Source organism: Vibrio sp. 10N.222.52.B7, from assembly GCF_041474275.1.
Taxonomy (GTDB): domain Bacteria; phylum Pseudomonadota; class Gammaproteobacteria; order Enterobacterales; family Vibrionaceae; genus Vibrio; species Vibrio crassostreae_C.
On record NZ_JBFRTU010000042.1, the window covers coordinates 1 to 51,076 of the forward strand.

Sequence of the window (51,076 nt, forward strand, 5' to 3'; positions counted from 1 at the left end):
TATTTAAGTCAATGACTCTATTTCCCAACATCAATCCTAAGAAAGAATTTGGAGCGATACATCGGGTTCGAACCGATGACCTCAACCTTGGCAAGGTTGCGCTCTACCAACTGAGCTAGTATCGCAATCTGAAAACGTCTTTCTCCGTTCAGGGCTGCGAATTATAAGAGCATTTTTTTGTGATGCAAGTCCTTAATGCAAAATTACGAAACTTTTTACTCAACTGCTGTAAAAGCACACAGATTTGCAAAAAAAACGGCTCTTATGTCCCTGAAAAGTTAGATAAACGTGATCATTTTATTCGACTAGATGTTAATAATCGTTTTTCGGTAGTACTGCAGCTCGGCGATCGACTCTCGAATATCGTCTAACGCAAGGTGACTTCCCGACTTAGAAAAACCATCTAACACTTCAGGTTTCCAACGACGAGTCAGCTCTTTCAGAGTGCTTACGTCAACATAGCGGTAGTGGAAGTACTCTTCTAACTCTGGCATGTGCTTGTATAGGAAACGGCGGTCTTGACCAATGCTGTTGCCACAAATTGGTGACTTACCTTTTGGTACCCATTTTTCAAGAAACTCAATGGTTTGTTGGATGGCATCTTGCTCTGAAACCGTGCTTTCTTGAATTCGCTTCACGAGGCCGCTGCCAGTGTGAGTCGTTGTACACCACTCGTCCATCTTGTCCAATTCACTCTGAGGTTGGTGAATAGCCAAAACAGGTCCTTCAGCCAGGATGTTAAGCTCACTATCAGTAACGATAGTAGCAATTTCAATGATTTTATGAGTTTCAGGATCAAGTCCTGTCATCTCTAGATCAACCCAAATAAGGTTCTGATCGCTAAAGGACATAAGGCGTCGCCTATTTGTTTATGTGTAAAAGAGGTACTATACCCAAATAACTATACTCAAACTAGCTTTAGGACCATCGAAATCACGTGGTACCAGCAACATCCTGTTTGAGTCCCCAATCATCAAGTTAGATGTGTTAAGTGAAAAATTGTGGCTAAAAAAAAGAAGTTAACCAAAGGTCAAGTACGTCGTGTACGTAGCAACCAGAACAAGCGACTCAAGAAAGAAGATTCTATCCAATGGGATGAGAACATGCTTGGCGGAACCAAAAGCGGACTCGTGATTACGCGCTTTGGCCAACATGCTGATATCGAAGATCTTGAAACTAACGAAGTTCATCGTTGTAACTTACGCCGTAGTATCGAGACTTTAGTTTCTGGTGACCGAGTGACTTGGCGCGCAGGCTTAGAATCAATGGCCGGTATTTCTGGCGTTGTGGAAGCGGTTGAGCCGAGAACTTCAATGCTGACTCGCCCTGATTACTACGATGGCCTAAAGCCAGTAGCTGCGAACGTCGACCAAATGGTTATCGTATCGGCTGTGCTACCAGAGCTATCACTTAATATTATCGACCGTTACCTAATTGCTTCAGAAACGGTAAACATCGCGCCGCTTGTTGTACTGAACAAGGTCGATCTACTGACTGATGAGCAGATTGCTGAATACCGTGAAACACTTAAAGAGTACGAGAAGATCGGCTATAAAGTGATGTTCGTGAGTAAAGAGTCTGGCTACGGCATCAAAGAGCTGGAAGCTGAACTCAAAGACCGTATCAACATCTTTGTTGGTCAATCGGGTGTGGGTAAATCAAGCCTAGTGAATGCATTAATGCCTACGCTAGACATTGAAGAAGGCGAAGTCTCTGAGAACTCAGGTCTTGGTCAGCACACAACCACGGCAGCTCGTTTATACCACTTCCCTTCTGGTGGTGATCTGATTGATTCACCAGGAGTGCGTGAATTCGGCCTATGGCACCTAGAGGCCGACGAAATCACTGAAGCCTTTATCGAGTTCAAGCCTTACCTTGGCGGTTGTAAGTTCCGTGACTGTAAACACATTGATGACCCAGGCTGCATCCTGCGCGAAGCGGTAGAAAACGGAAAGATCAGTCGATTACGTTTCGACAACTACCACCGCATCATTGAAAGCATGGTGAGTAACAAAGATAACCGTCAGTATTCACGCAACAAAAAAGCCGATCTCTAATCGCGTTTTTGTGAACAAATGTGTGCATTTACTGACAATTGGCGCGAATTTAAGTAACATCTCGCGCCCTAAACCGTCATCGACAGATTTAATTGAAAAACAATTAGCATTGGAAAATTAATACAATGGATAAGATTAAAGTTGGATTGCAGTACTGGATTCCACAACATGGATTAACTCGCCTAGTCGGCAAACTTGCGTCTGCTAAAGCGGGCGGCTTAACGACAGCGATCATCAACTGGTTCATCAAGCAATACAAAGTGAACATGGATGAAGCTCTGCATAGCGATCCAAAACACTTTAAAACATTCAATGAATTCTTCGTGCGTGAATTGAAAGAAGGCATGCGTCCCATCGCCGAAGGTGAATCTGTTATTGTTCACCCTGCAGATGCACGTGTGAGCCAATTTGGCCCAATTACTGACGGTCAACTGATTCAAGCGAAAGGCCATAACTACTCAGCTCGCGAGCTATTGGGTGGTGATGCTGCGCTAGCGGATGAATTTAAAGACGGTGAATTCGCAACGCTTTACCTGTCTCCAAGTGATTACCACCGCGTGCACATGCCATGCGACGGCACACTGCGCCAGATGATCTACGTTCCAGGTGACCTTTTCTCAGTTAACCCGTTAACGGCAGAAAACGTTCCAAACCTATTCGCACGTAATGAGCGTGTCGTTTGTATCTTCGATACGGAATTTGGCCCAATGGCACAAGTGCTGGTTGGCGCAACGATCGTAGGTAGCATCGAGCAAGTATGGGCAGGTACCATCACCCCACCTCGTGGTAACTCGGTTTACAAATGGGATTACCCTGCACAAGGTGACAAAGCAATCATCTTGAAGAAAGGCGAAGAGATGGGCCGCTTTAAGCTTGGTTCAACCGTTATCAACCTGTTCGCTAAAGATGCAATCAAGTTTGACGACACTATGCAAAATGGCGAGAAAACGGTTCTTGGTACACCTTTCGCGCACATTGCTGGCAAAGAAGCGCAAGCAAATGACGATGTTGTTACCGATTCTGCTGAGAACACTGACCAAGCTTAACAATTTGAGTTAACTCATTTAAGCTTTCAAGGCGCGTTACTTTTTCTATTTCAGAGAAGAACGCGCCTTTTTCTTAACTCTACCGATTCATTTGCTACTCAAGCTCTAACAACTCAATCTTTCAAACCCTGCCCAGCCACCTGCTGCTTCTCACTCTTGTCTCTAATTGCCCAGATAAAAGATTGACCAAAAACAAAACAACTGTCGAAACCTTAAACAACTTTTTGATTTTCCAACCCGTCTCCAAGTACCAGAAATCCAGATAACTTACTCTATTTGAAGATATTTTATTTATAGGGTCTTTGTACATGCCTAAACTCAATGTTGGCGTTCTGGTCAAGCTGTTGATTTGTTTTGCGATTCCCTTAGGCGTGTTATTCATGCCGATAGATTCAATACCAATCGATGATCTCACGCTGATTCAACACCGCCTGTTGGCGATATTCTTATTAGCAGCCCTGCTGTGGGTGCTTGAACCTGTTCCGGTATTCGCCACTTCCATTTTGATCATTGCGCTTGAACTGGTGATGATATCTGACAAAGGTTTACACCTATTTAGAAATCCACCAGCGGGGCACGATCTCGGTGAGTTAATCAAATATACCGACATCTTCGGTGCATTTTCGTCACCGATCATCATCCTTTTCATGGGTGGTTTTGCTCTTGCGATATCCGCATCCAAGTATGAACTCGATAACAACCTAGCTCGAGTGCTACTTAAACCATTTGGTACAGAGCCGCGCTTCATTATGCTCGGCTTAATGCTGATCACCGCCGTGTTCTCAATGTTCATGTCAAATACCGCAACGACGGTAATGATGCTTGCACTGCTCGGCCCTATCGTGGCATCTGCACCAAAAGGCGATATGGGTATCAAAGCGCTCGTGTTGTGTATTCCAATTGCTGCCAATACTGGCGGTATCGCAACCCCAATCGGTACACCGCCCAATGCCATCGCGCTGCAATACCTAACGGGTGAAAATACCATCGACTTCCTCAGCTGGATGATGATGGGCTTACCCTTTGTGATCATCCAACTCACCATCGCTTGGTTTCTTCTACAAAAACTCTTCCCTTCTAAAGAAAGAAACATGGTGCTCAAGCTCGATGGACAATTTAGAAAGAGCTGGCGAGCGATTGTGGTTTACATCACCTTCGCTGCGACAATCTTATTGTGGATGACCACCAAACTGCATGGCATGAACACCTATGTCGTGTCTATCATTCCATTGGCTGTGTTTACGCTCACTGGCATCATGGGTAAAGAAGAACTCAAGCTGATTAACTGGGATGTGTTGTGGCTGGTCGCAGGTGGTATTGCGATTGGTATTGGCTTAGATAAAACAGGCTTAGCCGCTGCACTCGCACACGCAATTGACTATGAATCGCTGTCACCTGCAGCTGTGGTACTGACATTGTCTATCGTGTGTTGGTTAATGGCGAACTTCATGTCAAACACTGCGACTGCCAACTTGCTGATGCCGATAGCCGCTGCGATCGGTGCATCCATGGAAAGCCTAGTTGCGATTGGTGGCCTGCAAGGCTTGCTGGTTGTGGTCGCCTTCTCTGCGTCACTTGGCATGATTCTGCCCGTATCAACGCCACCAAACTCACTGGCCTACTCGACCGGGCTTATCGAAAGCAAAGACATGGCGAAGATGGGCATCATCTTAGGTATTGTGGGCTTGCTGATGGTTTACCTCGCCCTGTTTATCATCACCTAGCACGTTAATCCCTACTAATGCCCTTCCAGATAGTAATCACGTCTTTGCTATCTGGAAGGTTTAGTGCATATTGAATCCCCCACTTCTACATTTTGACACGGACGTACACTTCAATGGGATTCGAATGGTTGGCTCTTGCTGCCGCTTTTCTTTGGGCTATCGCGAGCCTGATGTCAGTAAAGCCTGCTCAACACTTAGGTTCTTTCGCCTATAGCCGTTGGCGCATGGGTTGCACTGCTATCATCTTATCGAGCATGGCTTGGTTTACTGGTGGCTGGTCAACGGTCGAAGCAGACCTAGTCACGCCGATGATGCTGTCTGGGCTAATTGGCATCTTCATTGGTGATACCGCCCTATTTGCTTGTTTGAACAGAATGGGACCGCGCCAAGCAGGTTTGCTGTTCTCTTGTCACGCCGTGTTCTCGGCAATTCTTGGTTACTTCCTATTTAGCGAAAGCATGACTTCGGTGGAGCTGATTGGCTCGGCTTTGGTGTTCAGTGGTGTATTAACCGCGATATTCTTTGGTCGTCGAGGACAAGCCAACAACCAACTCGAAACCATCAAGGGCACCGTGTGGATTGGTGTAGCTCTCGGAATCACAGCGGCTATCTGCCAAGCATTAGGTGGGATCATCGCAAAACCCGTGATGCAAACCAGCATAGACCCTGTTGCCGCTTCAGCAATTCGTATGATCACCGCTTTTGTTGCTCACTCCGCATTTCGTCTAACTGGCGCTAAGCTCTCACGCGCAATTAACCCGATGAATGGTCAAATATTCGCGATTACCGCAGTGAACGGCTTTCTTGCTATGGCGGTGGGAATGACGCTGATCTTGTATGCACTGCAAGAAGGAAATGTCGGCATGGTTGCTCTGTTGTCTTCAACCACACCTATCATGTTGTTACCAATACTTTGGCTGTACACCAAACAGAGACCAAATGCCTACGCTTGGATCGGTGCCATTGTTGCCGTAGTGGGTACTGGTATTCTAGTCAGCTAGCTAGTGAAGTTAATTGGCAGCTGATTGGAAACTGAGAGTGAATAGCTAATGACTATTCACTCTCAGTAAAAACAAAAGCAAAAAGTTAAGAACGTGGGAAAGGAAAAGCCGTCACGTCATCGATGTGGTCATAACCTAACGCCAGCATGATCAGACGATCAATACCTAAAGCAACACCCGCACAGTCTGGTAAGCCCGCTTTTAATGCCTCAATCAAGTGATGGTCAATCGGTTGAGGCGATAAGCCCATCTCAATACGTTTGGCATTGTCATCTTCAAAGCGCTTGAGCTGCTCTTGTGGCTTATCTAATTCATGGAAGCCGTTTGCCAATTCAATCCCTTTAAAGTACACCTCAAAGCGATCCGCCACTCGCGGGTCCTCAGGGTTAATCTTAGCCAATGCCGCTTGTGAAGCCGGAAAGTCATAAACAAACGCAGGGACTTGTTGGCCTATTTTGGCTTCAACCCCAATACTAAACAGCAACTGCAGCAAGGTATCACGATCTTCTTCAGGGTCAGCTATATCGCTGAGCCCAAGTTTTGCTGCGGCTTGCTTTAGCGTAGCCATCGAATCTTCCAGGGGACACACACCTAACACGTCAATAAAGGCTTGTTGGTAAGTCATTCGCTCTGCTGAGCCCGATTTAAGTACCTGCTGTAACAGCAAATCCATTTCATCCATCAGGTCATGGTGATCAAAGCCAACGCGATACCACTCCAACATGGTGAACTCAGGGTTGTGGTAACGGCCATTTTCTTCGTTACGGAAAGACTTACAAATTTGGTAAATACAGCCACTGCCCGCCGCTAATAGACGTTTCATATGAAACTCAGGGCTAGTCATAAAGAACAGAGGCTGACCGTGCGCATAACCCGGCCCTACGAATTCAGTTTTGAAAGTATGCAAATGCACGTCCGTCACCGTGGCGTGGCTCATCGCAGGCGTATCCACTTCCATCACGTTTCGCTCAGCAAAGAACTGACGGATTTGATTAAGGATATCAGCACGTTGCTTTAACTGCTTAATGGTTGCGGCTGGTTGCCATGTTGAGTGCATTATTAAGTTCCATATTACTGAATTCTAGGCGACGGAAATTACCACCTTTCGCCTCTTTTGTAAGCTTCTATCTTTCTATAGATGGAAGCAAAATGTTGCTTTAATGAAGCCAGAAAATTACGTTCTACAATACAATTATCAATACAGCTTTCACATCCACATTGATAACAAAAATCATACTCAACAAGCCGTTAACACAAGTCTTGTGGGTTAATCGTTATCAACAATTCATTGCCGTGATTGCAGTCACATAACCTATAATTTCTATGCCTCCATATGCACTACCGACCTAAAAACCCAAATGCATCAACTTTTCGAATACCTTCCTCTCTTACACTGAACCTACCACTTAAGGCTTAGGGGCGCTAAATGGTTCCTACGATTTAGAACCTCCTAAATAGGCTTTTTATAATTACAAGCGGAATACTCCGCATCACACTGGAGAATAACTGTGAAGACAATTACCACAGATATCGCAGTCATCGGCGCAGGCGGCGCTGGTCTTCGTACAGCTATTGCTGCGGCTGAAGCTAATCCTGAACTGGAAGTAGCACTGATTTCTAAAGTTTACCCAATGCGTTCGCACACGGTAGCGGCAGAAGGCGGTTCAGCAGCGGTAATTAAAGACGAAGATAGCCTAGATAACCACTTCAACGATACTGTTGGCGGTGGCGACTGGCTATGTGAACAGGATGTTGTTGAATACTTTGTTGAAAACTCGACTCGCGAAATGATCCAAATGGAACAATGGGGCTGCCCATGGAGTCGTAAAGAAAACGGTGAAGTAAACGTACGCCGATTCGGCGGTATGAAAGTAGAGAGAACGTGGTTCGCAGCGGATAAAACCGGCTTCCACATGCTTCATACTCTGTTCCAGACTTCGATGAAGTACGACACAATCAAACGATTTGATGAGTACTTTGTGGTGGACCTTCTCGTAGAAAACCAGAGCGGCGTTGAAGATGGCGAAGTACAAGGCCTAATCGCGATTCACATGTCTGAAGGTGAGCTTGTTACCATCAAAGCAAAATCTGTTGTTCTAGCAACCGGCGGCGCAGGTCGTGTTTACCACTGTAATACCAACGGCGGCATCGTAACGGGCGACGGTATGGCAATGGCTTATCGCCACGGTGTACCACTGCGTGATATGGAGTTCGTTCAATACCACCCAACAGGCCTACCGGGCACTGGCATCTTGATGACCGAAGGTTGTCGTGGTGAAGGCGGTATCATCGTCAACAAGAACGGCTACCGTTACCTACAAGATTACGGCATGGGCCCTGAAACTCCAGTGGGCGAGCCAAAAAACAAATACATGGAACTGGGTCCACGTGACAAAGTTTCTCAAGCATTCTGGCACGAGCAGCAGAAAGGCAACACCATCAAGCACCCACTTGGTGATGTCGTGCACCTTGACCTTCGCCACCTTGGTGAAGAGTACCTGCAAGAGCGTCTACCGTTCATCTGTGAGCTTGCAAAAGCGTACGTAAACGTAGACCCAGCAAAAGAGCCGATCCCAATTCGTCCAACCGTTCACTACACCATGGGTGGTATTGAAACTAACGGTACCTGTGAAACTCGCATTAAAGGCCTATTCGCCGTTGGTGAATGTGCTTCAGTTGGCCTACACGGTGCAAACCGCCTAGGTTCTAACTCACTGGCTGAGTTCGTAGTATTTGGCCGCGTTGCTGGTGAAGAAGCGGTGAAACGCGCTGCTGAATTCAAAGGCTGGAACGAAGAGTCTATCGCTAAGCAAGTGAAAGCGGTTGAAGATCGCATCGCAGGCATCTTGGCTCAAGAAGGCGACGAGAACTGGGCTGATATCCGTACTGAAATGGGTCACACCATGGAAGCGGGTTGTGGTATCTACCGTCAAGAAGACTTGATGCAAAAGACCATCGACAAACTCACTGAACTGAAAGCTCGCTACAAGAAGATCAGCATTAAAGACAAAGGCAAAGTATTCAACACTGACCTACTTTACGCTATCGAAGTGGGTTACGGTCTTGAAGTTGCAGAAGCGATGGTTCACTCAGCGATCCTTCGTAAAGAGTCTCGCGGTGCACACCAACGTCTAGACGACAACTGCACAGAACGTGATGACGTGAACTTCCTGAAACACTCTCTATCTTTCTACAACGAAGATGCAGCACCAACCATCGACTACAGCGGCGTTAAGATCACCAAATCTCAACCTAAAGCTCGTCTGTACGGTGAAGCTGCAGAGAAAGCCGCTGCCGCTGAAAAAGCAGCAGAAGAGAATGCTAAGAAGAGCGAAGAGGAGCAAGCATAATGTCAGCGAATCGAATCCAAAAAATTGAAATCCTGCGTTATGACCCTGAGCACGATGCAGAACCTCACTTTCAAACCTTTGAAGTGCCGTTTGATGAAACCATGTCAGTACTTGATGCGATCGGTTACATCAAAGACAACCTAGATAAAGACCTGTCTTACCGTTGGTCTTGTCGTATGGCGATTTGTGGTTCTTGCGGCATCATGGTTGATGGCGTGCCAAAACTGGCGTGTAAGAGCTTCTTACGTGACTACCCGAATGGCTTCAAGATTGAGCCTTTAGCTAACTTCCCAATCGAAAAAGATTTGATTGTCGACATGACGCCGTTCATCGAGCGCCTTGAAGCGATCAAGCCTTACATCATTGGTAACGACCGTAAGCCAGAAGACGGCACGAACATCCAAACTCCAGAGCAAATGGCGAAATACAAGCAGTTCGCTGGCTGCATCAACTGTGGTTTGTGTTACGCAGCATGTCCTCAGTTTGGTCTAAACCCTGAGTTCATCGGCCCTGCGGCACTTGCTCTTGCTCACCGCTACAACCTAGATAGCCGTGACAATGGTAAAGCCGAACGTATGAAGCTTATCAATGGCGACAATGGCGCTTGGGGCTGTACGTTTGTAGGTTACTGTTCTGACGTATGTCCGAAGAAAGTAGACCCAGCGGCTGCAGTAAACCAAGGTAAAGTTGAGTCTTCAATGGACTTCGTTATCTCGATGTTCAAGCCAGACGGATCGCAAGTAAAAACAGCAGAGGAGGCATAATATGAGCAATCGTAAGCCTTATGTTCGTGAGATGAAGAGAACGTGGTGGAGCAACCATCCGTTCTACCGCTTCTACATGCTACGTGAAGCGACTGTACTGCCTTTGATTCTATTCACTCTGTTCCTAACCTTCGGTTTGGGTGCACTAGTGAAAGGCCCTGAAGCGTGGGCTGGTTGGTTGAGCTTTATGGCGAACCCTATCGTCGTTGGTATCAACATCGTGGCACTGCTAGGCAGCTTGCTGCACGCTCAAACCTTCTTCAGCATGATGCCTCAAGTAATGCCAATCCGTCTTAAAGGCAAATTGGTTGATAAAAAAATCATCGTACTGACCCAGTGGGCAGCGGTGGCTTTTATTTCTTTAATCGTTCTTGTTGTGGTGTAAGGAGCTTTCGTTATGAACACAAATTACAAAGTAAAACCTGTTAACCACAACCCACAACGCTCTGATGAGCCAATCTGGTGGGGCCTATTTGGCGCTGGCGGTACTTGGTTTGCGATGATCACACCAATCACGATCTTAGTGCTGGGTATCTTAGTGCCAATGGGCATCATCGATGCGGACGCAATGAGCTACGAGCGTGTGTCTGAATTCGCCACCAGCATTATCGGTGCGCTATTCATCATCGGTACGCTAGCACTGCCAATGTGGCACGCAATGCACCGTCTTCACCACGGCATGCACGACCTTAAGTTCCATGTCGGTGTTGCGGGTAAAGTTGGCTGCTACTTCGTTGCAGGCCTAATCAGCGCACTGTCTATTATCTTCATTTTTATGATTTAACAGTTAAATAGAAAACGCCTAGGTTTGACCCTAGGCGTTTATTCTATGCTAGATGATAAGTCTATATGCGTTACGGCGATTCAAACCCCACAAATCGCATCACACCCGAGAATATCTCAGCTTCTCCCTCTGCCGGCGCAGGGTTGCTCCAGGTTGGATCGCTCCAGAAGGATTTAGTCGTAATATACTCTCCATCTTGATCAACCTTATTCCAGGTGTCTTTGGCTCCTATAAATTCCTCTTCGGTTATGGTTAAGGTCACCTCACCATTCAAAATCACCCAATCGAACCCGAACAATCCCTCATCATCGTCAAAGTAGCCAGTACCGTTACTATGGAACACAACCTCTTCTTCAACTACAGCCATGACGGTGCCATTTATCTCCCAAAGATCGATGAGCTCCCAACGAGAACTTTCACTGCCATTACCTGTGAAATCAGACTCTATAAACTGAGCACCACCAACGGTACAGTTGGCGACTGCGCTGTCATAGTCCGAACGAGTGCCAAAGTCAGAGGGTTGGTCCGTAAAATCATCCCACGGTGAATCACCATCCTCACAGACCGTTACTGTTCCCTCGTAGGTAACATTTGTAAGCACCTCCTCTGAACCATCCCTAGAGATAGTTAATTCATCATCAGTTTGTGATAAAAGTACCCATTGCTCGGTTGAGGTATCTTCATAAGTTATCATCATGGTATTAGCTGAAGTTTTCATCCAACTGTTCCCATAGGTCTCAGTGCCATCATTGCCGATATAGCTCATACTGCCGTTATCATGGAAAAAGAGGGTGTTACCATCGTACTCCATCAATACCAAGTTAGTCGGGTCAAACTGCAGAGCGTTTCTATCTTGTTGCACCACGGTATCTGCCCATATCCAACTTTCAGTCACACCGCCTAACGTTTCTTCCTCGAAGAACTTAATTGACCAAGTTTGCTCCATTGACTCTAATAACGCCCAGTAAGTCGTGAAGCTCTCCGATTCATCAGAATAGCTAACCTTAATAAAGCCATCTTCTATGGCCCAGTCATCGATATAGTCACCACCCTCACTCTTCAATACATGTACAGTACCATCAGCATTGAACAAGTAATCACGAGTATCTCCATTGCCTTTAACGCGTTGGAAGTTTAGACCCTCGACCATCTCACTGGTAATGTGAGTTCGACCGCCACAATCCGTGATCGCCGTTTCGTAGTCACTCATACTCGGGATAGGTTGCCCCTCAACAGGTTCTGCATCACCGATGTAGCACTCTTCAAGCACAATCGGACGATCTTGTTGAATAATAGTATCCATCCAGATATAGCTACTTGATTGACCGTCCACAACTTCGTTCTCATAGAACTTGATTGACCACGTATCATCCAACGAATCTAACAGTGCCCAGTAAGTCGTGAAGCTCTCCGATTCATCAGAATAGCTGATCTTAACCAAGCCATCTTCTATGACCCAATCGTCAGTATAGTTACCGCCCTCTCCCTTCAATACATGCACTGTGCCATCAGCATTGAACAAGTAGTCACGAGTATTTCCATTGCCTTTAACGCGTTGGAAGTTTAGACCCTCGACCATTTCGCTGGTAATGTGAGTTCGACCGCCACAATCCGTAATCGCAAGCTCATAGTCAGCCATGATTGGGCTTGACTGATCATCGCTATCACCCAAGTAGCAGGTAAATAGGTAATCGCTCAACACTACACCATCTTCTATAGACTGTGCGGCAATACCATTGAAAGCGTACATAGTATCGTCCGACGGTTCAGCACTTGGCGCCTCAATCTCACCTACCGTAAGTTCACCATTGTACATGCTAAAGATCATGGTAGGCGTATCCCCCTCTCCCATGTAGGGCATAGCCTCAACTGGTACGGTAAATTCGACGATATCTTCACCGTGTAATGTGTAACGTAAGTAATCCGCAGTAGCGACGCGACTTGCCGTTCCTGCGTCCCAATCAAAGAAGTAATAATGCGCCGTGCCATCACTCACTAACTCGATATCAAAGTCTAGATAGAGGCCAACAGAGGTAGTAAGATCTGTGGAAACCGACTCACCGACCGACTGCGACACAATAATGTCGTCCAGACTTGTAATAGAGCTACCATCCGTATCATAACCGACGTCAGAGAACCTCACGTACGGACTACCACCCTCCCATAGGAAGTACTGGTTTACGGCTGGAGAGAAGGTAAACATTACCGCTTGTGAGCCTTCAGCGAACCTCGCCTCTTCCATGAAGTCGAACCACTCAAAGTAGACTTCATACAATGCCATACCCGATAGGTTTACCACTTCTGATTCTACTGAATAATAGAAACTGGAATTGTCTTCTGGATAGGCAATAAGTTGCTCTCCAGAGAAGTCTATCGTATAACCTACCGGAGTTTGCCAGCCGTTTTCAGTGAGCTGTACGTCCCCCTCAGCTTCAAGTGGTAGCTGGATAAAGGATTGATCACCACGGTACTGTATGAGTTCCGTAAGGGTTAACGTATCACCGCCATAACTCAAGGTTTCTTTAAACAGAATATCTACGAACGATAGTTCGCTCCCATCGCTGAAGAATCCGTAAAGAGTCCCCTCTTGCTCCGCAAACTCTTGGGCGGTAATAGTCCACTTATTTGGGTCGGTTGGATAAAGGTCTTCACCGTCATAAACGCCGTCTTCATCTGAATCAGCATTATTCGGATCTAAACCTTCGGTTGCATTCTCATGGTTATCGCCTAAACCATCACTATCAGAATCCGCCCACTCTAATGAGTCATAAGGGAAGGCATCGCTATTGTCGCCAACATAGTCACCATCACTATCATCCCATTCATTTGGATCATTAGGGAAAGCATCCTCGTAGTCTTTAAAGCCATCGTCGTCGCTATCTTGATTTAAAAACTCTGCAAGATAATCTTGCGCAGCTGTCTCGTCTAAGAAGAACACTCCTAGACTGTTATGCCAACTAAACGCTTCCTCCGTTAGGTCCATGCTCCAAGTGTCTATGCCCCTGCGATAGTAAGCATTGTGCCAAGGCCAAGGATTCTCAACATCCGGGACCATAAGCACCATATCAACGTCATTCACTCCGGTGAACGAACCAGGAACCACACCACTATCACCAAGGTTCAATGTAACCAGTGTTGGAATACCCGTATAAGTCAATAGGTAGTCTTGCGTTACAACGTGCCATTGAATTGGCCCATTGTCATCGTATTGGAAGCTGCTTGTAGGTAACAGCGTAGCGTATCGGCTCAGGCCTGGAATGATTTGATCATCAATAAGCTCCAACTCTGTGCCATCAGCACGGGCATCCTCTACCTGTTGTGGTAGATCAACAACCGCTTGTGTTCCCCACTCATCAAATGAGGTAGCAACCCAAAGGCCATTAGATTGTTTCTGGTAAACGCGATAGGCCTGTCCGACATTATCAGTGTCAGTCGTAAATGAATAATCCGCTAATGGGTAGTGCTGCCACTCTATGTGTTTATTTTTTTCCACATCACTGACAGAACGAGACACGGCATTCCATTCTTGGAACAAGGTATTGATTGGATCACTATCGACAATGAGTAGTGTGTTCGTTTCCTCGTTTAGAACCGAACGCTCTCCACTTTCAAGAACATCACCATTGATTAGCACCTCTTTGCGGTAATAGTTCCAGTACGAGGTGAGATCGTCCCATTTGCCATCATTAAAGTTAAAGTCTGCGTACTCATGGAATTCACCATCTTGTGGGTTTGCCCATATTGGTGTCGAATATTCGTAGACATAGCTACCATCAGGGATATTATTAAATCGAAGTTCAACATTGATGTAACCGTCTGCACCCCAGTCCTGCTTAGACTCCACGAAACTCTGCACGTAATCCTGCGTTACAGTGGTTAAAGTCTGAGCCCATTGAGCTTGATGGGTTTGAACATCGTCGATATCAAAGCCATTTACCGTGTATTCGGTTAACGTTTCGACCGCTTGAACGCCCTCTGCGACGTCCTCAAATTCCACTGATACACTATGTATTGTATCTATTTGAGATAAGTCATTTGGGTGAACTCTAGATGTTAAGGCTACGCCTTGTTCATAGACACGACCATTACCGCCGAAACCGCCCTCAAGAGATGCATCACCCTCATCGATATAGCGCCAATACGTCTCGCTTGTTTCGGTTCTAGTACCAATTTCAAGAGACATGCCTTCGTAACGTGCAGTACCATCGAGGTTATAGTCGTACGCAAAGGTCTGGATACGAGTAAAGTCATCATTTAACAGGTGATCGACACTTTGTGTCGTGCCATATACCACATCATCAGCAGTGATATATTGAGTAGTTATGGTGGTAACAATCTCTCCGCTATTCAGTGTCTCAACCATTTCTTCGACCTCAATATCCAGTGTAATGATATCGCGATCTGTTATGTTGAAAATTGCTACATCAGTTGCACTAACATTGGCCACAACATCAGCAATTGACTTATTTCCATCCTCTGGATGAACATCGGCATTATTACCAACGCCATCACCGTCCACATCGACCCATTCGGTCGCATCGGTTGGGAATTCATCAACATCATTGTTGTAACTGTCGTTATCCGTATCGTTTGGATACGGGTCATCCTCGTTATCGCCTAAGCCATCATCATCCGTATCTGCCCATTCGGTCGCATCGGTTGGGAATTCATCGGCATTATTACCAACGCCATCACCGTCCGTATCTAAGGACTCGTTGGGATCCGATGGGAATTTATCGGCATTATTACCAACACCATCACCGTCCGTATCTGCCCATTCGGTTGGGTCATTATCAAATACATCTTGATTGTCACCATAGCCATCAGAGTCATTATCAGCCCACTCAGTTGGATCTTGTGGGAAGACATCATCAATACTGTCTACCCCATCCGAATCATGGTCACCAGCACGAGAACGATCCGTTGGAAACGCATCATTGGCATCAGGGTAGATGTCATCTTCTCCGTCCACCGTATCATCATTTAGGTCGGCATTATTACCGATCTCATCACCATCGGAGTCCAGACTTTCATCGGGATCATTCGGAAAGTCATCTAAGTCATTGGGGACGCCGTCATCATCTGTGTCATTAGAAAAATCGACACCCTCTGTCGCACCACCAACATTATCAAATGTCTTATCGCTATCACCTGCAACTTCTTCAATTTTCTTTTTGATTTCATTATTCACAGATGCAATCACAGAGATAAACTTAGTCCCTTTATCTTCACTTTCAGCAACTTCTTGCAACTCTTGAGGAGATGAAGGCAAAACATTTGAATCAACCAAGTTTTCAGCGGCATAAGCGGCAGCCTCAACACCTGACTCAACAAAATCACCTAAGATTTCATCTTCATCTAAGCCTAGCTGATCAGCGACTTGCTGAATGGCAGCTTGCTTTGCTGCTTCAACCGCAGCAGCATCGTCAGAATCTGTAGTGTTTTGCTCGATCAATACGTGAACTAGCGTACTCAAAGGGGTGACATCTTTTTCACCTGGAGGGGCTGACATAATATAGTCGTCAGACACCGTAACATCAGGTTCATCTTCATCAATCGTCTGCCCGGAGATCGCTTGCACAACGACAGGGTACTGTTCAGGGTTGTCGACATCGGTGACGTCTAAATCTGCAACTCCGCCATCACCAGAAATAGCATTAGGCTCACCGTCGTCTAAGACGTAGTTACCGTTAAGGTCTAACCAAATTCGAGCATGACGTAAATAACCATCAATTGCAGTCACACTGTATTTAGTCGTTTCAGCTGGGGAGCTGGGAGTCGAGGGAGTCTCACTCGGAGTCGTGGTTGACACGGTTGTATCATCGTCATCACATCCTGAAAGCCCGACGATACTAACCAAACCAAGAGCCAACGTAATTGCATTAAGTCTCATATCAATACCCACATAGTTGCTTAATAACATCGCGTATAAAGCTAGTAGACTCTACTCATTCTAACAATATTGTAATCAGCTTCCCTTCCCACCACACACATTCACAAAATCAATATTAAACAGTCACATATTGAATTGAGAGATTTTTGTTGCGATATATAAACGCCAACAACACCTTGTAAATCTATAAGTTAGATAAAATTTTTGATTTTCATCCAGAATACAACCAAAATATGACACTAGTCACATAATGTAGCCTTGTAACCAAGGTGAATCGCATCTGGCTTACTCACTCTTGATTTTCCAGCTCTTCGTATCTCGCATCTCGTATTACTCGTATCTGCTCTTCCCCAATCTTGAGGTACAAAAAAAGGCCGCCTAAGCGACCTTTTTCAGATACTTGAAGTCAATTACTTCACACGACCAACGTATTCGCCAGTACGAGTATCAACTTTAACAACTTCACCGATTGCGATGAATAGAGGTACGCGAACTACCGCGCCAGTTGCTAGAGTTGCAGGCTTACCGCCAGTACCTTGTGTGTCGCCTTTAAGGCCAGGATCGGTTTCTGTTACTGCGATCTCAACAAAGTTTGGTGGAGTTACTGTGATAGGGTTATCATTCCACAACGTTAGAGTACATACGTCGTTTTCAACTAACCATTTAGAAGTCTCGCCTACTGCTTTTGCATCAGCAGCGATTTGCTCGAATGTTTCGTTGTTCATGAAGTGGTAGAATTCGCCATCGCTGTATAGGTAGCCTAGTTCAACGTCTACAACGTCCGCTAGTTCTACTGTATCGCCTGACTTAAATGTTTTCTCTAACACTTTGCCTGACAGCAGTTTACGAAGTTTAACACGGTTAAACGCTTGGCCTTTACCTGGCTTAACGTATTCATTTTCGATAATTGAGCAAGGCTCGTTATCCATCATGAATTTTAAACCGCCTTTGAATTCATTGGTGCTTACTGACGCCATGATTTTCTCTTCCACATCTTTGAGTTAATTTCAATGCCGCATATCATAACCCGAAAAGTCGAATCTGTTGAGCAAAACTGGCTCAAACAACTATCGAATGCGATCTCTGACCCGACAAAACTGCTTGAGGCATTGGAAATAGACCCAACACCATGGCAAGCAGGCTTCGCTGCTCGTGAGTTATTTGCACTTCGGGTACCTCTTAGCTTTGTCGAACGAATGGAAAAAGGCAACCCACACGATCCATTGCTACGACAAATTTTACCGCTAAGCGAAGAGTTTGAGGTACACCAAGGCTATTCCGCTGATCCACTGGAAGAGCAAGACAACGCCATTCCTGGGCTACTGCACAAATACAAGAACCGTGCACTGATGATTGTGAAAGGCGGTTGTGCGATTAACTGCCGCTACTGCTTCCGTCGTCACTTCCCTTACCAAGATAACAAGGGCTCGAAGTCTGTTTGGCAAACCAGCCTAGACTATGTGGCTGCTCACCCAGAGATCAACGAAGTTATCTTGTCGGGTGGCGATCCACTGATGGCAAAAGACAGCGAACTAGAGTGGCTAATTCATGCTATCGCACAAATTCCACATGTGAAAACAGTTCGAATTCATAGCCGATTACCGGTTGTGATTCCCGCTCGAGTAACGGATGAACTATGCCAATTGTTAGCTCAAACTCGCCTTAATGTGGTGATGGTGAGCCATATTAACCATGCCAACGAAATTAACTTAGAGCTCAAACAAGCTTTCCACAAGCTTAAGTTAAGTGGTGCTACTCTGCTCAACCAAGGCGTGATGCTTAAAGGCGTAAACAACAGCGCTAACTCATTGAAAGAATTAAGCGAAAAGCTATTCGACGTCGGTGTTTTACCTTACTATATGCATGTACTTGATAAGGTTCAGGGCGCCGCTCATTTCTATATTTCAGATGAAGAAGCGAAACATCACTTTAAAGGATTAATCTCTGAGGTTTCTGGCTACCTAGTACCTAAGTTAACCCGTGAGATTGGCGGGCGCAGCAGCAAGACACCGCTCGACCTACACATTGAATAGAGAAGTTGTATCAATGAAACACAATACCTCAGTTGCTCCACCAGCAACCACATCTCAACCAGCGCTTAGGTTCAGCTCAAGAGGTTTCACCATCATCGAGCTGGTCGTGGTGATCGTGATTCTAGGTATTGTGTCGGTCACTGCAGCTTCTAAATTCCTCAACCTGCAAACTGATGCGCGTATCTCGACATTAAATGGCCTGAAAGGCGGAATGGAGGGTGCAAGTGCTATGCTTTATGGTAAGACATCAGCACTAGGCTTGGATAAGGCTGTCAGCGCATCGATTAACGTTGAGGGTGACGATATATTGGTCGCTTACGGTTACCCTGCAGCGATGAACGATCAAACTTGGTCAATGCTTATCGAATCCACGTTCTTGGATGCGGTTTGGGATACGGGTCGAGCTGACTGGTTCTTTACCAACACAGATGCAAATGATGGCATTATTCTTTATGCGCCTTCTAGCCGAAAAAAACAGGCTGATAACTGCTACCTTGAGTACCAAGAAGCGACAGAGACCACGACACCAGCCTTCACCTTAACAACAAGCGGCTGCTAGGTTTTAAGTAATCTTTATCAATCGTTAAGACAAAAAGTTTTTGTTCGATCGTCCGGTCTATTATTAGCATACTCGGCTCTATTCTAAATTTTTAGGAGGGGTGATATGTCACAATTTATAGAACAAACTCTCAACCTTGCCCCCTTTAGCTGGGCAGGCCTCGCTGCATGCATGCTGTGTGGTTCTTTAATCGGAATCGAAAGGCAAACACGCGGTAAACCCGTCGGAATCCGAACGTCGATTCTGATCATCAGTGGTACCTATTTCTTCCTCACCATGGCGATCAGCCTATCCCCCAACACACTCGATCAAGCTCGTGTGCTTGGTCAGATAATTACGGGTGTTGGATTTCTTGGGGCTGGTGTAATGATGACACTGGATGGCAAGATTCATGGCGTGACTTCAGCCGCAATTATCTGGGTACTCGCAGCATTAGGTATGATGATCGCACTAGGGCATCTTTCCCAATCGGTCATTATCACGCTAATGGCGCTAGTGATTCTGCTTGGTGTCGATAAAGTGGAAAACAGCTTCCAGAGCCTGCGTCGTGGTGTGCATCAGAAGTGGATGAGAAAAGGCCGCGTGAAGAAGTAACCTCAACCTGAAACAGACATTAAAAAGGCCTAGTCACACGACTAGGCCTTTGTGTATCCAACTAATTAATACACCTGAATACACACCTGATTCTTACCCGCAGCCTTTGCCTTATAGAGCTGCTCATCAGACGAACGAATACTCTGGTTTTCCCACAAGTGCCCTACGCTGTCGAACTTATACAAAGAGTAGAGCGTCGCGCCACCAGACACTGAGATATTCACCTTGTCACCTGTTGGGCATCGATAACTTTGCAGGCTAATGTCGTTTTGAATTCGCTCAAAGATCGACGAAAGCAACTCCGAAGACTCACCCGTGATCGCGACAACAAACTCTTCACCGCCAAACCGTGCCACGATATCTTGCTGCCTAACGCTGTTCAGCATCAACCGAGCAACATGGCAAATCACCTCGTCCCCCACTTTATGGCCATGCTGATCATTAACGACTTTTAAATCATCGATATCAAACACGCCAACACCAATAATCGGCTCTTCATCTTGCGCCAGTAATCGAGCCTCAAAACCACGTCGATTCAGCAAGCCCGTTAATGGGTCGCGCATTGCTAGCTCATTTAAACGCTGGTGCTCTTGTCTTGTATAGAAGCGCCATAGCCATAAAACCGAGAGCAGATACAAAACCAACAGTATCGAAAGCTGAATCTTCTCCATCTCCAATACATGCAGAAAGTGCTCGCTCTTATCTTCTTCAATACTCAGATATAGCTGGGTGTTAATGTCATCAACATACAGAGGCTTGGAATACGTAAAATCCATAAACCCGTATTTGTTTGCGCCTCGAGTACTGGTGACTTTATAGCCATGGGTAGGGTTCGATACTAGGTTCGAGACATAACCATCGACACCCAACACCCCTTTAAACTCACCATTAACGTAGATTCCTTTGGTTAAGGTCACCACTTTCTGACCTGTTAAGTAATCATCATATTGGCCGGTATACACCACTTGGTCTTGCCCTTGAGCTAAGCCAAAGCGAATCGTGTTCACCCAATAAGGCCTGCTATTCACAACCGAATCAAAGGTGTCGCCCTTAATGTAACTGGCAAAATCAGAAGGCGAAGAGATAATGAATTTCTCTTTTGAAATGAAATAAATCGCAGAGATGGTATCAATGGTATTGGCAAAATAAGCCATGGTCGGAGCGATGAACAGGCGCTTGCCCGCTTCGGTATAAAGGTCCGATTCCGGGTTGCACATCTCGCGAGGGCCAGAGAACATAAAATCAAAACGAGGGGCATGTTGCTCCTCACTGGTGAAGTAACACGTCTCACCCTCGATCTTTTTGTCATGCGAGAATACGTAGGTATCCCCATGCAGTGGATAAAGCGCAGTGATGTTGTACTCAAGCGCATTTATGATCTGTGTGAGCTCCGCTAAAGAGCGTGTTACGCCTTGGTTTTCCATTCCATACTGTTTTATCTGATTCTTCCGCTGAATCAACGAGCAACAAGCTCAAAACTACTAAAAAACTAGCGGTCAGGCCTAAGAAAGCCTTTTTAAAATCGACGGTATGGTGGTTAATCAAAGCATATAAATCATCATTAGGGATTTATCGCACATTGTACCTATAAATTCAAACATCGCAACAACAAATATAAAACAACATGCTTATTGGGTAATTTGAGAAGTTTATCGTGGAAGTAGAATTGAATGTAATAACGCCCAAACAAGGGTTTAGGCGTTGATAGGCTTAGTCTTTAATCGCGTATGCGTAACTAAAAGCTAATGCACTAACTGAACGTTGCTCGCCAATGGGAGAACCAAAGGCTAAACGACAGCGTTATTTAGCAAAGTTTACAATCGGGAAGCACGGGAAGAAACCATTGTCAGCACAGTTGATCAGACCAACTTGTACGCCTTCGATTTTGTTGGTTTTGTTGAAGATACCAACCTGAACCGTAGACACTTCTGAAAGGTTCGCAGCGCCAACATCAACCATAGTGTTACCTTCTGAGTAGTTGACGAAACTCACGTTCGCGCCTTTCACATCATTAGTAATGTTCACAGCACCCAGGTTAACACCCGTTGTTTTACCCGTGTTCCAGTTGAAGAAACCTAGAGATGCGCCGGTCATTTCTTGGTTCACTTTTGATGCACCGAAGATACCCAGGTTCACACCTGTTGTTGTTTGCGTCTCAGACATACCAACAACCGCAAGATCGACACCTTTAAGGTCGTTTACTTGTCCGTGAAGCAGAGCTAAACGTACACCGCCAACCGCATCTGAATCAGGTGCGTTGAAGCCGTTGATCGTTGAAAACATAACTGGCGATGAAGCAAATGCCGCTGGTGCCATTACCGCTGCCGACACAGCTAATACTGAAAGTAGTTTTTTCATTGGGGAGTCTCCACTGACTTATTGTTCACTTGATTAATCCATTTTTAATCAAGCATTTATTGTCCTTTATTCAACAGCTACCCATGTTAAATCAATGTAATAACTGTACTGTTGAATATAAGCCGCTAAATCATAAAGAGCAATGGTTAAGAGCAGATGCGGGATTCGAGTGAACGAGATGCGAAAAGCAAAAAAAACAGAGACCGAAACCTCCGCTCTAACGCTTATTATTCCAAACAAAAATCTAGGCGAGAAAATCAACATGTTTCACAAGCTTATAGCCCACACACTTATTGCCGCATCTAAAGCGATGTCATCCTAAAAAATTTATTGATAAAAGCTCAACAGACCTCAGGTATTCAAAAACTAATGTTCGTAAAATTCTGAAAATAAACTAAATTCTAATATAGGAATAGAACGATATGAAACAGCGGGAATAGCATGGTTAAGGAACCTACGAATAAACAGACCATTAAAGCGATTATTTCGCGTGGTTTTTTGGCTATCGTGTTATTTTTAGGCCTCTATATCTATGTTAGCCATGCTCTGAAGAACAAAGAGCAGGACATGATTAATCTCCAGCTCAGTCTTTCTGAAGCTTATAGCGTTATGCTCTCTGTCAGACGACAAGAGCAGCAGTTTGTTTCCACAAGGCAACCAGAGATTCAAGAACAACTCAATATAAAGCGAAGTCAGCTGATCGAAAAGCTGGCTGAGATCGATGGGAAAATCGTACGAAGCGACCTCAATATTTCTTTTAATTATGCCAAAGTTGTCGAGTATCTCGACGAGTACCACACCGCCTTTACATTATTAGCCCTTGAGTTAGTCAGCATACATGGCAAGAGGGACCAAATTGGGCTCATTGAGAAACTAAAAAATGCAGCGTTGACACTTGAGCGCTTCGTACATGAATCCAATAATGTGCAGCTTGAAGAATTGACTTTAGAAACACAAGATCTCATGTATCAGTTCTTTACCGATTTTGATCAGACAACATTAGATAAGATTGTCGATTCATTGTTCAAAATCCAAGATGAAATAGAACAGAATTCCCGAACGATCAGTGCATTAGCTTCGTTTAATAATTTTAAACGCCACTTTTGGCGATTGCAGCGAGGGTTAAAGAGTGTCGGGTACAGCTCTGATAGCGGCCTCAAAGGAGAACTCACCAGCAGTATTTATCATGTTGAAGATGAGCTCAACTTACTTTTCACCGAAACACCCAAGCAGATCGCAGAGAGCCTGACGCAGATAAAGTCGTACAGCTACTTATCGACAGCCGCATTAGGAGGGGTGACGTTACTGGTGCTGCTTTATGTTGTGTGGCGTGCCAGTCAACTTGAAACTCAATTGATTGTTTCACAAGAGAAAGCACGACAAGCAAACCGTGCAAAAAGTGCCTTTCTTGCCAATATGTCTCATGAGATACGGACACCGCTTAATGGCGTGATTGGTATGTCAGAAATACTGGCAGAAACCAAACTATCCGCAGAACAGAAAGACTGCCTTGGGGCTATCTATACCTCTTCTCAAACCTTACTTATGTTGATCAACGATGTTCTCGATCTGTCCAAAATTGAATCGGGTAAACTGGAAATTAATCCACATACGACAGACTTAAGAGAGCTGCTGTTTGATAGCGTGACTCTGATTTCTTCTAAAGCTTATCAAAAGCAGATTAAGTTGGAAGTTGAAATTGATGGCGAGCTCCCAGAGTACATTCATGTTGATGGGAATAAAATTCGCCAAGTGTTGATGAATTTAGCCTCAAATGCGATCAAATTTACAGAACAAGGCTCTATCGTATTCACCGCTAAACGGCTTCCATCATTGGAAACAGAGTGTGTGGTCGAGTTTTCTGTTCGAGATACGGGTATTGGTATCGCAGCAGACCAACAAGAGCACATTTTCAAAGCGTTTTGCCAAGAAGATACCAACATCACCTCCAATATTGCGGGGACCGGATTAGGGCTTAGTATTTCGTCACGTATGGTGGAAATGATGGGAGGCTCGATAAACGTTGAGTCAGAGAAAGACGTGGGCAGTTGCTTTCATTTCCAATTAACCGTAGTGCCATCAGATCATTCTGAACATAAAAATCGTAAACAAACCGTTGTCTATTATTCAGATGCGCCATCGAAACTTTTACTCGATGACTTGTTCCGCCTTGGTTACTCACCACAACTAAAATCAATCGAAACAAACTTGGCGGCAACTGACCTCCCAGAGATCGCTTTGATGGAAGATATTAACCAAGCCAAAACACTGCATCGCTTAGCACCAGAGGTGAAAATCATCATAGTGAAAGATAATCTTAGTGATCCTATGAGTGAGTGTCATTTTATCTCAGGCTATGTGACTCTTCCTATGCTCGGTTCCCGCTTAAGTAGCATGTTGAACTCCGTGCTTGAAAGGTCACAGCCACAACCCCCTCAACATCAACCTGAGCCGATAGAAGCGACTGTACGTCAAAAAGTCCTCGTAGTTGAAGATAACCGCGTAAATCAGAAGGTGGTATGTATCAATTTAGATAAGTTAGGGATTGAATATTGGGTTGCCAATGATGGACAAGAAGCGATTGATTTATATAAAGAGCATCATCAAGACATCGGCCTTATCTTGATGGACTGCATGATGCCGAATGTAGATGGCTTTGAGGCAACAGAGCGAATCAGGCGCTATGAAGAAAACCTGCAACTTCAGGCAACACATATCCTCGCTTTAACGGCATCCGTGCTCGATGATGATATTAAACATTGCTTCGAGTGTGGAATGAACGATTATCTTCCAAAACCATTTAAGCGTGACATGATGCTGCAAAAAATTGATGAACAACAGTTTACGCACAAGGCAGGCTGACCAAGGAGCTTTGGAAAAAAGGGTGATGGTGAAGCTGAAATACAGATACGGGATGCGAATAAATAAGGCTTAAGAGCAAAAAAACGGAGACCGAAGTCTCCGTTTTCTAAAGCTTATGTGTGACTTTCTCTGCTATAGAGAAAGGGGGATGATTACATCATGCCGCCCATGCCACCCATACCGCCCATGCCACCCATATCAGGCATTGCAGGAGCTGAATCTTGTGGCTTATCAGTGATCATCGCTTCTGTTGTGATCATAAGACCAGCAACTGACGCTGCGAACTGAAGTGCAGAGCGAGTTACCTTAGTTGGATCTAGGATACCCATTGCAATCATGTCGCCGTATTCGCCAGTCGCCGCGTTGTAACCGTAGTTACCTTCGCCAGTACGAACATTGTTAGCAACAACAGATTCTTCATCACCTGCGTTCTTCGTGATTTGACGGATAGGCGCTTCCATTGCACGTAGTGCAACACGGATACCGACGTTTTGCTCTTCGTTGTCACCTTCAAGGCCAGCAACTTTAGATGCAGCGCGGATAAGTGCAACACCACCACCAGCAACCACACCCTCTTCAACTGCAGCGCGAGTTGCATGAAGTGCATCTTCTACGCGGTCTTTCTTCTCTTTCATCTCAACTTCAGTTGCAGCGCCCACTTTGATTACTGCAACACCGCCAGCTAGCTTAGCTACGCGCTCTTGAAGTTTCTCTTTGTCGTAGTCAGACGTTGCATCTTCGATTTGTTGACGGATTTGAGAAACACGACCTTGGATCATTGTTTCTTCGCCCGCGCCATCGATGATGGTTGAGTTTTCTTTAGTGATAGTTACACGCTTAGCTTGACCTAGGTCTTCTAGCGTTACTTTCTCTAGGTCTAGGCCGATCTCTTCAGAGATAACCGTACCGCCAGTTAGGATAGCGATGTCTTGCAGCATAGACTTACGACGGTCACCGAAACCAGGCGCTTTAACAGCAGCCACTTTAACGATGCCACGCATGTTGTTCACAACTAGAGTTGCAAGCGCTTCGCCTTCTACATCTTCAGCGATGATAAGAAGTGGACGAGATGCCTTAGCAACCGCTTCTAGAGTCGGAAGAAGTTCACGGATGTTCGAAACTTTCTTGTCGATAAGAAGAATGAATGGGCTTTCTAGATCAACAGAACCCGCTTCTTGGTTGTTGATGAAGTAAGGAGATAGGTAACCACGGTCGAACTGCATACCTTCAACTACGTCTAGCTCGTCTTGTAGAGCCTGACCTTCTTCAACCGTGATTACGCCATCACGACCTACTTTTTCCATCGCTTCAGCAATGATGTTACCTACTGTCGAATCAGAGTTCGCAGAGATAGTACCTACTTGCGCGATAGCTTTTGTATCTGCGCATGGAACAGAAAGGCCTTTTAGCTCTTCAACTGCAGCGATAACTGCTTTGTCGATACCGCGCTTAAGATCCATTGGATTCATGCCAGCAGCAACGGCTTTTAAGCCTTCAGTGATGATTGCTTGAGCAAGAACTGTTGCTGTAGTCGTACCGTCGCCCGCCGCGTCATTCGCCTGCGAAGCCACTTCTTTAACCATTTGCGCGCCCATGTTTTGGAACTTGTCTTCAAGTTCGATTTCACGTGCAACTGAAACACCATCTTTAGTGATCGTTGGTGCGCCAAATGATTTGTCTAGAACAACGTTACGGCCTTTAGGACCTAGCGTTACTTTTACTGCGTCAGCCAGAACGTTTACACCTTCTAGCATTTTAATACGTGCGTCATTACCAAATTTAACGTCTTTAGCAGCCATCTTAATTTCCTTTCAAATTCTTTGTTTCGGGGCGTCTCAGCGTTATCGCGTCATTCTGAACAGTGAGGGACGAACGTGATTCAGAATCTACTCAAATCGCACTCTGTTTAGATTCCAGATAATTCGTTCCTCATTTCTGGAATGACGATATGAATCATCCAATACTGGCTCTGATAACTTTTACTGAGAGTTAAATGAAAAATAGATTACTCGACGATCGCCATGATGTCGTTTTCAGACATAATCAGAACTTCTTTGCCGTCGATTTTTTCAGTTTTCGTGCCGTAACCTTCAGCAAAGATAACGGTATCGCCAACTTTTACGTCCAACGGTTGCACTGAACCGTTTTCTAGAATGCGGCCTTTGCCGACAGCTAGAATGATACCGCGAGTCGATTTTTCTGCGGCAGAACCAGTTAGAACGATGCCACCAGCAGATTTAGATTCAACTTCTTGGCGCTCAACGATAACTCGGTCATGTAGAGGACGGATATTCATCGGTCTTATCTCCTGATAATTTCCATTTAAATTTTGATAGTTGCCACGATTAGCGTGGGTCAAACAATATGTTGGGGGCGATGTGAAAGATCCCAAGGGGGGAACGAAAAAATTGTGAGCTAAAGTGCAGATTCTCACCCCTCATCTTTCCCTGCTTTTCGTTTACTCGTATCCCGCATCTGTTTATCCTACGCTTTTGGTTTCTATCGGCGTTTTGCATGCAAGATAAGCACGGGCTATTAACTGCCCCAATTGAGAGTACATTGCGTACCATGACCATACCGACCATATTCGGTATGGTGGCGATCTTGATGTTTAACTTGGTCGATACCTTCTTTATCTCACTGCTCGGCACACAAGCACTTGCAGCAGTGAGCTTTACCTTTCCAGTTACCTTTGCCATCAACTGCATCACCATGGGGATTGGTATTGGCTTATCGACATGTATCGGTCGATTGCTTGGCCAAGGCAGCGCACAAAATGCAGCACGCTTTACCTGTCATGGCTTATTGCTGGCTCTGCTTCTGGTCGGCTGCGCGTCTACATTAGGTATTATCGCCTTAGAACCTATGTTTACCCTGCTAGGAGCAAAGCAAGAGTTGTTGCCGCTGATATCGGAATACATGTCGGTGTGGTATCTCGCGATCCCATTTTTGGTCATCCCCATGGCAGGCAACAGCGCCATTCGTGCCAGCGGCGATACTAAAACACCCGCCAAGATTATGCTACTGGCTGGCCTTATCAATGGCGTTTTAGATCCGCTACTCATCTTCGGGTATGGGCCTTTTCCTGAACTGGGGATTCAAGGCGCTGCGATTGCCAGTGGTTTCAGTTGGTTTGGTGCTTTGTGTGGCTCACTCTACGTATTGATGGTGCGAGAAAAACTGCTTGCGCCGCCTAAGCTGACAAACATCGTCAGTGACTGGCGACAGATCTTAAAAATAGGCACCCCAGCGGCTTTGTCTAACGCTCTGAACCCACTTGCCGGCGCTATCATCATGATGATGCTGGCCAAACAAGGGACTGAAGCCGTGGCGGCGTATGGCGCAGCGCAACGTATCGAGTCCATTCTTATCATTGTGTTGATGTCTCTTACTTCGGCGCTTACGCCTTTCATGGCGCAGAACTTTGGCGCAAACAACCCACAACGCAGTTTTAAGGCACTGTTTCTGAGTATGCGTTTTGCTGTGATGTTCCAAGGTTTGATTTTCTTAATGATGGTGCCGTTGAGCATTCCTTTGGCTGCCCTGTTCTCTCAAGAAGAATCCGTCCGAGGCATATTGTGGCATTACCTGTTAGTCGTGCCCTTTAGCTATGGATTCCAAGGCATTGTGATGATGCTGATCAGTGGGATGAATGCCATGCATCAACCACTCAAAGCCTTTCAATGGAGCTTCATGCGTTTGTTTGTCTTTACCTTGCCATTCGCTTGGATAGGCAGCCAAATTGATGGTGTCGAAGGGCTGTTTATAGGCTTAGCCTTGGGGAACATTGTCGGCGGTATTTCAGGGTACTTGTTTGCGCTTCGTGTAAGGGGTAAAGCAGATACGAGATGCGAGTAACCGGGATGCGAAAAGATTTAAGAGCTTAAGAGCAGTTACGAGATTCGAAGAGCTTGAGAGCAGAAAAAGACTAAAAAAAGGAAGATGACATGGAAGACACCACTTACAAAATGTTCTATGACGCACCAATTGGCAAGATGATCATTGTTAGCAATGGTGTGTCGCTTATTGAAATTGACCATGTAAATCACGAAGAGCTAATGATTAGCAATCCAGATGACCTTTGCCAACTGGCAGCGAAACAGTTAGATGAGTACTTCGCAGGTCATCGAATAGAATTCGATTTGCCATTAAGAGCGATAAAAGGCACTGACTTTCAAAAAGTAGCTTGGCAAGCTTTAACAACCATTCCTTATGGCGAAACCATCAGTTACGGTGAACAAGCGAAAATAATGGATAACCCAAAAGCAGTAAGAGCTGTGGGTGGTGCAAATGGCAAGAACCCATTTAGTATTGTTGTGCCTTGCCATAGAGTCATCGGCGCGAATGGAACATTAACCGGCTACACCGGCGGTATGAATCGCAAAGAGTGGTTGTTAGATTTTGAGCGTTCGATCTTAAATAAAAAGAAGTAAACCTTATCTCACTAGATCAATAATATAAAATTTCGCCATCAAGAAGCGCCATTATCACCAGACAACATATCGTCTATATTTAAAATTTCATACAAAGAGGTGATGGTAATGTCCACTGATACGATTGAATCTTATGAAGATCGAAAGCGTAGAGATGGAGCTATAGCGCTAATGAAACTATTATCGTTTTCTATTGATGATAAAAAACATGACCGAGTCAATTCAGGTACTCAGATTCGAGATAAACTGGCAAAACGTAAACAATCGGTTCAAGAATCAACATCACCGTTACGCTGATAATAATACGTTCGGTTACTTTAGTTTAATCCCATAAGTGTCAATATGGGCAAGTAACTCGCTTGATGTAATTCTATGCTTAACGAGCAAGTCAACCTTGAATGGAAGCGACGACTGTTCTAAACGATCTTGCAAGCCTGCGACGACACTTAACGAAATCCCATGCCCCTCGATAACAATATCGATGTCGGAGTTATCTTTATAAGTTCCAAGGGCTCTAGAACCGAATACCCAGGCATGAATGACTAAAGCATGATTCAAAACAATATCCTCAATCAGCTTATACTGATGAGGCTTAAGGCCGACCGAGTCTGGTTTAACCAAATAACTATCGATCACATTTAACCTCTTGTTCGCATTGACCCTCTTGATCACATTTAAGCTTTAAATAGAGTGTGACTTGCCCTATCACTGGTGAAAATGACTCTAAGATCAGTGACTGAGCTTCAAGGACATTTTCCTCATCATAGGTGTGGGACAATAAATTTCGTTTTATGAGTGCTTCAAGCATAATCTCACACTGCTCCGAAGACAGGTGCTTAGCTTCTAAGGCCGTACGAAAAACGCTCCTCGGCGAAGCCACATCAAACCCTTCAAACTCAAGTAAGTCTTTAAGGGTCTTCCATGTCAGTTCGAAAGAAAATTCAAAAGTTTGTACTAACCCAGCGAGCTCTAACTCATTGTAGCTATCTTGTGAGCACGCTCTCTCAAGCCTTTGCTGCGCTTTCATTAAGTTTTGCAGTCGTTGCTTCCAACGGTCTGGGTTTGAGTTCATATAAACAGCCTAAATATAAGGTAAAAGACAAGTATAGTATGAGCCTTAAGCTACCTAATCATTCAAGAAATGTCACTCTTTCGATATTCATCAAGACTGTTCTTTTCGTCTTTTGTTTAAGGTCGTGCCCTTATGTTCTCCCCTGCATGTTTTTCTTACCCAATACCTGTCCTTAAGCTCTTCGCTACTCGTTTACCCGTATCTCACATCACGCATCCGTTCTTAAGCTCTTCTCATCTCGCTTACTCGTATCTCACATCTATAAAAAAGCCCGCACTTTGAAGTGCGGGCTTTCAAAATCGTTAAAGCTCAACGTGAGCCGCTGAGCCAAACAACTATTTAACTACTTACTATTTAACGATCACATCACCTGACATTTCTGCCGGGATTGCGATACCAGACAGAGAAAGCATCGTTGGTGCTAAGTCAGACAGCTTGCCGCCCTCTTTGAACTCAACGTCTTTGCTACCTACATAGATAAGTGGCACTGGTAGGTTAGTGTGCGCCGTGTGGATGCCGCCCGTTTCTGGGTTTACCATCATTTCTGCGTTACCGTGGTCTGCGGTGATAAGCAGTTGGCCATCGGCTTCTTTGATTGCTTCAACCACTTTACCAAGACATTCGTCTAGCGACTCTACGGCTTTAACTGCTGCATCGTAAACGCCAGTGTGGCCAACCATGTCACAGTTAGGGAAGTTACAAACGATAGCGTCGTATTTGCCGCCTTTGATTGCTGCAACTAGCTTTTCAGTCAGCTCTGGTGCGCTCATTTCTGGCTGTAGGTCGTAAGTTGCTACTTTTGGAGAAGCAACAAGTTGACGCTCTTCGCCTTCGAACTCGTCTTCGATACCGCCATTGAAGAAGAAAGTCACGTGCGCGTATTTCTCTGTTTCAGAGATACGTAGCTGCGTCTTACCTTCCTTCGATAGCCATTCACCGTAAGTGTTCTCTAGAGAAGCCGGTGGGAATGCACATAGAAGCGGGATGTCTGCTGCGTATTGAGTCAGCATCACGAAATCGATCGCTGGGAATACGTTACGAACAAAACCATCGAAATCAGGAACGAATGCACGTGTGATTTCACGAGCACGGTCGGCACGGTAGTTCATAAAGATAACCGCATCGCCATCAACGATAGCGGCAGACTCTTCGCCTTCCGCTTTGATTTCAGTCGCTTTAACGAACTCATCGTTTTCGTCACGAGCGTAAGCCGCTTCTAGGCCAGCCACTGCTGTGTCGAATGTGAACTCAGCTTTTGCTTGAGTCAGCAGGTCGTAAGATTCTTGAACGCGATCCCAGTTGTTATCACGGTCCATTGCGTAGTAACGACCAATAAGCGAAGCCACACGGCCTTTGCCTAGCTTAGCGAACAACGCTTGGAAACGTGCCAGTGTGTTTTCTGCGCTACGTGGCGGCGTATCACGGCCGTCTAGGAATGCGTGTAGGTAGATTTTCTCTGCGCCACGTTCTGCTGCCATTTCAACAGCTGCGTAGATGTGATCTTCATGAGAGTGAACGCCACCTGGAGACATAAGACCCATGATGTGAACCGCTTTCTCGGCTTTCACCGCTTTGTCGATAGCGTTCACTAGCGTTTCAGTTTGGCCGAACTCGCCGTCTGAAATTGACTTAGTAATACGAGTAAGATCTTGGTATACCACGCGACCCGCACCAATGTTGGTGTGACCCACTTCAGAGTTACCCATTTGGCCATCAGGTAGGCCTACATCTAAGCCAGAAGCCGAGATTAGCGTGTTAGGTTGGTTAGCAATAAGACCGTCTAAAACTGGTGTCTTAGCGTTCGCGATAGCGTTGTCTTGGTTGTCTTCACGGTAACCGTAACCGTCAAGGATCACTAGAGCCATTGGCTTCTTAGCTGACATAGGACTGACCTCGTTCAATTCAAAATAAATCGGTATAAAAACAAATTAGCGTAATTTTACTACAGTTTACAGTCAAAACTGTAGCGGAAGATCAAGAAAGGGCGCAGGTAGGATGATCGAATGTGAAAAAAAGCGTCATTTTAGAAGGGAGTAAAGTAGGGATATGAATACTTATATCCCCACCATCCATATTGAAAAAGCGGAACAACGGTAGCCTCACGGCTCTTCAGTTTAGAAGATTAATCTCAGTGTCATGCTCTTCATCATCGTCCTGTGATTTTAGATCATGCACTGCTGGTTGCTCTATCACTGTGGTTTTGTTGGTAACATATTGAAAGCTAAAATCATCCCACAATATTTGATCCAAACTTTCTTCAATTTCTTGATTAGATGAAATATCTATTATCATGATTACTGCCTCATATCGCTATTAAAGCTCATAGTAATTATGGACAATAAACAGAACACCTTCGAAAGAATTGTGTAAAAAACACGCTAACGGAAGGTCATAATTCAAATAACCGAACCCAATATCGGTTCTAGGCTCTAGGCTCTAGGCTCTAGAAGGAGCTCTTCTTGGTTCTGAGCAGCATTCCAAACCAAATCCCCTATCCCATCTGTCGGCTTAAACCCGGTTGGTGCATCGAGAAGAAGCTGGCGAATCGCATCATGTTGTAGGTTATGACAAGCAAAATCCAAAGATTCAAGTAGCGTGTCATATTCATTAATCGGTAAGAACACTTCTTGTGCCGTCATGATTCGCTCATGAGCGGTTGGGGATACATTATCGCCAATCAATAACTCTTCATAGAGCTTCTCACCAGGGCGCAGGCCGGAGAACTGGATTTCAATATCACCATGAGGGTTCTCTTCATTCTTAACAGAAAGGCCTGAAAGGTTGATCAAGTTTGCTGCAAGGTCTGTGATTTTGACCGATTCGCCCATATCAAGAACAAACACATCACCGCCTTTACCCATAGCGCCCGCCTGAATAACCAGCTGCGCCGCTTCAGGGATGGTCATAAAGAAACGGGTAATATCGCGGTGGGTAACAGTAAGTGGGCCACCGGCTTTAATCTGCCTTTTAAACAGAGGAATAACCGAGCCAGACGAGCCAAGTACATTGCCAAAGCGAACCATACAGAAACGTGTACCGTGCTCTTTTTGGTTCTCTTGCTCAGCCAAAGCTTGCAGGCCTAATTCCGCCATACGCTTGGTGGTGCCCATCACGTTAGTTGGGCGTACCGCTTTATCTGTCGAGATAAGCACAAACGATTCAACACCCGCTTCAATCGCCGCTTTAGCCGTATAGTAAGTCCCGTAAACATTGTTACGTACGCCTTCTATCACGTTGTACTCGACTAGAGGAACGTGTTTATAAGCCGCAGCATGATAAACCGTCTGCACACCAAAAGATTGCATTGAGGTTAACAAGCGATGCGAACGCTGCACCGAGCCTAGTAAAGGCACGATTTCAACATCGTAACCTTTGGTTTCTTTAACTAAAGAAAGCTCACGATCAATTTGGTACAAGCCAAATTCAGACACTTCAAACAACACTAATGTTTTAGGTTGTTGTTTAAGGATCTGACGACAAAGTTCAGAACCAATAGAGCCGCCAGCACCGGTCACCATCACCACTTTGCCTTTGATGTTGGCTTCCATCAGAGCTTGCTGAGGTGCAACTGCATCACGACCGAGCAAATCTTCGATAGGTACATCGGTAAGCTCATCAATTTTTGCTTTACCTGACACAATATCCGCCATTTCAGGAACAGTTTGAATCTCAACTGGCAGTTGTGCTAACAAGTCCAACACTTGCTTACGACGAGCACGAGAAGCACTGGGTATCGCGAGCAGGATTTTAGAAACGTCGTGCTTCTCAATCAACCTTTCCGCTTTGCCCAATGCAATAACGGGCAGGCCTAAAATCATCGTATTGGTGAGCGTTTTATCTTCATCAATAAACGCGCGTACTCGATAGTTTTCGGACGCTCTTAGCGCAACAGCCAATTGACGACCACCAGAACCCGCACCGTAGATCAGCACTTCTTGACGAATATCTTTTGACGTCGTCGCGACAAGATTGCGAACCACCAAACGAGAGCCGCCACATAACAAAGCTAAATAAGCACCGTAAATAATAGGCACCGTACGAGGAACTGGTTCTTGCAGGTAATACGCAAACAGAGCCAAAGATATTGCCGACAATATTGCGCCTGCCGTTACCACAAACAATGCTTGAAAGGTGAGATACCTAAGAACTGCGCGATAAAGCCCTAATTTAGTAAAAATAAGTACCGTCGTTATTACTGTTAAGCCTGTCAGTAATAAATTATCGCCATCAGTCAGAAATTGGAAATCGCCTAGCCTTGTCCACAACGCAATGTGCAGAGAAAATATAATGAGAAAAGCATCAATAGAAACACTAATAACCCGCTTTTTAAAACGAGAAAGGTGCCATATGAAGTTAAGACGTTGCATAAAATTATTCTTATTTATGAGTATTTAATAAACCACAAAGACAGCATGAGTGGGGTGTATTGAACATTATTTGAATTCGCAAAGAGAACTTGCAAAAGATAACCCGAATATTAATTCTTGCTTTAATTTTTTATTGATATAAATCCCCCAACAATTCAACAACTTTCAGCTATTGGGGTATTTGTGGCTCTTTAAGACAGTATCTTACACAAACAATGATCTTATACGTGACATTCTCAAGCCACTAAGCCCATGATTACAAGAGTAAATCGAAAATAGAAGTCTTCGTTGTAAGAGTGGGATTATCTTACTTGTCGTAAAACTCGCGATACCAATGAATAAACTCGGCCACACCTTCTTTAATCGTTACTTTCGGCATGTAACCCGTTGCTGCAAACAAGTCTTGGGTGTCTGCATACGTTTGGTAAACGTCACCAGGCTGCATTTCACGGAATTTTTTCTTCGCTTCAATGCCTAGCTCGTCTTCAATCGCCTTAACAAAATCCATTAAACTGATCGGAGAACCGTGGCCAATATTATAAACAGCATAAGGCGCAGAACTGGTTGCTGGAGAGCCAGCTTCTACCGTCCAGTCGTTATCACGCGTTGGTACTACATCCGCGATACGTACTACACCCTCAACAATATCGTTTACGTGGGTAAAATCACGCCACATATCACCATTGTTGTTAATATCAATGGTATCGCCATCAAGGATCTTCTTAGTGAAAATAAATGGTGCCATATCTGGGCGGCCCCACGAACCATACACGGTAAAGAAGCGTAAGCCTGTGGTAGGAATGTCGTATAAGTGCGAATAGCTGTGCGCCATTAGCTCATTCGACTTCTTGGTCGCTGCGTACAATGAAACGGGGTGGTCGACTGAATCTGAGGTTGCAAACGGTGTTTTAGCATTCAACCCGTATACTGAACTTGAAGAGGCATAAACCAAGTGTTTCACTTTATTGTGACGACATCCTTCAAGAATGTTTAAGTGCCCGACTAAGTTTGAATCGGCATAGGCATGTGGGTTTTCAATAGAGTAGCGAACTCCAGCTTGCGCGGCTAAGTGAATCACTTGATCAAATTGCTCGGCTTCAAATAAGTTAGCAACACCATCACGATCGGCGATATCCAAATGAACCAATTTGAAGTCGTCATGTTGGATGCGCTCCAAGCGTGCTTCTTTCAATGCGACATCGTAATAGTCATTCAAGTTATCGACACCAACAACTTGATGGCCTTTCGCCGTTAGCTGCTCTACCACAGCACCGCCGATAAAACCCGCAGCACCCGTTACCAAATACTTCATTTTTTATTCCTTAGTCTGAGCAGAATAGATCGCGCGTGTACACTTTGTCTTTTACATCCGCCAACTCTTGGGCCATGCGGTTTGAGACAATCACGTCACAGCCTGACTTAAACTGCTCGAAATCCGTCAATACTAATGAGTGGAAGAACTCTTTTTCTTTAAGCTCTGGTTCAAACACCACCACTTCAATACCTTTTGCCTTAAGGCGTTTCATAATGCCTTGAATACTCGAAGCGCGGAAATTATCAGAGCCTGACTTCATAACTAATCGGTAAATACCGACACGTCTTGGATTTCTTTTAATAATAGAATCGGCAATAAAATCTTTGCGTGTGGTATTAGAATCGACAATCGCGCCAATAATATTGTTCGGCACATCAGAATAGTTAGCACGAAGCTGCTTGGTATCTTTGGGTAAGCAGTAACCACCGTAACCAAATGAAGGGTTGTTGTAGTGGGAACCAATGCGAGGGTCTAAGCACACGCCATCAATAATTTGGCGCGTATCTAACCCGTGAGACTCTGCGTAAGTGTCTAGCTCATTAAAGTAAGCGACACGAAGTGCCAAGTAGGTATTAGAAAACAGCTTTACTGCTTCAGCTTCTGTGGACTCTGTGTACAGGATTTGAACGTCTTTTTTAACTGCACCTTCTAATAACAAGTTCGCAAAAACTTGCGCACGTTCAGAGCGCTCACCCACGACAATACGTGATGGATGTAGATTATCGTATAAGGCTTTACCTTCACGCAAAAACTCAGGAGAAAACATCAGGTTTTCACATTCAAGTTCCTTTTTAATACGCGCAGTATAACCCACAGGCACGGTAGATTTGATCACCATCACCGCATTTGGATTAATCGCCATCACATCTTTAATCACCGCTTCAACCGATGAAGTATTGAAGTAATTAGTTTCAACATCGTAATCGGTAGGTGTCGCGATGATGACGTATTCCGCATTGGAATAAGCCAATTCTTTATCAAGTGTCGCTATAAAGTTTAATGGCTTGTTCGCCAAGAAATCTTCAATTTCAGTGTCAACGATAGGAGTTCGTCTATCGTTAAGTAATTTTACCTTCTCTTCGATAATATCGATCGCGACAACATCATGATACTGTGATAGCAACATCGCATTTGATAAACCCACATAGCCTGTACCGGCAATTGCAATTTTCATAATAGCCAAATATGTTTGTAAATTAGTAAAAAGGGACAGCTTACGTTAATTAGATCTACTTGACTGCGTCACCAGCACCGCTACCTGTTGCCGTCATAATAATGTACTTGAAGTAATTTTTGACCGTTAGGGTATCAATCATTTGTTTATCGGTTTTTGCTAGTAGCTCTGGCGTGGACATATCAATGTTTTGCACTTGAGCTAACCCAGTAACCCCAGGTAAGACGTCATACACACCTTGTGCATCACGCTCTTTAATCAGCTCTTCTTGATTAAACAGGTTAGGACGAGGCCCGACTAAACTCATTTCACCTTTCACAACATTGATCAGTTGCGGTAGTTCGTCGATTTTGGTTTTACGTAGACAGTTACCTAATTTAGTTATTGAACCATTACTTGCCAAGTGGCTCGCTACAGACTTAGTTTCAATACTCATGGTACGAAACTTAATCAATTTAAATGGTTTCTTGTTACGACCTACACGCTCTTGGACAAAAATTGGTGAGCCCGTATCAAGTAGACCGATTATCATGACGATAAGTAAAATCGGCCACAACAATAGCAACCCAAAGAAGGCTGCGATAAAATCTAATAATCTGATCATATTTATTACTTACTCGAATTGCGCAATGAGAGCATTGCTTGTTTCATTGATAATGGTGGTTTCCAGCCAAGCACCTCTTTCAAATTTGAGGAGTCAACCTGAAGATTACCAAAGAGCTGTTCAATCATCGCGGTTTTACCCGTAAACTTGCCAGCGATGAGTAGTAATTTCACGGGAATAGGCAATTGAGTTACTTTTCGGCCTAACCCACCAACTATTGCATTTGAAAATACTTTCGTCGATATCGCTTCACCATCACTTGCTAAAAATGTATGGCCTTTAGCATTTGGACTAAGAGCACAGATAACCAAAAGGTCTGCTAAATTTTGTACAGCGATAAAGCTGCGTTGATTGTCAGCCATCCCAAAAGGAAGTATGGGCAGTTTGGTGATTAACTTAGTTAATGAACCAAAATTTCCTGGTGCATTTGGCCCGTATACCAAAGTGGGACGGACAATAGCTACTTCCAATCCAGTTTGCTTAGATATATCCCAAAGCCCCAATTCAGCCTCATACTTTGATCGCGCATAGGAATTATGAGGTTTCGCTATGTCACTAGGCAAAAAAACTCTATCGTGAGAACTGGCACCATTCACACCAATTGAACTAACAAAAACAAAACGCTTAACACCTGCCTCCGCAGCTTTTAAGGCCAACCGCAATGTCCCTTCTGTATTTACCGCTCTATATTCATCACTCGTATATGATTTACTATGTGCGAGTCCAGCTAAGTGAATAATCGAATTAACTCCATGAAAACAGTCTACCCACTCCGTTGATGCATCAATGGTCGGTACCGAGTAACTATCAGTAAACGAATGTTTTTCGCCCGAACGGACAACACAACGGAAGTTTTGATTTAATTGAATAAGATTTTGACCAATAAAGCCAGTTGCTCCTGTTACTAATATAGTCATAACTCAAACACTCACAAATTTTCTAGTCAACAATGTTAGAACTTTATAAGGTAGCTTCAATGCGATCATCGCTAGATTTGTATATATTCCATTTTCTCGGCAAGCCCGCACTATTTCCGAGTTTTGATGCACTCGCCACATTAAACCACTTGAACTTACTCCGCCTTCACGCATCTTTACTGTTATTTTAGGCACTCTATTAAGGATTATACCCTTTGAAACACAACGAGCAATTAACTCAAAATCGGCCGCAACTCTATAGTTAGTCTTATATAGCCCACACGTATTATAGACACTCTGCCTAACATAAAAAGTGGGATGCGGTAACATTAAACCAAACTTTATAAGCGATTGTTTATAGACCTTAGAACTGTAAAGGCGAGTAACTTTAGATGTGTCATGTTCTTTAACGTAAACCAAATCAGAATAAACACCATCTATTTTTTCAGAAGTAAATCCAGCCATCAATTCTGCAACACTATTTTCTGAACAAAAAAAGTCATCTGAATTTAGAATTCCGATAACATCACCGGTTGCCATTTTTATTCCTTTATTCATAGCATCATACAATCCTTCGTCTTTCTCACTGATATGTATATCTACAACTTCGGAATACTTATTTACAATCTGATTAGTGTGATCTTTAGAACCACCATCGACTACAATATATTCAATATTTTCATACGTCTGAGCCTTGATAGAATTAATCGTATCTTCTATTGTCTCAGCTGAATTATAACAAACTGTAATAATTGAAACTTTCATAATTACCTTAGTAGTAAGCGCGGGCCAAACTACCTTCACCAAAGATTGAATATTGCTCTGTAGCCGCAGGAAGTGCTACAGATTCACCTTTCGTTATCAATCGGATTTCAGTGTCAATAGTTACCATAACACTACCTGACACACAAAATAATATTTCTGCAGAAGAGACCGATATATCGATACCTTCGTTCGGAGTTAAGACGTCAAATTTAAAGTCTTCAACAGGAATAGGATAAACATCTCTTCCTCCAAGTGTTTCTGGTTTCATTGTGAGTTCAGAAAAAGGAATTGGCTCGAACTTAGTTTTGTTTACCAACTCTTCCACATCAACATGTTTTGCTGTTAGACCCGCTCTGAGAACATTGTCTGAGTTTGCCATGACTTCAACCCCTAAGCCATGAATATAAGCATGAGGGGTTTCTGCATAGAGAAACATTGCCTCACCGGGCTTGAGCTCAATAACGTTCAAAAACAAAGGAGAAAACAACCCAATATCTCTCGGGTACAGCAGTTTGAATCTCTCTATAAGTGCTGCCTCAGCCGGAAAATCACTACCATTCACTTTTAATGAGGAAGTGAGTTCTGAAATAGCTTGGCCTTTCTTCTCACCAGTTAATGCAAGTAATGCTGAGAAAAACTTTTTAAAACTCGATGAATCTGGCTTCTCTTTAAAAGGGACATAGATTTCTTCAATAGAAGAAATATTCAAAGTATCAAAGAATACTAAGATTTGCTTAAACTCTCGAAAGCCGTTCATTGCTAAATAAGGTGTAATCGCATAAACCAATTCTGGTTTATGGTTGTCATCCTTATAGTTCCGGTTCGCTGCATCTAATGGTATCGCTTTTTTATTTTCGAGAGTAAAACCTAACTCAGCTGCGACTTTAGAAGGGTGAACTTGAATAGAAAGCGGTTCTTCTGCAGCGAGAATTTTCATAAGAAAAGGAAGTGAGGACACAGATGCCTTTGCTTTACCTAGCCAATATTCAGGATTGAGAGCAATCGAATCACATAAGCTAACATCAATATCGTTAACGACAATACCGGAGCTGGCTAGAGGGTGAGCCCCCATCCAAAGCTCCGCTTGATGTTCAGAAGTTGGATTATCAATACCAAAGTAATCGCGAATCGCAGTTCGACTCCCCCACGGGAAGTTTTTTATTGGGTTCTTTAACGTGTAAATCATAAAAACTGGCGCTCAAAAAGGCGAGCTACGTCTTGTCGCATAGCTCTCCTCTCGGTTGTGTATTTATTAGAAAGAGCTAGATTGATAAGATCTTATTTATTACTTGTTCAACTAAAGTAATCGCATCTTCCATTCGTTCTGCTTCTGCATAACAACGAAGCTCTGGAGCATTTCCAGATGGGCGCAGGTGAATAATCGTGCAATTTGACAACTCAATTCTTAAGCCATCCGTATTATCAACATGAATAACATCAAGATTCTCAAAGCCTAACTTATCTAACAGCTGCTTAGTATCTTGGCGACCATTTTCCAATATCGACAAACTATTTTCCGTAGCAAAGTTTTGAATGCGGTCACTATGCGTAAAGCGCTGTGGTAGGTTGCTTACCAAGCTTTCAATCGATGAATTTCTCGCAAGGGAAAGTAACATTAGCGCAGGCAAAACAGCATCACGAGTTGGTAAAGCTTTTAGAATTTTACCATTCACCGAGATGTCCCCTCCCAACAGATACCCCCCGTTAGCTTCAAACCCAGCAATTCTTTTATACGTTTTTGCTAATTCGGAAAATTCAGCTATGACATAAGGAGAGCCAATTCGAGTTTTAGAAACAGCTTTGAACTCAACAGACTCAGCGATAATAGTGTTACAGCTAACAGGAATTGCCAACGCATCGACTTGAAGTGCTTGCGAGCAAAGCAAGCCTAGGATATCACCCCTCAACCATTCGCCGTTCTCATCAGCAACTAGAGGACGATCACCGTCCCCATCTGTTGAGAAAATAAAATCTAAATTATGCCGCTTTGACCATAAGCGAGCTTTATCTTTATCAGATTCCGCCACCGCTTCAGTGTCAATTGGAACAAACTCATTTGTACGCTCCAACGAAATAACTTCAGCGCCAAGAGATTCAAAAAGTCCTTGGTAAATATCTCTCCCGGCACTTGAATGCTCATAAATACCAACACACTTTCCTGCTAGTAAATCTGCGTCAAATAATTCGGTATAACGCGTTCGGTAAAGCTCAGCCGCTCGAACGTCTACTGTCAACTGAGGTAGCTCATTGATAGAACTAAAGTCTACTTTTTTAGTTAAGATTGCTTGTTCATCTGCTTTCGTGATCTCTCCATCAGGACGATAGAACTTAATCCCATTGCGATCAAATGGGATATGAGAGCCAGTAACCATGATACAAGGCATATTGTCTTGCATTGCGGTAAACGCCAGAGCAGGGGTAGGTATAACACCGTAGTAAATGGCATCGACACCTGCATCGGTAAGCGCTTGAATTACAGCGCTTGCCATTGCTGGGCTGCTAGGGCGATTATCAATTGCCACAGCCATTTGAGTAAAAGAAAAATTGCTACGCATTGACGCGACAAATGCGTGAGTAAATGCGGCACAAACGTCCGATGTAAACTGAGTGACGAGCCCTCGCGCACCACTAGTACCAAATTGAACGCCTGAAGCACTAAGCACTTCACTACTGATTAATTTTGTTGTCATCATTTCTATCTCAATAGGTAGTTAGTAGTCACCGCCAAACGCAGATGCTTGGGTATCAAAACGAACAATATCGTCTTCTTCTAAGTATGAACCTGAACGAACTTCAATAAGCTCTAAAGGTACCTGTCCCGGATTTTCTACAGAGTGCGGGGTCCCCACTGGAATATAAGTTGATTGGTTTTCAGTTAGAAGGAAAGTTTCATCACCTTTTATTACCTTAGCCGTACCAGACACAACAACCCAATGCTCAGCTCGATGGTGGTGCATCTGCAGTGCTGTTTTCTCTTTTGGTTTCACCAAAACTTGCTTCACATGATAACGCTCACCTGCGGATACCGTCTCATGAGACCCCCATGGGCGATATACCTCTTGATGTTGCTGACACTCTGTTCGATTGTGGTGTTTTAGTTGATTTACGATCGACTTTACATCTTGAACCTTATCCTTATCCGCGACAAGGATCGCATCTTTTGTCTCAACAACAATAAGGTTTTCCACACCAACGGTAGCAACGAGTTTATCTTGTGAATAAATATAACTATTCTGAGTCTGCTCAGTTAACACATCACCACGAGTTGCATTACCTTGTTCATCTTTATTATTCACTTCCCAAAGCGCAGACCAAGACCCGACATCACTCCAATCAGCATCCATTGGTACTACAACAGCTTTTTCTGTTTTTTCCATTACCGCAAAATCTATTGATTCGTCTGGGATTTGTGAGAATAGATCAGATGACATTCGAATAAAGTCCAGATCTTCATAATGGCTATCGTATGCGCTTTCACATGCTTTTAAGATATCTGGTCGAAACTTCGCTAACTCTTCAAGGTAGGTAGATGCTTTGAATAAGAACATACCACTGTTCCACAAGTAGCGACCATTTTCTATATACTGCTTTGCCGTTTCGAGATTAGGCTTTTCGACAAAACTATCGACGCTAAAACCTCGACTTTCATCCGTAACGGTAACTGTATCGCCGGTTTTAATGTAGCCATAGCCTGTTTCTGGCGCATTCGCCTTGATACCGAATGTAACCATATCACCACGTTGTGCATAGGGAATAGCAGCTTGTACCGATTGATGGAAAGATTGAGTATCTTTAATCACATGATCAGCAGCAAGGACCAGCATCAATGCATCTTCACCTGAAGTTTGGTTTGCAGTTAGTGCAAATTGGGCTGCTAGAGCGATAGCAGGGGCAGTATTACGCCCAACAGGCTCTAATAGTATTCCACTATAGTGGCTATCAATACGGCGAAGTTGTTCAGCAACTAGGAAGCGATGCTCTTCATTACAGATAACAAATGGAGCATTATGCTCTAGACCAACCATGCGATTAAGCGTTTGTTGAAGCATGGTTTGCTCACCAGTTACTGCTAGAAATTGCTTAGGGTATTTTGCTCGAGATAGAGGCCATAAACGGCTACCTGAACCGCCGGCCATAATTACAGGAATAAGCATAGTCAACTCGTTGTTTTTAATTAGGTAATGTTTTAGTTATTTTTGAAGTACCATTTAGTATGAATATGTACTTTACCACTGGTCAACAGTTCATCTTGTTTATACCACTGGTAACGGGAATGCTGTACATCCATGGGTAAGTTCAATTCAGAGCGAATGACAGTGAGCTTATAAGCAATCGCGACATAATGAGTCGTAAATTCATTGCCAAATACATTGTCATCATAAAGGTGTGTATAAGGTCCCAACAGTGTTGCATGAGAGAGCTTAAACTCATGTCCAAGCTCTTCTAAAGTTAAACGAGAAAGGCATCTTCAAACTTTTCATCTTTAAGAATACGACCACCAGGAACGAACCTGAAACCTTGAGCGGGTCGGTTTAAACGATCTCTAAGTAAAACTTGACCACTTTCGTCCTCAATCAATAAATCAATTGAAACCAATGGCGTAAATCACTTGAGAAAAACATTGCTTGCTTAAAAACATATGCTTTGTTTGAGCCCTTATTTTAGTTCTACCCCCAGTGTTTTAACCGCGATAAGATTCTTGGTTATCTAAGAACCACTGATAAGTAATGGTTAAGCCCTCTTCTAAACTCGTCTCAGCTTCCCACCCTAGACTTTTTAAACGAGAAACATCCATTAACTTACGAGGGGTGCCGTCTGGCTTAGTAATATCAAACTCTATTTCACCTTCAAAACCGATTACTTTTGCCAAGGTCTCAACAAGCTCACGAATAGTGCAATCCACGCCAGTGCCTACGTTTATATGACTGAGCATTTCTTGCGTATTTTCTTGATATACATCTTGAGATAGATTCATCACATAAATAGAGGCTGCTGCCATATCATTGACATGAAGAAACTCACGCATTGCTTTACCACTACCCCACGCGACTACCTTGCTGTCGCCATTCAGTTTCGACTCATGGAAGCGACGTAACAAGGCAGGAATAACATGAGAATTTTGGGGGTGAAAATTATCATTTTCTCCATACAAATTAGTTGGCATTACCGAGCGATAGTTACGACCGTATTGCCGGTTATAGGACTCACACATTTTAATACCGGCAATCTTAGCAATTGCGTAAGGTTCATTAGTCCCTTCTAATGTACCTGTCAATAAAGAGTCTTCGCGCATCGGTTGCACCGCAAACTTGGGATAAATACAAGACGACCCTAAAAATAATAAGTCTTGAATACCATGTAGATGCGCAGAGTGAATAATATTGTTTTGAATCGTCAAGTTTTGGTAGATAAATTCAGCAGGATAGGTATTGTTAGCTAAAATCCCGCCGACTTTAGCAGCCGCAAGGTAAACTTGGTCGATGTCGTGAGTAGAAAAAAACTTATTAACTGCTAGTACATCTAGCAGGTTAAGTTCATTGCGATTTTTGGTAATAACTTCTACAGAGGTGTCTTTAGATAGTTGGCGAACAATAGCCGAGCCAACCATACCTTTATGACCAGCTACAAATACTCTTTTCATACTAGTACCGATAATATAAACAGAAAAAGCAGAGCCTAGGATAAATAGCCCTGCAATATAAACCAATCAGTTACAAAGCTTAATTAGTTTTCAAGAGAGATAGCTACATCAAAGCCGTTCTCTTTTAGCACTACATGTTGTTTTGCATTATCTATATCAGAGGCAACCATTTCTGCACACATCTCTTCAACAGTGATATCTGGAGTCCAACCAAGTTTAGTTTTCGCTTTGCTAGGGTCACCAAGTAATGTTTCTACCTCTGCTGGGCGGAAGAAGCGAGAGTTCACTTTTACGATAACCTCGCCAACTTTCACTTTTGGTGCCTTTTCTTTAACAATAGAAGCCACAGTAGCGATCTCATCAAGACCTTCTCCGGAGAACTCAAGCTCGATACCCGCTTCCTTCGCTGACAAACGAACAAACTCGCGCACAGAAATCTGCTTACCCGTTGCAATAACAAAGTCTTCAGCTTGATCTTGTTGAAGCATCATCCATTGCATACGAACGTAGTCTTTAGCATGACCCCAATCGCGCAACGCATCCATATTTCCGAGCTCTAGACAAAATTCAAGGCCTTGAGAGATGTTTGCAATAGAACGAGTAATTTTACGAGTTACAAAGGTTTCTCCACGGCGTGGTGATTCATGGTTAAACAAAATGCCATTACATGCGTACATACCGTAAGATTCACGATAGTTAACTACGATCCAGTACGCATACATTTTAGCCACGGCGTATGGAGAGCGTGGGTAAAAAGGCGTAGTCTCACGTTGAGGAGTTTCACGAACTTCACCGTAAAGCTCGGAAGTCGAGGCTTGATAGAAACGAGTTTTCTTTTCCAAGCCATTGATACGAATAGCTTCAAGAAGACGAAGCGTACCCATCCCGTCTACATCAGCAACATATTCTGGTGACTCAAAAGAAACCGCTACGTGTGACATTGCACCTAAGTTATAGATCTCATCTGGTTGAATTTTCTTAACAAGTCGTATTAGATTTGAAGAATCCGTCAAGTCACCATAGTGCAATTTAATATTGGCACCTTTGTTTACCAGCTCGTCAATACGTTCTGTATTGTATGATGATGCTCGGCGAATAAGCCCATGAACTTCGTACCCCTTTTCGACAAGAAGCTCAGCTAAGTAAGAGCCATCTTGTCCAGTAATACCGGTTATAAATGCGACTTTTAAATTATTAGGCATGACAATTTCCTATAGTTTAATAACTAAAAATTTTAAGCAATTTTTGCTTATGTTTTTCTTTTGAGAATTTATCCAAGAAATGAAGATATAGATCTTGATAAAAACAGCTTCGCTCGGATGATTTAAGTCGAGTTAAACTAAGTATCAGATTCTCTAAGCTTTTGACATCTCCAGCATCAAAAATATATGGATAACCACTCCAAAACATATTTCTAATATAACCAACATCTGTTGATATAATTGGAGTTCCAACACTCATCGACTCTATAATCGATATTGGCTGACCTTCATTGAAGGAAGGTAAGATGAAAACATCATGCTCTTTGTAGATGTTGTATTTTTCATCCCCACTTATCACCCCTTTGTATTTTACACAAGGTAATGTATTTGTTATTTTTTCATATCTATTCTTGATTTTTTCATTTTCAAAGCTGCCAAAAACACTCATCTCTATTTCAATAGAAGAATCTATAATTTTTTTCATCGCATCTAAAAGTGTGAAAATACCTTTCTCTTCTGTAATATTTGAAAAGTAGAGAACTCTTAGTTTACTTTTATATTTTTTATCATTACAGAAAGGGACCTCATTTGAAAGGCAGTTGTCTAGCGTAAATACTTGTTTAGAATAGTTAAAATCAATGTAACTCTGTAACTCTGATGAGAGGCATATAATTTTATTTGTAAATAAAAATACAATCCTAATGAGCATTGCTGAAATATTTGAAGAATCCTTAAACTCCACAAAGTCGCCTCGATGAATATGTAAGATTATTTCTACCCTCCAATAGAAGACCCTAACAAAAAAAACAAGAATTACTGTTTTTAACACTCCCAAAATAGATGTAGGAAGAACAGCATAAAACTTACTGGCATTTCTAGCATTAACTTTACAACAAGCTATCTTAAAGAAAATAGAAAGTATGCTCATCAGTCTATAAAGTAAATACTTAATAGGACCTTTAGAGAAAAGAACAGTTTCATTAATCCTTATGACATTATAATCTTCGGAAAGTAGTTCAAGATTAACTGCATTAGAAACACTGATGCCATGATTAACCTCACCAGGTAGTTCACCATAAAAAATGAGGTTATTCATTAATGAGCCCCAGCTCCTTATTTAAATCATATTGCACCATCAAATCACATAATCTAGACAATTCAAAATTGGCTTTCCAACCAATTAAATCACTAGCCTTAGAAGCGTCTCCTATTAATGGTACCTTCTCATTTTCTCTATAGAAAACATCATTAACTGTAACTAAAATATTACCTTTTTCATCAAAACCAACTTCATCAGTACCACTTCCCTTCCAAAAAACTTTTATACCAATAGACAAAAAGGAAGAAGAAACAAAATCCCTTACTGTGCTTTGAACTCCTGTAGAGAAAACAAAAGTTTCGCTTTTTTCTAACTGCATAGATCGCCAGAAACCCATAACATATTCTTTAGCGTATCCCCAATCTCTTACGGCATCTAAATTACCTAATTCTAGAGTGACTGGCTTCCCTCTTGCTATATCCGCTATGATTGAAGTTATCTTTCTTGTGACAAATTTTTTATCACGTAAAGGAGATTCATGATTATACAGGATGCCGATCACTATAAATAACCCGTGATGTTCTCTGTACTGCTCAAGCATTTTATGCGCATAACTTTTAGCTATGCCGTAAGAATTCCTGGGAACTTGTAGTGTATTTTCTCTTTGAGGTGAAACATTAGATCCACCAAAAACCTCGGAGCTAGATGCTTGAAATAGTTTAATGCTCTTATCGACGCATCGAATAGCTTCAGCAAAGTTTATAGGGGCAGAAGCAGTTATCTTGTGGAGAAGAAAAGAGTTATTGTCTGAGTCAGCTACAAAACTATAGGCTGCGAAATTATATACTTCATCCGGTGACGTTTTCTTAATAAGATTAAGCACGTCATCATAATTACCTATATCGCATTTCAAAATTGAAAAGTTAGGATCTAAGATAGAAGCTTCGTGTAATTCATTTCTCGGAATACAATTATTTGCCAAACCGAAAACTTTATATCCTTTAGAAAGAAGCAAATTACACAAATAAGTGCCATCTTGACCAAAGGCTCCAGTCACGACTGCTACAGGCATATTAAATCTCACTTTTAAATATATGTTCAACTATATCGGACAACTGAGATTCATTACTACATCTTAACTTAGCAACTACTTTATCACCATTCGACACCAAACGCTCTTTTATATCTGGTTGATTCAAAAGAGTTAGAATCCTAGTTTTTAACTCACTAATAGAAAGTGGGTTGAAGTATAAAGCAGCATCTTCGCAAACCTCGGTAACACTTGTGATTGCAGATGCAATTACAGGGGTCTGATATTCCATCGCTTTTATTGGTGGGTAGCCATACCCCTCATTTAAAGTAGGATAAATAAATGCAAATGCTTCAGAAAAATGTGAATTAAGTTCTAATTCGCTTACATAGTCTTTAAATATAAATTTATCTCTATTTTTAATATATTTCAAAAAGTCCACACCATTAGTACCAAGAACTATAACTTTTTTCTCTATATTCTGCTCACTAAACAGTTCGTCTAATGCTAAAATAGCTCTGAAATTATTCTTAATCCATCGATTTGAACTTACTAAAAGAAAATAGCCACGAGGCTTACTTTGTTTATTAAAATATGTATCGAACTCGTAAGGGCATCGATAAACAGATATTTGATTAACCTTTAGATGTGGGAAAAAAGAAATAAAGCTGTATTTTGAGTGCATTGAATCAGTAATTATCTCAAAATTATCTTTTTCAAATAGTTTTGAAAAAGATTGCTTTGCCAACTCCCTTCTTTTTGACTTACTTTTAATGTATCTATTTACAAATGATTTTAGCTTGTTTAAATTACCAATCCTGTAAATATATTCAAATTTATCTGTAGGGAACTCAACCCCTCTTAATCCATGAACTGTACCAATAAACCTCTTACTATGTAAGTCGATACCTGAAAAATCATAGGGTAGAGCTGAATAAAAGGCAACTATATCAACTCTCGCCATAACCTTCGTAATTTCTTTCTTATCAGAAACAGGTAACAACTCAATTCCTTCTTCGCTACACAATGTATATATTTCATCATCTAACTCTCTATCATTTAGATAAAAGCAGATTAACCTCGCCTTATATTTCATTGCAGCTTTAAATACATACTTGGCATATTCACCACCACCATGTACAGGTGATTCATTTGAACTCTGAGTCGCACTTAGATCAAATAAGACCTTTCCTAAATTATCCAATATAACACACCTCGCCTTCTACAGAGCCATACTCTATGAAGTAACTCTAAAACAACTGTAATCACTAAATTTAAACATATTGTATATATACTCATGAAATCAAAGCAATATAACAAAAATGAAAAAAGAATATATAATAACGATGAAAACATAAGATTATTTGAATAATCTTTTGAATATCCATTAGAAATTAAAACGCCTAAACCAAGCTGGTAGCTAATACTACGCAGTGGGATTAACAAAAATAATATGATAGATAAATAGCTAAACAATGTGGAATAATCTTCTGAATAAAATATAAATGAAACCAATTCGCCTGAGAATGAATACAAAACTGAAACACTTAAGAAGTAAATAAGAAAAGATGCCAAAAATATCAATGAAAAATATTTTTTAAATAATTTTGAAGACTTGTTTTTAGCGATTTCAGGAAATTGTGCATTTGTTAGATTAGAAAAAAACACAGATAAAAGAGATATGATTTTAATAATAAAATCATAAATTACAACTTCAGATGTCCCGACAAATGCACCAATTAAAATTATATTAGTTCTATCTTTAATAATTGAAGTTATCCCCCCCCAAAAAATAGGTAATGATTCTAGGAATAACAATCTACAATAATTGAAATCAAATGGAGACAATGAGATTTTATTTTTTCTAGTTATATAAAACAAATTTATTGAATTAACAAATAATGGAGTAACACCAAATGCCAACGCATAAACAAGAACACCATTATCCTCACTGATAAATATCAACACTGATACTAAAGATACGATCCGGTATATGACATTAACCACTGTTATTGACTTCATTTCTTGGATACCTTGATAGTACCACACAGGAAATAGAACATCTGAGAATACAGTAAGATAAAGTAAAAAACATAATAAAATATCAAGATTTAGATAGTAACATATGAGTATAAATGGGACAGTCAATATTATACTCTGAAAAGACTTTATATATATCACATTCCAAAATGTTTTACTTATCTCTTTCTGATTCTCAATAGTTGAAATTCTTTTGGTTATAGAAAGGTTAAACCCTAATCCGACAAAAACAACAAAGTACGCGACGATAGATTGAACATAGATAATATCACCAAACCTATCTAAACCAATAGTATTTGTCATCAACGGATATGTTATTAATGGTATCCCTAAAGTACACAAATTGAGAATTGTCAAATACTTGAAGTTCTTATTGATTTTTTTCATATTTATTCAGTTGAAGGTTTTTACAGCGTTCATAATAATCAGACACATATTCACTCATTATAGAT

Annotated in this window: 41 protein-coding genes, 1 tRNA gene and 2 pseudogenes; 15 read left to right on the plus strand and 29 right to left on the minus strand. The window is 43.0% G+C overall.

Going from position 1 to position 51,076, the window contains the following annotated elements; genetic code table 11:
- Positions 1–49 precede the first annotated feature (49 nt).
- A tRNA-Gly gene (locus tag AB4512_RS12690) sits at positions 50–125 on the minus strand.
- A gap of 180 nt (positions 126–305) precedes the next feature.
- Complete coding sequence (gene orn / locus AB4512_RS12695) at positions 306–851, minus strand: oligoribonuclease (RefSeq protein WP_010434065.1); 546 nt, start codon at positions 849–851, stop codon at positions 306–308.
- A gap of 150 nt (positions 852–1,001) precedes the next feature.
- Between orn and rsgA the strand changes: the two genes are divergently transcribed.
- From rsgA to AB4512_RS12715, 4 genes are all read left to right on the plus strand, one after another.
- Complete coding sequence (gene rsgA / locus AB4512_RS12700) at positions 1,002–2,057, plus strand: small ribosomal subunit biogenesis GTPase RsgA (RefSeq protein ID WP_372074587.1); 1,056 nt, start codon at positions 1,002–1,004, stop codon at positions 2,055–2,057.
- Between the two features lie 125 nt (positions 2,058–2,182).
- A complete protein-coding gene (asd, locus tag AB4512_RS12705; protein WP_017063172.1) occupies positions 2,183–3,103 on the plus strand; it encodes an archaetidylserine decarboxylase in 921 nt (306 codons plus the stop codon).
- A 308-nt stretch (positions 3,104–3,411) separates the two neighbouring features.
- The gene (locus tag AB4512_RS12710; RefSeq protein WP_017061303.1) at positions 3,412–4,827 is read left to right on the plus strand and encodes a DASS family sodium-coupled anion symporter; all 1,416 of its coding nucleotides are present in this window, start codon (positions 3,412–3,414) and stop codon (positions 4,825–4,827) included.
- 113 nt (positions 4,828–4,940) lie between these two features.
- Positions 4,941–5,828: a DMT family transporter gene (locus tag AB4512_RS12715; protein WP_017071213.1), complete on the plus strand. Its 888-nt coding sequence runs from the start codon at positions 4,941–4,943 to the stop codon at positions 5,826–5,828.
- A gap of 85 nt (positions 5,829–5,913) precedes the next feature.
- On the opposite strand, the gene epmA is transcribed toward AB4512_RS12715, so the two are convergent.
- On the minus strand, positions 5,914–6,885 hold the full coding sequence (gene epmA / locus AB4512_RS12720) for an elongation factor P--(R)-beta-lysine ligase (RefSeq protein ID WP_102332661.1): 972 nt from the start codon (positions 6,883–6,885) through the stop codon (positions 5,914–5,916).
- Between the two features lie 451 nt (positions 6,886–7,336).
- Here epmA and frdA point away from each other — a divergent pair, with 451 nt between their 5' ends.
- From frdA to frdD, 4 genes are read left to right on the plus strand one after another with little or no spacing between them, the layout of a single operon-like run.
- Positions 7,337–9,178 carry a fumarate reductase (quinol) flavoprotein subunit gene (frdA, locus tag AB4512_RS12725; RefSeq protein ID WP_102332660.1) on the plus strand — a complete coding sequence of 614 codons (1,842 nt, stop codon included), beginning with the start codon at positions 7,337–7,339 and terminating at the stop codon, positions 9,176–9,178.
- Positions 9,178–9,942: a succinate dehydrogenase/fumarate reductase iron-sulfur subunit gene (locus tag AB4512_RS12730; protein ID WP_009847917.1), complete on the plus strand. Its 765-nt coding sequence runs from the start codon at positions 9,178–9,180 to the stop codon at positions 9,940–9,942. The genes frdA and AB4512_RS12730 overlap by 1 nt, the downstream gene beginning before the upstream one ends.
- A 1-nt stretch (position 9,943) precedes the next feature.
- Entirely contained in the window at positions 9,944–10,327 is a 384-nt protein-coding gene (gene frdC, locus AB4512_RS12735; RefSeq protein WP_017061300.1) for a fumarate reductase subunit FrdC, read from the plus strand.
- Positions 10,328–10,339: 12 nt separating this feature from the next.
- A complete protein-coding gene (frdD, locus tag AB4512_RS12740; protein ID WP_065677187.1) occupies positions 10,340–10,726 on the plus strand; it encodes a fumarate reductase subunit FrdD in 387 nt (128 codons plus the stop codon).
- A 70-nt stretch (positions 10,727–10,796) separates the two neighbouring features.
- On the opposite strand, the gene AB4512_RS12745 is transcribed toward frdD, so the two are convergent.
- Together AB4512_RS12745 and efp are read right to left on the minus strand one after the other, a co-directional pair.
- Positions 10,797–16,619: a hypothetical protein gene (locus AB4512_RS12745; protein WP_372174983.1), complete on the minus strand. Its 5,823-nt coding sequence runs from the start codon at positions 16,617–16,619 to the stop codon at positions 10,797–10,799.
- Between the two features lie 410 nt (positions 16,620–17,029).
- Positions 17,030–17,596, minus strand: a complete 567-nt coding sequence (gene efp / locus AB4512_RS12750; RefSeq protein WP_017067165.1) for an elongation factor P — start codon at positions 17,594–17,596, stop codon at positions 17,030–17,032.
- Positions 17,597–17,629: 33 nt separating this feature from the next.
- On the opposite strand from efp, the gene epmB reads away from it, so the two are divergent.
- The 3 genes from epmB to AB4512_RS12765 all read left to right on the plus strand — a co-directional run bounded on the left by epmB (position 17,630) and on the right by AB4512_RS12765 (position 19,805).
- Positions 17,630–18,652 (plus strand): EF-P beta-lysylation protein EpmB, encoded by a 1,023-nt coding sequence (epmB, locus tag AB4512_RS12755; RefSeq protein ID WP_372174984.1) that lies wholly within the window; start codon positions 17,630–17,632, stop codon positions 18,650–18,652.
- A gap of 13 nt (positions 18,653–18,665) precedes the next feature.
- Positions 18,666–19,211, plus strand: coding sequence for a prepilin-type N-terminal cleavage/methylation domain-containing protein (locus tag AB4512_RS12760; RefSeq protein ID WP_372136662.1), 546 nt, complete (start codon positions 18,666–18,668; stop codon positions 19,209–19,211).
- A gap of 105 nt (positions 19,212–19,316) precedes the next feature.
- The gene (locus AB4512_RS12765) at positions 19,317–19,805 is read left to right on the plus strand and encodes an MgtC/SapB family protein (protein WP_004733333.1); all 489 of its coding nucleotides are present in this window, start codon (positions 19,317–19,319) and stop codon (positions 19,803–19,805) included.
- Between the two features lie 65 nt (positions 19,806–19,870).
- Here the strand turns inward: AB4512_RS12765 and AB4512_RS12770 are convergent.
- Positions 19,871–21,350, minus strand: a pseudogene (locus tag AB4512_RS12770) (diguanylate cyclase).
- A gap of 255 nt (positions 21,351–21,605) precedes the next feature.
- Entirely contained in the window at positions 21,606–22,163 is a 558-nt protein-coding gene (locus AB4512_RS12775; protein ID WP_017068001.1) for a VC2662 family protein, read from the minus strand.
- 441 nt (positions 22,164–22,604) lie between these two features.
- Between AB4512_RS12775 and AB4512_RS12780 the strand changes: the two genes are divergently transcribed.
- Complete coding sequence (locus AB4512_RS12780) at positions 22,605–25,025, plus strand: ATP-binding protein (protein WP_372174985.1); 2,421 nt, start codon at positions 22,605–22,607, stop codon at positions 25,023–25,025.
- 152 nt (positions 25,026–25,177) lie between these two features.
- Here AB4512_RS12780 and groL read toward each other — a convergent pair whose 3' ends face one another.
- Positions 25,178–26,824 carry a chaperonin GroEL gene (groL, locus tag AB4512_RS12785; RefSeq protein WP_372056688.1) on the minus strand — a complete coding sequence of 549 codons (1,647 nt, stop codon included), beginning with the start codon at positions 26,822–26,824 and terminating at the stop codon, positions 25,178–25,180.
- A 206-nt stretch (positions 26,825–27,030) separates the two neighbouring features.
- Entirely contained in the window at positions 27,031–27,321 is a 291-nt protein-coding gene (locus AB4512_RS12790; protein WP_010433998.1) for a co-chaperone GroES, read from the minus strand.
- Between the two features lie 218 nt (positions 27,322–27,539).
- On the opposite strand from AB4512_RS12790, the gene AB4512_RS12795 reads away from it, so the two are divergent.
- The 3 genes from AB4512_RS12795 (at position 27,540) to AB4512_RS12805 (ending at position 29,755) form a co-directional block, all read left to right on the plus strand.
- Entirely contained in the window at positions 27,540–28,883 is a 1,344-nt protein-coding gene (locus tag AB4512_RS12795; protein ID WP_372174986.1) for an MATE family efflux transporter, read from the plus strand.
- A gap of 89 nt (positions 28,884–28,972) precedes the next feature.
- Positions 28,973–29,458, plus strand: a complete 486-nt coding sequence (locus tag AB4512_RS12800) for a methylated-DNA--[protein]-cysteine S-methyltransferase (protein WP_017063159.1) — start codon at positions 28,973–28,975, stop codon at positions 29,456–29,458.
- 108 nt (positions 29,459–29,566) lie between these two features.
- A complete protein-coding gene (locus AB4512_RS12805) occupies positions 29,567–29,755 on the plus strand; it encodes a hypothetical protein (protein WP_017063158.1) in 189 nt (62 codons plus the stop codon).
- Positions 29,756–29,770: 15 nt separating this feature from the next.
- On the opposite strand, the gene AB4512_RS12810 is transcribed toward AB4512_RS12805, so the two are convergent.
- From AB4512_RS12810 to AB4512_RS12905, 20 genes and pseudogenes are all read right to left on the minus strand, one after another.
- Positions 29,771–30,094, minus strand: coding sequence for a nucleotidyltransferase family protein (locus AB4512_RS12810; RefSeq protein ID WP_372174987.1), 324 nt, complete (start codon positions 30,092–30,094; stop codon positions 29,771–29,773).
- Entirely contained in the window at positions 30,084–30,530 is a 447-nt protein-coding gene (locus AB4512_RS12815) for an HI0074 family nucleotidyltransferase substrate-binding subunit (RefSeq protein ID WP_017093683.1), read from the minus strand. Before AB4512_RS12815 ends, AB4512_RS12810 begins: the two co-directional genes overlap by 11 nt.
- A 350-nt stretch (positions 30,531–30,880) precedes the next feature.
- Complete coding sequence (gpmM, locus tag AB4512_RS12820; protein WP_372174988.1) at positions 30,881–32,413, minus strand: 2,3-bisphosphoglycerate-independent phosphoglycerate mutase; 1,533 nt, start codon at positions 32,411–32,413, stop codon at positions 30,881–30,883.
- Positions 32,414–32,639: 226 nt separating this feature from the next.
- The gene (locus AB4512_RS12825) at positions 32,640–32,822 is read right to left on the minus strand and encodes a hypothetical protein (RefSeq protein ID WP_017063154.1); all 183 of its coding nucleotides are present in this window, start codon (positions 32,820–32,822) and stop codon (positions 32,640–32,642) included.
- Positions 32,823–32,959: 137 nt separating this feature from the next.
- Positions 32,960–34,897, minus strand: a complete 1,938-nt coding sequence (locus AB4512_RS12830; protein WP_372174989.1) for a polysaccharide biosynthesis protein — start codon at positions 34,895–34,897, stop codon at positions 32,960–32,962.
- 307 nt (positions 34,898–35,204) lie between these two features.
- Positions 35,205–36,209, minus strand: a complete 1,005-nt coding sequence (locus AB4512_RS12835; protein WP_372174990.1) for an NAD-dependent epimerase — start codon at positions 36,207–36,209, stop codon at positions 35,205–35,207.
- Between the two features lie 10 nt (positions 36,210–36,219).
- A complete protein-coding gene (locus AB4512_RS12840) occupies positions 36,220–37,386 on the minus strand; it encodes a nucleotide sugar dehydrogenase (protein WP_372174991.1) in 1,167 nt (388 codons plus the stop codon).
- 55 nt (positions 37,387–37,441) lie between these two features.
- The gene (locus tag AB4512_RS12845) at positions 37,442–37,990 is read right to left on the minus strand and encodes a sugar transferase (RefSeq protein ID WP_372174992.1); all 549 of its coding nucleotides are present in this window, start codon (positions 37,988–37,990) and stop codon (positions 37,442–37,444) included.
- A 5-nt stretch (positions 37,991–37,995) separates the two neighbouring features.
- Positions 37,996–38,907: an NAD-dependent epimerase/dehydratase family protein gene (locus AB4512_RS12850; protein ID WP_372174993.1), complete on the minus strand. Its 912-nt coding sequence runs from the start codon at positions 38,905–38,907 to the stop codon at positions 37,996–37,998.
- A gap of 3 nt (positions 38,908–38,910) precedes the next feature.
- Entirely contained in the window at positions 38,911–39,672 is a 762-nt protein-coding gene (locus tag AB4512_RS12855; RefSeq protein WP_372174994.1) for a glycosyltransferase family 2 protein, read from the minus strand.
- Between the two features lie 7 nt (positions 39,673–39,679).
- Positions 39,680–40,858 carry a mannose-6-phosphate isomerase, class I gene (gene manA, locus AB4512_RS12860; protein ID WP_372174995.1) on the minus strand — a complete coding sequence of 393 codons (1,179 nt, stop codon included), beginning with the start codon at positions 40,856–40,858 and terminating at the stop codon, positions 39,680–39,682.
- 76 nt (positions 40,859–40,934) lie between these two features.
- Positions 40,935–42,362 carry a phosphomannomutase gene (locus AB4512_RS12865; protein ID WP_372175006.1) on the minus strand — a complete coding sequence of 476 codons (1,428 nt, stop codon included), beginning with the start codon at positions 42,360–42,362 and terminating at the stop codon, positions 40,935–40,937.
- A gap of 21 nt (positions 42,363–42,383) precedes the next feature.
- Positions 42,384–43,826: a mannose-1-phosphate guanylyltransferase/mannose-6-phosphate isomerase gene (locus AB4512_RS12870; protein WP_372174996.1), complete on the minus strand. Its 1,443-nt coding sequence runs from the start codon at positions 43,824–43,826 to the stop codon at positions 42,384–42,386.
- 32 nt (positions 43,827–43,858) lie between these two features.
- Positions 43,859–44,311, minus strand: a pseudogene (locus AB4512_RS12875) (GDP-mannose mannosyl hydrolase).
- Between the two features lie 42 nt (positions 44,312–44,353).
- The gene (locus AB4512_RS12880; RefSeq protein ID WP_372174997.1) at positions 44,354–45,313 is read right to left on the minus strand and encodes a GDP-L-fucose synthase family protein; all 960 of its coding nucleotides are present in this window, start codon (positions 45,311–45,313) and stop codon (positions 44,354–44,356) included.
- 83 nt (positions 45,314–45,396) lie between these two features.
- Positions 45,397–46,515, minus strand: a complete 1,119-nt coding sequence (gmd, locus tag AB4512_RS12885; protein WP_372174998.1) for a GDP-mannose 4,6-dehydratase — start codon at positions 46,513–46,515, stop codon at positions 45,397–45,399.
- 16 nt (positions 46,516–46,531) lie between these two features.
- A complete protein-coding gene (locus tag AB4512_RS12890) occupies positions 46,532–47,611 on the minus strand; it encodes a glycosyltransferase family 4 protein (protein ID WP_372174999.1) in 1,080 nt (359 codons plus the stop codon).
- Positions 47,604–48,626, minus strand: coding sequence for a GDP-mannose 4,6-dehydratase (locus AB4512_RS12895; protein WP_372175000.1), 1,023 nt, complete (start codon positions 48,624–48,626; stop codon positions 47,604–47,606). Before AB4512_RS12895 ends, AB4512_RS12890 begins: the two co-directional genes overlap by 8 nt.
- Position 48,627: 1 nt before the next feature.
- Positions 48,628–49,788: a glycosyltransferase gene (locus AB4512_RS12900; protein WP_372175001.1), complete on the minus strand. Its 1,161-nt coding sequence runs from the start codon at positions 49,786–49,788 to the stop codon at positions 48,628–48,630.
- Complete coding sequence (locus AB4512_RS12905; protein WP_372175002.1) at positions 49,776–51,011, minus strand: oligosaccharide flippase family protein; 1,236 nt, start codon at positions 51,009–51,011, stop codon at positions 49,776–49,778. The genes AB4512_RS12900 and AB4512_RS12905 overlap by 13 nt, the downstream gene beginning before the upstream one ends.
- Positions 51,012–51,076 lie beyond the last annotated feature (65 nt).

Bases quoted from the DNA above. Each gene is read 5' to 3' on its own strand.
- efp (WP_017067165.1), bottom strand. From the start codon at position 17,596: ATGGCGTCAGTAAGCACCAATGAATTCAAAGGCGGTTTAAAATTCATG.
- AB4512_RS12780 (WP_372174985.1), top strand. From the start codon at position 22,605: ATGGTTAAGGAACCTACGAATAAACAGACCATTAAAGCGATTATTTCG.
- frdC (WP_017061300.1), top strand. From the start codon at position 9,944: ATGAGCAATCGTAAGCCTTATGTTCGTGAGATGAAGAGAACGTGGTGG.
- AB4512_RS12800 (WP_017063159.1), top strand. From the start codon at position 28,973: ATGGAAGACACCACTTACAAAATGTTCTATGACGCACCAATTGGCAAG.
- groL (WP_372056688.1), bottom strand. From the start codon at position 26,824: ATGGCTGCTAAAGACGTTAAATTTGGTAATGACGCACGTATTAAAATG.
- AB4512_RS12855 (WP_372174994.1), bottom strand. From the start codon at position 39,672: ATGAAAGTTTCAATTATTACAGTTTGTTATAATTCAGCTGAGACAATA.
- AB4512_RS12805 (WP_017063158.1), top strand. From the start codon at position 29,567: ATGTCCACTGATACGATTGAATCTTATGAAGATCGAAAGCGTAGAGAT.
- AB4512_RS12840 (WP_372174991.1), bottom strand. From the start codon at position 37,386: ATGAAAATTGCAATTGCCGGTACAGGCTATGTGGGTTTATCAAATGCG.
- AB4512_RS12765 (WP_004733333.1), top strand. From the start codon at position 19,317: ATGTCACAATTTATAGAACAAACTCTCAACCTTGCCCCCTTTAGCTGG.
- gpmM (WP_372174988.1), bottom strand. From the start codon at position 32,413: ATGTCAGCTAAGAAGCCAATGGCTCTAGTGATCCTTGACGGTTACGGT.
- AB4512_RS12715 (WP_017071213.1), top strand. From the start codon at position 4,941: ATGGGATTCGAATGGTTGGCTCTTGCTGCCGCTTTTCTTTGGGCTATC.
- AB4512_RS12730 (WP_009847917.1), top strand. From the start codon at position 9,178: ATGTCAGCGAATCGAATCCAAAAAATTGAAATCCTGCGTTATGACCCT.
- gmd (WP_372174998.1), bottom strand. From the start codon at position 46,515: ATGCCTAATAATTTAAAAGTCGCATTTATAACCGGTATTACTGGACAA.
- AB4512_RS12850 (WP_372174993.1), bottom strand. From the start codon at position 38,907: ATGACTATATTAGTAACAGGAGCAACTGGCTTTATTGGTCAAAATCTT.
- manA (WP_372174995.1), bottom strand. From the start codon at position 40,858: ATGATTTACACGTTAAAGAACCCAATAAAAAACTTCCCGTGGGGGAGT.
- AB4512_RS12790 (WP_010433998.1), bottom strand. From the start codon at position 27,321: ATGAATATCCGTCCTCTACATGACCGAGTTATCGTTGAGCGCCAAGAA.
- AB4512_RS12830 (WP_372174989.1), bottom strand. From the start codon at position 34,897: ATGCAACGTCTTAACTTCATATGGCACCTTTCTCGTTTTAAAAAGCGG.
- epmA (WP_102332661.1), bottom strand. From the start codon at position 6,885: ATGCACTCAACATGGCAACCAGCCGCAACCATTAAGCAGTTAAAGCAA.
- AB4512_RS12710 (WP_017061303.1), top strand. From the start codon at position 3,412: ATGCCTAAACTCAATGTTGGCGTTCTGGTCAAGCTGTTGATTTGTTTT.
- AB4512_RS12895 (WP_372175000.1), bottom strand. From the start codon at position 48,626: ATGCCTGTAGCAGTCGTGACTGGAGCCTTTGGTCAAGATGGCACTTAT.
- AB4512_RS12825 (WP_017063154.1), bottom strand. From the start codon at position 32,822: ATGATAATAGATATTTCATCTAATCAAGAAATTGAAGAAAGTTTGGAT.
- AB4512_RS12845 (WP_372174992.1), bottom strand. From the start codon at position 37,990: ATGATCAGATTATTAGATTTTATCGCAGCCTTCTTTGGGTTGCTATTG.
- AB4512_RS12815 (WP_017093683.1), bottom strand. From the start codon at position 30,530: ATGAACTCAAACCCAGACCGTTGGAAGCAACGACTGCAAAACTTAATG.
- AB4512_RS12890 (WP_372174999.1), bottom strand. From the start codon at position 47,611: ATGAATAACCTCATTTTTTATGGTGAACTACCTGGTGAGGTTAATCAT.
- epmB (WP_372174984.1), top strand. From the start codon at position 17,630: ATGCCGCATATCATAACCCGAAAAGTCGAATCTGTTGAGCAAAACTGG.
- AB4512_RS12870 (WP_372174996.1), bottom strand. From the start codon at position 43,826: ATGCTTATTCCTGTAATTATGGCCGGCGGTTCAGGTAGCCGTTTATGG.
- orn (WP_010434065.1), bottom strand. From the start codon at position 851: ATGTCCTTTAGCGATCAGAACCTTATTTGGGTTGATCTAGAGATGACA.
- frdD (WP_065677187.1), top strand. From the start codon at position 10,340: ATGAACACAAATTACAAAGTAAAACCTGTTAACCACAACCCACAACGC.
- AB4512_RS12865 (WP_372175006.1), bottom strand. From the start codon at position 42,362: ATGACAACAAAATTAATCAGTAGTGAAGTGCTTAGTGCTTCAGGCGTT.
- AB4512_RS12745 (WP_372174983.1), bottom strand. From the start codon at position 16,619: ATGAGACTTAATGCAATTACGTTGGCTCTTGGTTTGGTTAGTATCGTC.
- AB4512_RS12880 (WP_372174997.1), bottom strand. From the start codon at position 45,313: ATGAAAAGAGTATTTGTAGCTGGTCATAAAGGTATGGTTGGCTCGGCT.
- asd (WP_017063172.1), top strand. From the start codon at position 2,183: ATGGATAAGATTAAAGTTGGATTGCAGTACTGGATTCCACAACATGGA.
- AB4512_RS12775 (WP_017068001.1), bottom strand. From the start codon at position 22,163: ATGAAAAAACTACTTTCAGTATTAGCTGTGTCGGCAGCGGTAATGGCA.
- AB4512_RS12795 (WP_372174986.1), top strand. From the start codon at position 27,540: ATGCAAGATAAGCACGGGCTATTAACTGCCCCAATTGAGAGTACATTG.
- AB4512_RS12760 (WP_372136662.1), top strand. From the start codon at position 18,666: ATGAAACACAATACCTCAGTTGCTCCACCAGCAACCACATCTCAACCA.
- AB4512_RS12905 (WP_372175002.1), bottom strand. From the start codon at position 51,011: ATGAAAAAAATCAATAAGAACTTCAAGTATTTGACAATTCTCAATTTG.
- AB4512_RS12835 (WP_372174990.1), bottom strand. From the start codon at position 36,209: ATGAAGTATTTGGTAACGGGTGCTGCGGGTTTTATCGGCGGTGCTGTG.